Annotated in this window: 38 protein-coding genes (1 of these 38 running past the window's edge); 11 read left to right on the top strand and 27 right to left on the bottom strand. The window is 71.4% G+C overall.

Annotation, left to right across the window (positions count from 1 at the left end):
- The 6 genes from GFJ45_RS03395 to GFJ45_RS03370 all read right to left on the bottom strand — a co-directional run.
- Positions 1-1,555 carry the 5' portion of a sensor histidine kinase gene (locus tag GFJ45_RS03395; protein ID WP_153394158.1) on the bottom strand. 506 nt of this gene lie to the left of the window's left edge, so only the first 1,555 of its 2,061 coding nucleotides appear in the window; its start codon is at positions 1,553-1,555; its stop codon lies beyond the left edge, outside the window.
- Between the two features lie 4 nt (positions 1,556-1,559).
- Entirely contained in the window at positions 1,560-2,243 is a 684-nt protein-coding gene (locus GFJ45_RS03390; protein ID WP_153394156.1) for a hypothetical protein, read from the bottom strand.
- 172 nt (positions 2,244-2,415) lie between these two features.
- Positions 2,416-3,141: a response regulator gene (locus tag GFJ45_RS03385; RefSeq protein ID WP_228386417.1), complete on the bottom strand. Its 726-nt coding sequence runs from the start codon at positions 3,139-3,141 to the stop codon at positions 2,416-2,418.
- A complete protein-coding gene (locus tag GFJ45_RS03380) occupies positions 3,138-5,249 on the bottom strand; it encodes an ATP-binding protein (RefSeq protein WP_153394154.1) in 2,112 nt (703 codons plus the stop codon). Before GFJ45_RS03380 ends, GFJ45_RS03385 begins: the two co-directional genes overlap by 4 nt.
- 65 nt (positions 5,250-5,314) lie before the next feature.
- Positions 5,315-6,043 (bottom strand): hypothetical protein, encoded by a 729-nt coding sequence (locus GFJ45_RS03375; RefSeq protein WP_153394152.1) that lies wholly within the window; start codon positions 6,041-6,043, stop codon positions 5,315-5,317.
- Between the two features lie 349 nt (positions 6,044-6,392).
- Complete coding sequence (locus GFJ45_RS03370; protein WP_194288498.1) at positions 6,393-7,106, bottom strand: CPBP family intramembrane glutamic endopeptidase; 714 nt, start codon at positions 7,104-7,106, stop codon at positions 6,393-6,395.
- Positions 7,107-7,506: 400 nt separating this feature from the next.
- On the opposite strand from GFJ45_RS03370, the gene GFJ45_RS03365 reads away from it, so the two are divergent.
- Positions 7,507-8,040: a hypothetical protein gene (locus GFJ45_RS03365; protein WP_153394147.1), complete on the top strand. Its 534-nt coding sequence runs from the start codon at positions 7,507-7,509 to the stop codon at positions 8,038-8,040.
- Positions 8,041-8,144: 104 nt separating this feature from the next.
- Here GFJ45_RS03365 and GFJ45_RS03360 read toward each other — a convergent pair whose 3' ends face one another.
- From GFJ45_RS03360 to GFJ45_RS03330, 7 genes are all read right to left on the bottom strand, one after another.
- The gene (locus GFJ45_RS03360) at positions 8,145-9,281 is read right to left on the bottom strand and encodes a hypothetical protein (protein ID WP_153394145.1); all 1,137 of its coding nucleotides are present in this window, start codon (positions 9,279-9,281) and stop codon (positions 8,145-8,147) included.
- A 31-nt stretch (positions 9,282-9,312) separates the two neighbouring features.
- Positions 9,313-9,786, bottom strand: coding sequence for a hypothetical protein (locus GFJ45_RS03355; RefSeq protein ID WP_153394143.1), 474 nt, complete (start codon positions 9,784-9,786; stop codon positions 9,313-9,315).
- Positions 9,787-9,922: 136 nt separating this feature from the next.
- Complete coding sequence (locus GFJ45_RS03350; protein WP_153394141.1) at positions 9,923-11,113, bottom strand: MFS transporter; 1,191 nt, start codon at positions 11,111-11,113, stop codon at positions 9,923-9,925.
- A gap of 43 nt (positions 11,114-11,156) precedes the next feature.
- Positions 11,157-12,686: an HD domain-containing phosphohydrolase gene (locus GFJ45_RS03345; protein WP_153394139.1), complete on the bottom strand. Its 1,530-nt coding sequence runs from the start codon at positions 12,684-12,686 to the stop codon at positions 11,157-11,159.
- Positions 12,687-12,737: 51 nt separating this feature from the next.
- Positions 12,738-14,249: a chymotrypsin family serine protease gene (locus GFJ45_RS03340; protein WP_153394137.1), complete on the bottom strand. Its 1,512-nt coding sequence runs from the start codon at positions 14,247-14,249 to the stop codon at positions 12,738-12,740.
- A gap of 141 nt (positions 14,250-14,390) precedes the next feature.
- Positions 14,391-14,951, bottom strand: coding sequence for a TetR/AcrR family transcriptional regulator (locus tag GFJ45_RS03335; RefSeq protein WP_153394134.1), 561 nt, complete (start codon positions 14,949-14,951; stop codon positions 14,391-14,393).
- A complete protein-coding gene (locus GFJ45_RS03330; RefSeq protein ID WP_153394132.1) occupies positions 14,944-15,750 on the bottom strand; it encodes an alpha/beta fold hydrolase in 807 nt (268 codons plus the stop codon). Before GFJ45_RS03330 ends, GFJ45_RS03335 begins: the two co-directional genes overlap by 8 nt.
- Before the next feature lie 185 nt (positions 15,751-15,935).
- Between GFJ45_RS03330 and GFJ45_RS03325 the strand changes: the two genes are divergently transcribed.
- Positions 15,936-18,125 carry an HNH endonuclease signature motif containing protein gene (locus GFJ45_RS03325; RefSeq protein WP_153394130.1) on the top strand — a complete coding sequence of 730 codons (2,190 nt, stop codon included), beginning with the start codon at positions 15,936-15,938 and terminating at the stop codon, positions 18,123-18,125.
- A 24-nt stretch (positions 18,126-18,149) separates the two neighbouring features.
- Here the strand turns inward: GFJ45_RS03325 and GFJ45_RS03320 are convergent, their stop codons facing one another.
- The 4 genes from GFJ45_RS03320 to uriH form a co-directional block, all read right to left on the bottom strand.
- Positions 18,150-19,121, bottom strand: a complete 972-nt coding sequence (locus tag GFJ45_RS03320; RefSeq protein ID WP_153394127.1) for a threonine ammonia-lyase — start codon at positions 19,119-19,121, stop codon at positions 18,150-18,152.
- Positions 19,122-19,199: 78 nt separating this feature from the next.
- The gene (locus tag GFJ45_RS03315; protein WP_228386416.1) at positions 19,200-20,306 is read right to left on the bottom strand and encodes an AbrB family transcriptional regulator; all 1,107 of its coding nucleotides are present in this window, start codon (positions 20,304-20,306) and stop codon (positions 19,200-19,202) included.
- A gap of 102 nt (positions 20,307-20,408) precedes the next feature.
- The gene (locus GFJ45_RS03310) at positions 20,409-21,872 is read right to left on the bottom strand and encodes a protein adenylyltransferase SelO (RefSeq protein WP_153394125.1); all 1,464 of its coding nucleotides are present in this window, start codon (positions 21,870-21,872) and stop codon (positions 20,409-20,411) included.
- 91 nt (positions 21,873-21,963) lie between these two features.
- Positions 21,964-22,902, bottom strand: coding sequence for a uridine-preferring nucleoside hydrolase UriH (gene uriH, locus GFJ45_RS03305; RefSeq protein WP_153394123.1), 939 nt, complete (start codon positions 22,900-22,902; stop codon positions 21,964-21,966).
- Positions 22,903-22,967: 65 nt separating this feature from the next.
- Between uriH and GFJ45_RS03300 the strand changes: the two genes are divergently transcribed.
- The 3 genes from GFJ45_RS03300 (at position 22,968) to GFJ45_RS03290 (ending at position 26,616) form a co-directional block, all read left to right on the top strand.
- The gene (locus GFJ45_RS03300; RefSeq protein ID WP_153394121.1) at positions 22,968-23,699 is read left to right on the top strand and encodes a PP2C family protein-serine/threonine phosphatase; all 732 of its coding nucleotides are present in this window, start codon (positions 22,968-22,970) and stop codon (positions 23,697-23,699) included.
- Positions 23,700-23,782: 83 nt separating this feature from the next.
- Positions 23,783-25,369 (top strand): AbgT family transporter, encoded by a 1,587-nt coding sequence (locus tag GFJ45_RS03295; protein WP_153394119.1) that lies wholly within the window; start codon positions 23,783-23,785, stop codon positions 25,367-25,369.
- 17 nt (positions 25,370-25,386) lie between these two features.
- The gene (locus tag GFJ45_RS03290; RefSeq protein WP_153394117.1) at positions 25,387-26,616 is read left to right on the top strand and encodes a metal-dependent hydrolase family protein; all 1,230 of its coding nucleotides are present in this window, start codon (positions 25,387-25,389) and stop codon (positions 26,614-26,616) included.
- A 42-nt stretch (positions 26,617-26,658) separates the two neighbouring features.
- On the opposite strand, the gene GFJ45_RS03285 is transcribed toward GFJ45_RS03290, so the two are convergent.
- On the bottom strand, positions 26,659-27,924 hold the full coding sequence (locus GFJ45_RS03285; protein WP_153394115.1) for a DEAD/DEAH box helicase: 1,266 nt from the start codon (positions 27,922-27,924) through the stop codon (positions 26,659-26,661).
- A 338-nt stretch (positions 27,925-28,262) separates the two neighbouring features.
- On the opposite strand from GFJ45_RS03285, the gene GFJ45_RS03280 reads away from it, so the two are divergent.
- The gene (locus GFJ45_RS03280; RefSeq protein ID WP_153394113.1) at positions 28,263-29,519 is read left to right on the top strand and encodes an adenylate/guanylate cyclase domain-containing protein; all 1,257 of its coding nucleotides are present in this window, start codon (positions 28,263-28,265) and stop codon (positions 29,517-29,519) included.
- Positions 29,520-29,635: 116 nt separating this feature from the next.
- Here GFJ45_RS03280 and GFJ45_RS03275 read toward each other — a convergent pair whose 3' ends face one another.
- From GFJ45_RS03275 to GFJ45_RS03260, 4 genes are all read right to left on the bottom strand, one after another.
- Positions 29,636-31,366, bottom strand: a complete 1,731-nt coding sequence (locus tag GFJ45_RS03275) for a helix-turn-helix transcriptional regulator (RefSeq protein ID WP_228386415.1) — start codon at positions 31,364-31,366, stop codon at positions 29,636-29,638.
- The gene (locus GFJ45_RS03270) at positions 31,347-32,447 is read right to left on the bottom strand and encodes a flavin-containing monooxygenase (RefSeq protein WP_153394111.1); all 1,101 of its coding nucleotides are present in this window, start codon (positions 32,445-32,447) and stop codon (positions 31,347-31,349) included. The genes GFJ45_RS03275 and GFJ45_RS03270 overlap by 20 nt, the downstream gene beginning before the upstream one ends.
- Before the next feature lie 185 nt (positions 32,448-32,632).
- Positions 32,633-33,679, bottom strand: coding sequence for a 4-hydroxythreonine-4-phosphate dehydrogenase PdxA (gene pdxA, locus GFJ45_RS03265; RefSeq protein WP_153394109.1), 1,047 nt, complete (start codon positions 33,677-33,679; stop codon positions 32,633-32,635).
- On the bottom strand, positions 33,676-35,013 hold the full coding sequence (locus tag GFJ45_RS03260) for a four-carbon acid sugar kinase family protein (RefSeq protein WP_194288497.1): 1,338 nt from the start codon (positions 35,011-35,013) through the stop codon (positions 33,676-33,678). The genes pdxA and GFJ45_RS03260 overlap by 4 nt, the downstream gene beginning before the upstream one ends.
- 141 nt (positions 35,014-35,154) lie before the next feature.
- Between GFJ45_RS03260 and GFJ45_RS03255 the strand changes: the two genes are divergently transcribed.
- Positions 35,155-36,456: an aspartate aminotransferase family protein gene (locus tag GFJ45_RS03255; RefSeq protein WP_153394104.1), complete on the top strand. Its 1,302-nt coding sequence runs from the start codon at positions 35,155-35,157 to the stop codon at positions 36,454-36,456.
- An 80-nt stretch (positions 36,457-36,536) separates the two neighbouring features.
- Here GFJ45_RS03255 and GFJ45_RS03250 read toward each other — a convergent pair whose 3' ends face one another.
- Positions 36,537-38,357 (bottom strand): calcineurin-like phosphoesterase C-terminal domain-containing protein, encoded by a 1,821-nt coding sequence (locus GFJ45_RS03250; protein WP_153394102.1) that lies wholly within the window; start codon positions 38,355-38,357, stop codon positions 36,537-36,539.
- A 295-nt stretch (positions 38,358-38,652) separates the two neighbouring features.
- Between GFJ45_RS03250 and GFJ45_RS03245 the strand changes: the two genes are divergently transcribed.
- A complete protein-coding gene (locus GFJ45_RS03245) occupies positions 38,653-39,204 on the top strand; it encodes a hypothetical protein (RefSeq protein ID WP_153394100.1) in 552 nt (183 codons plus the stop codon).
- 89 nt (positions 39,205-39,293) lie between these two features.
- Here the strand turns inward: GFJ45_RS03245 and GFJ45_RS03240 are convergent, their stop codons facing one another.
- The 3 genes from GFJ45_RS03240 to GFJ45_RS03230 form a co-directional block, all read right to left on the bottom strand.
- Positions 39,294-41,135 carry a calcineurin-like phosphoesterase C-terminal domain-containing protein gene (locus GFJ45_RS03240; RefSeq protein ID WP_228386414.1) on the bottom strand — a complete coding sequence of 614 codons (1,842 nt, stop codon included), beginning with the start codon at positions 41,133-41,135 and terminating at the stop codon, positions 39,294-39,296.
- Positions 41,136-41,390: 255 nt separating this feature from the next.
- Positions 41,391-42,176 (bottom strand): 2-keto-4-pentenoate hydratase, encoded by a 786-nt coding sequence (locus GFJ45_RS03235; RefSeq protein WP_228386408.1) that lies wholly within the window; start codon positions 42,174-42,176, stop codon positions 41,391-41,393.
- Positions 42,177-42,180: 4 nt separating this feature from the next.
- Complete coding sequence (locus GFJ45_RS03230) at positions 42,181-42,648, bottom strand: hypothetical protein (protein WP_153394096.1); 468 nt, start codon at positions 42,646-42,648, stop codon at positions 42,181-42,183.
- Positions 42,649-43,111: 463 nt separating this feature from the next.
- On the opposite strand from GFJ45_RS03230, the gene GFJ45_RS03225 reads away from it, so the two are divergent.
- A complete protein-coding gene (locus tag GFJ45_RS03225) occupies positions 43,112-54,172 on the top strand; it encodes a DUF6923 family protein (protein ID WP_194288496.1) in 11,061 nt (3,686 codons plus the stop codon).
- Between the two features lie 150 nt (positions 54,173-54,322).
- Positions 54,323-55,168, top strand: coding sequence for a L,D-transpeptidase (locus GFJ45_RS03220; protein WP_194288495.1), 846 nt, complete (start codon positions 54,323-54,325; stop codon positions 55,166-55,168).
- 25 nt (positions 55,169-55,193) lie between these two features.
- Here the strand turns inward: GFJ45_RS03220 and GFJ45_RS03215 are convergent, their stop codons facing one another.
- Positions 55,194-56,291 (bottom strand): zinc-binding dehydrogenase, encoded by a 1,098-nt coding sequence (locus tag GFJ45_RS03215; protein ID WP_153394090.1) that lies wholly within the window; start codon positions 56,289-56,291, stop codon positions 55,194-55,196.
- Positions 56,292-56,442: 151 nt separating this feature from the next.
- On the opposite strand from GFJ45_RS03215, the gene GFJ45_RS03210 reads away from it, so the two are divergent.
- Positions 56,443-57,671 (top strand): glucose-1-phosphate adenylyltransferase family protein (locus GFJ45_RS03210; protein ID WP_153394088.1); only part of this gene is annotated, 1,229 nt, incomplete at its 3' end.

Genomic DNA, 57,671 nt, shown 5'->3' with positions numbered 1-57,671 from the left:
CGGTGCGCCGCGCGCGCAACGTGGCGGCGTCGAGCCGGACCGCGATCGCGGCGAGCAGCGGGCCGAGTTCGTCGTGCAGGTCGTGCCGCAGCCGACGGCGTTCTTCCTCGCGGGCGACGACGAGCCGCTCACGGGAACGCCGCAGGTCGTCGGTGAGCCGGAACGCCGCCGCTCCAGCCGCGATCGGGTAGGCGAGTCGCTCGAGCAGGTCACGGTCCCGAGAGGAGAGCGGCTCACCGGGGCTGCGTCGGCACACGGTCAGCGTGCCGCGGTGGGTGCCGGCGTGCACGAGCGGAACGGTGGTCAGGCAGTCCTCGGTCGCCCACGCCGGCCGGTGACCCGCCGCGGTCGCGTAGGCGGACTCCTCGTCCCCGCCCCCGCGAGCGACCTCGATCGCCACCCAAGGCACCGCCAGCGAGGCGGCGATGCGCTCCGCGGCTCGGTCGAGCGCCGTCGTCGGCTCGGCCGTGAGCTCCAGCGTGCGGCCGAGGTCGGTCAACGCGCGGTCCGGGTCGTCCCGATGGCCGTAGAGCGCTCGCCCCACGGCCCGCTGCAGCCAGACTCGGGTGGGCTGGAACACCGCGGCCACGGCGCCGGCCGCGAGCAGTGACTCCGGCAGACCGGCCCGCCGTTGCAGGAGGTTCGACACCGCCTCCACCACGAGGGCGTAGCCACCGACCACCACCACCGTCAGACCGATCCAGACCAGCGACCGCCGCACGGCGATCTCCAGGTCGTAGAGCCGATAGCGCAGGACACAGAGGGTGGCGGCGATGGGGAGCAGCGGTAGCACGACGGTCTGCACGTACGGCCCCGCGGTGGACAGCGGGGGCGTGGCACCGAGCGCGACGATCACCAGCGTCGCGGCGACGACGTAGGGCGCGATGCGCCGCCGCTCACCGGGCGCGGCCCGGCGCAGCCGCAGCACCAGGGAGGCGAAGGACGCCAGCCCGCACAACCCCAGCACCGTCAGCAGCGGCTCAGTCAGCTGCGCGGCGACCTCGCTGGCGAGGAACGGGTTCGGCACCAGTTCGTCCTGGCTGAGGTGGATCTGTGGCGTGAGCATCCACGCCACCACGAGGGCCGCGATGACGGCGCCGCTGGTCCAGACGAGCACACGCCACCGGTGTGAGAGCGGCGAACCATCGGGGAACAGCAGCAGCAGGACCGTGAGCTGCGGACCCAGCGCGAACACGTAGATCCATTCCGACACCCACGCGGCCGCGAGCACTCCCGGCCATTGCCAGGCCTGCGCCGCGGTCACCCACGCCGATACCGCGATGGACGCCACATACGCCACGCCTGACAAGGCGAACAGCCAGCCCATCGGATTGTCCGGCACCCGGGAGGCCAAGTACCCACCGAGCACGGCGCTGACGCTGCCGACGACGGCGCCAACCAGCACGTGGCTGGCCACCAGCTGACCGCCGGCCGCCGTCATCACCGCGAAGGACGCCACGGCCACCACAGGCGGCACGACCATCAGGACACCGGCCACCGCGCCGGAACGCGACCGCGTAAATGCGGTCGCGCCCCCGACGGTGGGCTGCGTCACGGCCTCACTGTGCCACAGCCCCGCCCCGGCGCGAGGCGATGACCAGCGCCGTCCCGTACGCGGCAGCGTCCACGGCGAGTACTGCCAGCATCGCCGGCCCGGTCGCGATCGCACCCGACGCGAAGCCGGCCAACACCATCGCCACCGGCACCCAGCGCGGCACCGTGTTCGCCCGCCACAGCGAGGCTGCGAAGAGCACCAGGCCCAGCGCGAACATCGGCACCGACCAGAAGCTGACCGGCAGCGTGACCAGGGCCTCGGTCCGCTGAGCCGCTTCTACCACGGCAAGACCAGCCGCGGGCTCGACGCCGGGTGCGGTAGCCCAGAACAACAGGTAGCCGTGCGTCACCTGGCTCAGCGAGTTGAAGGCCAGACCGACCGCGGCCAGCGTGGCGCCGACTGTGGCCAGGGTGCGGCCGGGGCCGGGTACCAGATACCGGCGCAGCGTCAGCACCAGCGCGATCATGAGCAGCCCGCCGACCGCAACGATCACCTTCGCGGCGGCGTGCCGCTCCCGGACATCGCCGACCTGATCGAGCGCGGCGGTGACGTTCTCGGGAAGCGTGGGGTGCAGGGCATAGCCGAGGTTGAACAGGATGGGGCCAGCGATAAGCAGCAGGCCGCCGGCGAGTAGGCGGCCCCGCCCGGCGCCGGTACGGGTCGGCAGCGATGGCGAAGTGATAGTCACGGGAACTCCTCGGTCAGACGGAAGGACCCGTCCACGGTGCGCCTCGCGGCGTCCCGCGGACCAGGGTCAGGTATCACGCCGTCGCGGGAGATCTGCGATCCTCGCCCACTGCCGAGAGCTACCCCCTGCTGGTGACCCCGGCCTGCCGCGCACCCGTCGGTTGCTGAGGTCGCTACGGCTCGTCCGGGCCCAACCCTGCTTCCCGGGCGCGCAGCACCGCTTCTACCCGGTCCTTGATGTGGAGCTTGGCGAAGATGCTCGAGATGTGGTTTCCCACCGTCTTCTGGCTGATCACCAGCGTGTCCGCGATGTCGCTGTTACGCAGGCCTGCGGCGATGAGGCGCAACACCTCGACCTCCCGGGGGGTCAGCTGGGCGAATCGAGGATCGACCTCCGGCCGTGCCGCCACGGTGGCCGAGGGTTCGGGGCGGAGAGCCTCCGGCGCCGCGAACCCACCGCCGAACTGGTCCAGCACGCGCTGGGCGACCCGGGCCCCGAGGAGCGCCTCACCGGTCGCGACCGCGCGAATAGCGCGGACCAGGTCACCGCGCTCGGCGTCCTTGAGTACGTAGCCGCGGGCTCCGGCCTTGAGGGCGGCGAAGACGGAGGCGTCGTCCTCGAGCATCGTGAGCACGATCACGCCGACATTGGGGTGACCTTGCCGGAGCTCCCTGGTCGCGGCGATGCCGCCGAGCCCAGGCATGTTCAGGTCCATCAGCACGACGTCAGGCTCCAGCTCCGCCACGAGCGCGATTGCCTCCTCCCCGGAGGCGGCCTCACCCGCAAGCACGATGTCGGGTGCTCGCTGCAGCAGGCTGGCGACTCCCTCGCGGAAGAGCCGGTGGTCATCGGCCAGCACGACTCTGATGACTGGGTCCACCGACGTCGAACTGGTCACGCGGGCACCTCCTCGTCGACGGTCTCGGTCGGCAGCTGGGCGGTGACCAGCGTCCCGCCGGTCGGTGCGGGCGCGACGTCGAGCGTACCGCCGAGCAGCTCGGCGCGGGTGCGCATGCTGCCGATGCCGGCACCCGAGACGCTCGGGTGCTCGCCCAGCCCTGTCCCGTCGTCACGGACGGTCAGGCGCACCGCGTCGGCGCTGCGCTCCAGGGTGATCTCCACCCGCTCGGCCCGGGCGTGCTTGGCGACGTTGACCAGCGCTTCCTGCACGATCCGCAGCACGGCCACCTGCGTGGCGGCCGGCAGGCTCAGGTCGTGGCTGGCCGCGAACCGCACCTGCAGCGCCGACTCGCTCGTGAAGCGGTCGCACAGCTGGCTCACTGCCCCGACGAGGCCCAGCTGCGCGAGCTCTGGCGGGTACAGGTCGTGCACGAGGCTGCGGATGTCGGCGGTGGCCTGCCCGACGAGGGCGTGGAGCTGCTCCAGGTCGGCTGCCAGCACCGGCGTGGTCGGCGGCACGGAGTCCAGGCAGGCCTCGAGTCGCAGCCGCATGCTGGCGAGCACGGGTCCGAGTCCGTCATGGAGGTCCCGGTGGATCCGGAGCCGCTCCTCCTGCTGCGCGCTGACCAGCCGCTCCCGCGAGCGGTGCAGGTCGGCGAGGCTTGCCCGCAGCTCCGCGGTGAGCCGCACCGCGTGGGTGGCCGGACCGACCTGGGCCGCGAGGTCACGTAGCAGCTGCCGCCGTGCCGGTGGGAGACCTTCCGCGTGGTCCGCCGCGTCGGTGCAGAGCACGCCGACGTCCTCACCCCGGTGGGTCAGCGGGTGCACGATGGCGAGGCCCCGGGCCCCCTCGAGCTGTGCGGCGTCGCTGACCTGCGACATCGGCGGCTGCTCGCCGTGCGCCGCCCCCAGCCGGAGCCGGTTGCCCTCGACGTACCAGATCTCCACCTGCGCCAGGTCGAGCGCCCGCGCGATCGTCCGCACGATGGTCGGCAGGACCGCTTCCGGCTCGGGGACCGACTCCAGGCGTCGACCGAGCTCGGAGACCACCGTGTAGGGGTCGATCTGCTGGCCGTACATCAGCCGGTTCACAGCCTCCTGCAGCCGGTCGCGCAGCGGAGCGAACAGGACCGCAACCAGGCCGGTCGCCGCCAGCGCGATCCACGTGTCGTGGCTCCGCGCCTGGACGACCGACCCCAGGTAGCCGACCACGAGCAGGTAGGTGCCGAGCAGGAGGGCGGTGAGCGCGGCATAGACGAGGGTGCGGTTGACGATCCGGTCGATGTCGTACAGCCCGTGCCGCAGGATCGCGATGCCCACGCCCAGGTACAACGCGCTCGTCGCCAGCGTCTCGACCAGGGCATCCCATGCCGAAGGCAGCTCGAAGAAGGGGTCCACGGCCAAAAAGAGCCCGACGAACGCGGCGGCATACGCGAACCAGGCGAGCTGCCGTCGCTGCGTGCTGGCCGCGGCGCGGTAGCGGAACACCAGCGAGAGGGCCGCGGCGATGATGCTGGCGAAGAGGAGGTAGACCCCGAGGTCGGCGAGGCCGCCCAGGACCTGGTCGATCCCGGCCGGTGCACGGAGCGGGTTGTCGACGGGCACGGTGCCGAGCTCCGGGGCGAAGGTGCCCGCCACCAGGAGGAGACCGGCACCGACGAGAGCCGTCCAGGCTGCCCAGCGCCACCTCCGGGATGGCAGTGCCCCGGTCGGGAAGAGCAGGAGCAGGAACGGCAGGGAGGCGAGCCAGAGGGTCCAGGCCCGGTCGGCCAGGAGACCGACGGCCTCGCCGGCGGGTGCCGTGGCCGACGTGGTGGTGTAGCTGACGTAGGCGCGGCCGGTGAAAGATAGCGCCTGGGACAGGGCGAACCCCAACCACAGCCACCCGTAGGGGTTGGCGGGGCGGTGGGCGGCCACCAGGGCGCCCAGGACCGGGGCGCCGACCGCACCCAGCACTGCGACCGCCTGGCCTGACCACGGGACGAAGCCCGGCGGCAGCTGAGCCGGCCAGCCCAGGGCGATGAACCACAGGGCCAGGCCCAGCAGGCAGAGGACACCCGTGCACACGAGCCACGCCGCACGGGTGGTGCGCGCTGCCCGCTGCATGGTGGCCTCCCGCCTGCCGGCCCGGCCCAGGGTGCGAGACGCGATCGGGCGCCTCGCCGGTTCGGTCACGATAGCCGAGCAGCACCCGTGGGAGCCGGGACCGCGGCGGTGCTCAGTGCGGGGGAGCCGTCCGCCCACTCGGCATCTGACATGGACAGGGTCCGGCGGGCGACGGAGCCCATCCCGAGAATGAACAGGGCCGAGGACACCATCGTCAGCGGCAGGCTCTCCCCGGCGGTGAAGAACACCAGCATGGCCGCGATGATGGCCGCCGCAGGGAGGCGGCCGACGGTGCGCGACCGGTAGAGGGCGACAGCCAGGACGATGAAGCCGAGGACGAAGCCGACGATGAACATCAGCAGCACGAGCAGGAAGCCCGGCGTCTGCTCCATCTCTACCCCGAGGGTCTCCATGGCCGGCACCCCGTTCTCCACCGCAACCATGCCGCCGGTGAGCACGTTGCCGAAGACGTTGTGCCCTGCCGCGCCGAGAACGCCGACCATGGCGAGCGTGCCCCCGACGTGGGCGACGACCGGGGACCGTCCGCGAGCGAGGTGGATCATCCCCCAGACGGCGGGCACGAAGAGGATGACGGAGACCATGTTGATGACGGTCTGCAGCTGCCAGAGGCCCGGGTCGGCAGCGACGGCGGCCAGTAGCTCGCGCTCACCGGACGCGCCCCCGAAGACGCCCAGTCGCACGATCTCCCCGACGGCGAGGGCGACCGGGGCGATGATCAGACTGAGGCCGGCGACGGTGCGGCCGAAGTTGTTTGGGTCGGTCACATTCAGCATGGCTTCCACTCCTTGTGGGCGGGTCAGGTATGACGTCACCCAGCCTCCGCGCCGGCCGTCGCGTGGTCATGAGAGTCAGCCCCCGTCTTCACCCCCAGATCTCCCCGGCCCGTAGGGGCCTGCCCCCGGGACCGCGCCTGACGGTTCTCAGTACGGGGACTCGGGTCGGCCCGACCCTCAGGTCGAGACGACTTCGCCGAGCCATCTCAGGGGAGTGTCGAAAGGAACCCCGATCGGCTGCCCGGCCGCCGAGGCCCACACGCCGGGTAGCGCGGACCTCCGGTCGTCATTCGCGTGGTCGGCGCAGAGGTCTCCGGGGCGGCTCGCGCAGCGCTTGTGGCGATTCGTTTCAGCCTTGGCCGAGGGAGATCACAACGAGTGGTGCGTCGACGAGCAGATGGGCTACTACGACGACCAGGAGGTTGCGACGCCAGAGGTACAGCACCGACAACGCCAGCCCCAGCGGGATCACCACCCCAATGACATGGGCGATGCCCCACTCCTGCGCGTGGATCACGGTGAAGGGCACCAGCGGGACCAGCACCGCTGCCCAGGGGGACCGGAACCTGGCCAGGAGCCGCTCGATCGGGTAGGCGCGGAATAGCAACTCCTCAGTCACGGCCGCGGTTACCACCCCCAATAGGATCAGCGCCCACGGCAGCGAGGTGGCGACTGTATCGACACCTCCAGTCCCTGCAGCAGTAGGCAGCACCAGTCCCGCCAGAAGGCTGAGAGCCGGCACCAGGAGCGACAGCAGGATGCCTATCCCCACCGCGATGAGAAGCCAAAGCGGAGGGGTTCGTCGGATGCCCACCGAGGCCCACGAGGCCTGCTCACCGCGGCGAACCACCACCAGCACCAAGCATGCCGATGCCCACAGGACAGCGAAGCCCACGAGGGCCTCACCCTGCTCGCCGAGGCCTACGCGACTCAGCTGCGGGTGCACCACGACGGCGTACGTTGGTACAACCACCAAGGCAAGTGCCAAACCTAACCACGTTGCCGCGGGCAGGCCAGCAGCCGAGCCATCGCGCAGTGAACGGTCGGGCTCATCGCGCTCCACCGGAAACTCCTCCACAACTGGATCGCCTCACTGGCGCGAGGCTACCGGCGAGGTCGACGGCACTTGGCTGCAATGACAAGCCGGGCGCCGGTCCCGGCGGACTCCTCCGGTGTGCTCGGTGCAGATCCCGATACGACCCGTCTCTCAACTCGGCGCGGGGCGGGGCCGCCACCGGGTGCTGGAACGCGATCGGGAGCCACAATGTCGAGTATCGCGGTCACAGCGACGTTACCGTGGGTCCTGACCGGCAACAGCAGACATCCGCACGTCAGGTGAGTTGCCGGTCGCCGGGAACGGCGGCACCTGGGCGCGTGACGGCAGATCCGGTGACCCTCGCTACAGGACCTCAGGCGCTGTCTGGCGACTAGCTTCTTACCTGCTCAGCTGGCAAGCTGCGCAGGTGATTCAGCACCATAGGCACGCGCGTGTGCCCGACGGTGCAGTCGAACAGGCAGAACTCGAGCGAGTCGACGCCCTAGCGCAGCGTCTTGTGGATCACTTGCAGGCCGACGAGGAAACCATCGCCCGGCTCCATATTCATGGCGCCCAATCCAAGGCCATTCAGGACCGCGTGGGCAGTGTGCTCGAACTTGAGCTGGGCTTCAGTGCCGAGCTGGTCTTGACCCCCGACGCGGGGTTGGTGACACGAGCCCGGCCCGACTTCTACTACCCACTGGCGGCAGGGACGGGTGTGATCGCAGAGGTGGAGCGAGGTGGCACCACGGCGAACAACCACGATCTGAAAGATCTGTGGAAGGCGCACATCTCGATCAACGCCAATCACCTCTTCCTTGTCGTGCCCAATGAGCTATTCAATGAGAACGGAGCCGTCCGCGAGCGCCCCTTCCCCAAAGTCGCACGACGGATGGGCGCGTTCTTTACGAGCCCGCGCACCGCTGTCGACGTGTTGAGCGTGCACATTTTTGGTTACTGAGGCAGTCACCCAGCAGCTGACTCTATGGCGCCACGGTGCACAGCCGCAGGGAGGCCGGTGGATAGCCTCCTGGACCGACCGGTAGGGAGGAAGTGGCTCTGGCCTCAGATGCTCGCTGCGTTGGCGGTGACGAAGTCGAACGCCTCGTCCTCCAGCGGGTTGGCGGCGTAGTCGAAGCCGCTCTGGGCGAAGCCGATGCCGTAGGCGCACGCGAAGCCGGTCTCGTTGACGAACCGCCGGTACTGCCGGGTGTGCACCAGCTCGTGTGCCATCAGCTCCCGGTCTCCGTCGACCGTGGCGTCCCACGGCTCGTCCAGGTAGATCAGCCCGCCCAGAGTGACACCCAGATAGCTGGTCGCGCCGAAGCACATCGCGTCGGTGCCCTCGCTGAACCAGTTGGCCGACAGCAGCGCGTCGTCGATGTACAGCACGAGCGCGAAGTCGGTGGTGTTGATCGCCCTGGCCGCGCCGCCGCCGCCGAAGACGTCCACCATGTCGGACCGGAAGCCAGCAGGTAGCAGCTTGGGTGGCTTGTGGATGTTGCCGATGATGTTTCCGGCCTTGGCGACCCGGTAGACCACCTGACCGGCCAGGCATGCTCCTAGCTGCAGGAACAGCTCGCCGAGGTCGACCAGGAGACCGCCCAGCCACTCGATCGCCCGGGAGGCCGCCTCGACCGCCCACTCGTAGGCCGTGGCCATCGCGTCGATGCCCGCGGCGACGATCTCCTCGGCCCGCTCCCAGGCTGCTTCGGCCGCGTCCACGACGCTGTCCCACGCCTCTTCGGCCGCGTCGGACACCGCCTCCCAGGCGTCTTCGACCGCGTCGGAGACGGCTCTCCAGGCGTCCTCGGCTACTTCGGTGACCGTCTCCCAGGCATCCTCCACACCGGCGGCCACGGCCTCCCAGGCGTCCTCGGCGACGTCGGTGACGTGGTCCCACAGCTCCTCGGCCGCTCCCAGGGCGTCGTCGACGGCATCACCGAGCGCCTCGAGGGCATCGTCGACCGCGTCCTCGATGGCGTCGACTGCGTCCTCGGCGGCGTCACCGATGGCATCGACCGCGTCTTCGACCACGTCGCCGACCGCCTCAGCGGCGTCACCGATCGCGTCGCCGACCGCATCAACCGCGTCACCGACCGCATCGGCGGCGTCCTCAGCGGCGCCGGCGACCCAGTCCGCGCCCGCCTCGGCGGCGTCACCGACCGCGTCGACGACGTCGCCGAGGATGCCCCAGCCCATGGTCCTGGCTCCGGTCGTGCCGGGAGCCGGCTCAGTGGGCCCGCGCGCCGATATCGGCGAGCAGGATCTGCATGGCCTCCTCGCCGCTGAAGCCGGCGGCGACGAGGGAGTCCCGCTTCTTGGCCAGCAGCTCGGAGCGCTTGCGCAGCACCTCGTCCACCTCGTTGGACTGGCTGATGTGCCCGAGGCTGTCCGCCGCTACCTTGATCTTCTCGTCGAACCGGCTGGTGAGGTTCTTCCGGCCGACGTCGCGGGTGGCCTCCTCGGCGGCCCGGGCGACGCTCAGCTCGACGGCGGTGGCGGCGGCGGTCTTGGCGGTCGACTCCACCGCCTGCTTGACCTCTGCTGGCAGGTTGCCCTGCAGCGCGAGGTGGGTCTTGACGGCCGCCTCCATGTCCTTGCGGATCGTGTTCTCGACCGAGTCGACGCTCACTCGCCTGGCCGTCAGACCGGTGAGGTCGACGCCGGTTCGGCTGCGGATGTTGTCGATGTCCCGACGTGGCATGGCCGACTCCTCGCGCGGATCCTCGGCACCGCCCCGGAGAGGCGGGCTGTCCCCGCACCGTAGTGCCGTCTGAGCTCGCCCGACATGGGTACAACTGCCCATGACGGCACGCCACGGAGCCACCGCGGCTCCTCGGTCACCGGGCGGTCCTGCGGACCATGACCAGTGTCCAGACGCAGCCGCTCAGGGCGATGCCGGCCCCGGCACCGAACGCCCACGGGATCCCGGCGCTCTGCGCGACGAGGCCGAGCACGATCGGCCCCCCGCCCAGACCGACGTCGAGCGTCGCGGAGGCGGTCCCGGCGGCCGCCCCGCGCTGGGAAGGGGAGGCGGTGGCGAAGATGATGGAGAAGAAGGCCGGGGTGCTGAAGCTGACGCCGAGCCCCATCAGCGCTGCTCCCAGCAGCATCCCGGCCGGGGTGTGCCAGCTGGCGGCTAGCCCCAGCCCGAGCGCGATCGTGAGCAGCGCGGCGGCTCCGAGCGGCAACGGCGGGAACCGGTCCGGCACCGTGGCGAAGGCGATGCGGCACACCACCACGACCGAGCCGTACACCACCAGCGGCAGGCTCGTCCGCACGACGCCGACATCCTGGGCATGCAGTGCGGCGAAGGCGAGGAACCCACCCATGGCCACGATCGAGGTCAGGAAGGCCAGCGCCGGACCGAGCGCCGGCCCGTGGATGAGGGCAGCCTTCCCGTCAGACGGTAGCCGCGGTGCCCGGGTCTCACCGATGCTCGCGACGACGACGGCGGCGACCAGCAGGAGCACGGCGGCGCCGTACCACGCACCGGTGAAACCAAAGGAGCCCACGAGCAGCTCGCCCAGCGGGGGACCGAGGGTGAGGCCCAGGTAGAGGCCGAGCGAGTTGTAGCTCAGCGCCTCGCCCCGGCGGCTCGGCGGAGCCAGGTCCGCGAGCACCGCGAACGAGGCCACGAAGAACGCCGCCTCCGCGACACCGAAGAGCAGGCGGAGGAGGACGACCACCGCCAACGTCTCCGCATACGAGGTGAGGACCATGGTCGCCATCGCAAGCAGGGCCCCACCCACCAGGAGCGGCCGCCGGCCACGGGTGTCGCTGAACCGGCCGGCGAACGGCCGCAGCAGCAGCGCAGTGACAGCGAACGCGCCGAAGGCGAGACCGGCACCCGACTCATCCGAGCCGAGCGGGCCGGTCACGTAGGGAGGCAGCGCGTAGATCGAGACCCCGGCCGCGGTGAAGTAGGCGAGGTCGCCGAGGGAGAGCCGCACGAAGGCCGCGGTGAAGAGGGACGGGCGGAGCTCGTCCTGCTCGCGTGCTGCGCCGGAGGTTCTCGTCGAGGTGGTCATGCCGTCAGCCTGCTGACGGCAGCCGGTGGGCGTATGGGCAGACCTACCCAGGTTTGTCGAGCAGTCCGTGCTCCATCACGAACAGCGCGGCCGCCGCGCGGGAGGATGCGCCGATCTTGAGGTAGGCGTCCTGCAGGTGGTGCTCGGCGGTGCGGCGGGAGATGACGAGCCGTTGGGCGATCTCCTTGTTCGACAACCCGGCTGCGACCAGCACGAGCACCTCGAGCTGGCGGTCGGTGAGTCCTGCCGGGCGGCTGCGTCGTACCGCCGTTGGGATGCCGGCCGCCGCGAGTACTGCGTGGACGGCGTCACCGTCCAGGTGGCCGTGGTGCACCTCGCGCCGGAGGTGGGCTGCGGCGTCGGCGGCGGTGGCGGCCGGGCGGTGCGGACGGTCCTCGATGCGGCTCCGGTAACTGTCGGCCGCGGCGAGCACCCGCGCCGGCATGGTCAGCTGGGTGGCGCCGGCCCCTCGGTGGTAGCCGGTGCCGTCCAGCCGCTCGTGGTGGCGGCCCACCAGGTGAGCCACCGCAGCGAGGGCGGGTACCCGGGCGAGGACCCGCTCACCGTGGTAGGCGTGCAGCCGTGCCTGCTCCCGCTCCGCGGCGGTCAGCGGAGCGGGCTTGTCCCAGATGCGGCTGCTCACCGCCACCTTGCCGAGGTCGTGCAGGTACCCGGCGATGCGCACCGCACGCACCTCATCGAGCCCGAGCTGCTCACTGGCGCCCGAGGCCAGCTGCGCCACCCCCCGCGAGTGGCCGTGCAGCCAGGGGCTCTTGAGGTCCGCGAGATCTCCGAACGTGCGCGCCACCTCCTCGACCTGCTCCTCGGCCACCAGCCGCACCGGGTCCGGCTCGAGGTCGAGCAGCTCGTCATAGGGATCGATCTCGTCGAGGCCGGCGAGCAGCGCCTTCCGGTGGGTGAGGAAGGTGTCGGCCAGGCCGGGGTCCAGGTAGCTGCCCGAGCGGTTGCGTACGTGCGCGCAGGCGGCCTCGGGGCCTGCGAGCAGGGCGAACATCGCAGCAACCGAGGCGACGTGCGTCACCCGGATCGGCACCGGGATCAGCTCCCCGGCCACTCTCGGCCGTCCGTGGCCGTTCCACATCGTCAGCCCGTGGAACAGCGCGTCCTGCACCGACGGGGCGAGGCCCAGCCGCCGCGCCGCGTCCCGGGCGGTCTCGCAGGTCCCTGTCATCGCGGCCGTCTGGCCCTTCCGTCCGCTGACCACCCCGGTGGTGACGACGCGGAGCCGCGACTGCCCGGTGGACTCGGCGAGGCCGTGGACGTAGGTGCGCCACACGTCCTTCGGGTCGGTGAAGTCGGTGAGGAATGCGTGCCGCGTCACGGCAATGTCCTCGCCCCAGGTCTGTGCCCCCTCGTGTGCGGCGGCGGTGCAGCCGAGATGCTGGAGAAGGGAGGTGTAGAGGACGTCGCTGACCTCCTCGGGCCCGCACCCGCTGGTCCGGGCGAGCCGCACGGCCAGGACGGCCCGCTTCAGCGACTCCTCCATCGGCGCGCCGGCACCCAGGTCGGTGATCAGCGCCAGACCACCGAGCAGCTCCAGCAGCCGGAACATCTCCTCACCGTGGCACAGCAGCGCAGGGTGGGGAATGGCTACCCGGTGCCGTCACTGGTCGTCGCGCAGCACCTCCCGCAGTGTCCGCCCCGCCGCCTTGTCCAGCAGCTGCCGGGCATGCCGGGTGAGCCCGGCCAGCTCGGGGACCTCCTCGAGCGACGTCAGGGCGCGGTCGAAGTGGCTCGCGTCCTCGGCCGTCACCGCTTTGTCCAGGACCTCGTCCGGTGACCACAGCCCCTGCAGGAACGGTTCGAGGGCCTCCTGGACGATTCGGCGGTGACGTCGGGTAGCGGCCACGCGGGCCAGCGGCACGCGGTGCTGCTGCACCAGCGCGGCGATCTCCCGGCCGCGGGAGGTGTCCTTGATGGCCGCCTCCACGTCGCGGGCGATACCGCGGTGGCGCGGCAGGTGCACGAGGTCACCCCACCTGCGGCCCGAGCGGCCGCCGGGTGCCGCTACCACCTCACGCAGCTGCGGCGGCCACACCCGCGAGGGCTGCACCGGGTGGGCGGGCGGACGCACGCGGGGGAACTCCACCGCACGCGCGGCCGGAGGCAGCACGAACTCACGCTCCCGCGGGGCACGGACGAACAGGTTGTCGAGGAGCTGGCTGACCATGCCGGAGCAGATGGTGGTGAGGTCGAGGTCCTCGAACACGTCCGAGATCGGGTGGGCGTAGGCGTTGTACTCACTCGGCACGCCGCCCCACAGCAACCCGACCACGCGCCGCCAGGCCGCACCCTCGGGGTGGGTGCGCTCGACGATCAGCGACCCGGAGTCCCCGTAGTACGCCATCCGCAGCTGCCCCTCGTCCGGGAGCATCTCGAAGTCGCGTGTGGAGCCGTTGTGGCCCAGAGACAGGTCGATGGCGACGATCGTCCCGGTGGTGTGCTCGGTCGTGGCACCGGACTTCTCGACCTGCATCCCGAGGACGGGCTCGGTGATCTCGTAGACGGCGGGGGCGATGCCCTCGATCTCGTAGGCGATGTGGTCCGGGTCCGTCGGTGCTGCGATGGTCGCGTCCAGCGTCCCGGTGCGCACGTTGTCGGCGATCTGGTCGGCCGGCGAGGTCGAGCCCCAGGGTTGGTAGACGTTCGCGCCGACCGTCCCGCCCAGCACGTGGTTGTTGGACAGCAGGACGGGCCCGTCGTTGAGGTCGTCCCACACCCAGCCGCCGAGCGTGCCCCCACCGAGGCCGCCTTGGATGGAACGGCCGCCGGGCACGGGCCGGACCCGCGTGGCCAGGCTCCCGTCGGCGAGGTGCGGGTACTCGACCGCGCGGGGTCGCTGCACCACGTCGGTCCGCACCGGCTCTGCACCGGCGTCAAAGGGCTCGATCGACCTGGGCACGAGCCAGCCCGGGAGGAGCTGGTCCTCAGGGACCTTGCGGTCGACGTAGACGACGACGGAGACCTCGTCGGTCAGCTTGCCTCCGACGCGCTTGTATCCGATGCCCACGGCATGGACACCGGGGATGGCAAACAGGTCGACCTCGGCCTGGCTCTTGGCTGCGGAGACGCGCTGGACCTCTTCCGCGCTCGGCTGCCTGATCTCTTCCGGCATGCTGGCCCTCCTTTGAGGCCGGTCCCCTCAGGGACCTGCGGCACGGTGTCGCACCGCCCAGTCTGGCAGCGCTCGACTGACGGAGTCCATGCCCGCGGAGCTCAGCCCCGTTGCAAGTTTCCGGGTCAGGCGCATCACGACTCACCAGTCGTTGAGCGCGCCGTCCACGGCCCCGACCATCCGCTCGAAGCTGCCGTCGACCGGCTGTGCCAACCCGAAGCCGCCGGCGAGCTCGAGACTGACGAAGCCGTGCAGCGTGCTGCGCAGGAACCGGGCGGCGTCGACCGCGTCATCGCCGGAGAGCCCGTAGCCGGCGAACACGTCGTTGAGCAGCGCCATCACCTCCTCGGCGGCCCCAGCGAGGTCCTGATCCCCGGGTGCAGGTGCGCGCAGTAGGTACCCGTACCGGCCCGGGTGGGCGGTCGCGTAGTCGCGGTAGGCTCCGGCGACCGCCCGCAGCGCATCCGCGCCGGCCCTGCCGGTGGCGGCCCTGCGCAGGACGTCCGCGACCTCGGCCACCACGCGGACCGCCAGCAGCCGGTCCAGCGACTCCACCCCGGCGACGTGCTTGTAGAGGCTGGGCTGGGCGACGCCGAACCGCTTGGCCAACGCGGACAGCGTCAGCGACTCCCGTCCCTGCTCGTCGACCAGCACGGCGGCCTCGGCCACCACCTTGTCGGTGGACAGCCCCGCCCTAGGCACCGGTCACCCGCTCGATGAGGCGGGCGGTCGCCTCCGCGACGACCTCGGGTGCCTGCGCCTGCGGGTAGTGGCCCACGCCCGGGACCAGCACCAGCTCGGCGTGCAACTGCTCGGCCACCCACGCTCCCTCGGCCGCCGGGTCCTTCCAGTCGATGTCGGCCTCGCCCATCACCACCACGGCCGGTGCCTCCACCTGCGCAAGGCGACGCTCCGCCAGCTCGTGCGAGGTTCGGGTGGTCCGCACGAACGCCCGCCAATGGCCTGGGCGGCGCAGGTTGTCGCGGATCAGCGCCTTGTGCTCCTCGTAGCCCTCCGGCTTCTGACCGGGCAGCCACTGCGGGTAATAGGCCAGGAACGCGGCCGGTCCCCAGGGCTTGGTCAGCGCGGCCCGCAGCAGCAGCTTCTGCAGCCGCCCGGCCTGCGGGTCACGGACGAACGGGCCCAGCAGGACCAGCCCGCGGACCTGCTCCGGGGCCTCGGCCGCGGCGATCGCCGCGGCACCCGCCGCCATGGAGTTCCCGATGACGAACGCGGGCTCGCCGAGCTCGCGGATCAGTGCCAGTAGATCCTCGGCCAGCGCGGTGTCGTCATAGGACCCGAACGTCGCGTCACTGTCGCCGTGACCGCGCAGGTCCAGCGTCGCGACCCGGCAACCGAGCCCCGTCAGGCGCGGGATGAGCAACCGGTAGGTCTGCCGCAGGTCACCCATCCCGGGCGCGGCGATCACCAGCGGGCCGGCGTCGCCCGCGAGTTCGTAGGCGAGCCGGCCCTCGGGCCGCGCCAGGTAGCTAGTGCTCATAGCAGTAAAGCTAGGATATCTAGCCTAGGTCGTCAAGGGAGGCTTCTCGGGGGTCACCCGTGTCCGTCCATAGATTTCTGCGTGACAGGGTTGCTCGGTTCGTACAGGTGTGCGATACTGGGAGGGACGGTGGGCGAGCGGCTCTGCAGAGGGAGTCGCGCCGAGGGGCCGGAAGGGGTGACGGCGTGTCGGTCTCGGTGCTGGAGGAGGCGCTGTCATCCATGCTGACGACCGCCGGAGTGCCGGAGTCGGCCGTCGCTGGCCGTGGTCAAGGCCCCAGGCCGGTGCGCCCCGACACCCGGTGGCTGCGTCGACGACTCCTCGTGGTCCGGGACGCCGGCTCGACCCGGGACGAGGCACCCGCTGCGGAGGAGGGCCAGACCGCTGACCAGCGGTTGCGGGATGCGTTGGCAGACGTGGGGCTGGATCCCTCCGGCGTGGAGTGTTTGGCGCGTGCCGCGGAGGCGATGGGCGCTCTGCAGGGTGGCACGGAGACTGCGCCGCTGCGAGGCAGCGAGGGAGCGCCGGCGGACGGCGCGGACGGTGCGGTCCACACCGAAGCTGCCCGGGCGGTGCTGGACGGGATCGGCGCGCTAGTCGGGGCGAGCGCCCGGGCAGATGCTGCGGTGCTGACGGCAACCCGGAAGCTGACCGCCCGCAACGGGCAGGTGCTGCTGGCCCGCAAGGGCGTCACCGAGCCGGGGGAGCTCACCTCGGGGCAGCGGGAGAAGTGGCGCGCGCGGGCCAAGTCGGTCACCCGGCACGAGATCGAGGCGCTCACCGGGTGGGGGGCGGGGGAGGTACTCGACCTGGTTGGCGTGGCCAACGCCCCGCAGGCGGTCTCCGGCGTCGTGGTGGGCGCGATGGCCCGCGGTGTGGCCCCGTGGCGGTTGGTGCGCCGGTTCTGGCGGCAGAGTGCTCAGCTCGCCCACGAGGATGCGGCCCACGTGGCGAACACGCTCTTCGGCGCCGACCTGGCCACGGTCGCGGTGGAACGGCTGACCCCCGAGGGGGCCGTGTCGGAGGGGCCGTGGCGGCACCGGGAGTTCTACCTCGCGCTGGACCGGGAGGTGAGCAAGGTCGGCGGGCGGGACCCGGCCGCGTGCCGGGAGCGCCGCGAGCAGGCCCTGGCAGGACGGGACGTCCGCGCCACGGTGGATGCTGATGGCACCGGATGTGTGGTCATCAACGGCTCGGCGGTGCAGGTCGCCGCGCTCATGGACCGTCTGGAGCGGGCCGCTCGCCTGGCGCGCAAGCACGGCGATCCGCGCACGTTGGGACAGCTGCGTGCCGATGTCGCACTCAGCCTGCTGCTGCACGCCCGCCTGCCCCTCCCCGACCCACCCGCCGACGGTGATCCGGGGAGCGTGGCACACAGCGCCGCACTCGCGCAGGTCCTGCAGGCGCTGCCGAGCGCGGTGCTCAACGTCATCGTCCCCTACTCGGCCTTGCACGCGAGGGATCCCGGCCTGGTCGGCCCCGGCCGTGCGGGCGGGACGGGGAGCGCCTTCTGGTCGGACGCCCGGGCGTCGGGTAAGGCACCACGCCAGCCCGTTGGTAGGCCACCCGGCCAGCCAAGTACAGGGCCCCCGGCCGAGAGCCTGATGGTGGGGCAGGTCCAAGGCGCCTACCCGATGTTCGTGACGCCTGACCTCGTCCGCGACATGGCGTTGCTGCCGGGCACGGTGATGCACCGGTTGCTGGTCGATCCAGCTGACGGGCGCTGCGTGGAGCGTTCGGTCGCTGCCTACCGTCCGGATGCGGCGATGCGTGCCCAGATCCTGGCCGCGGACGTGACCTGCCGGGCGCCGGGGTGCATCAGGGCCGGGGAGGTGAGCCAGTACGACCACGCCCGGGAGTTCGCCGAGGGCGGCCCAACGGCCGAGTCGAACCTGGAGCTGCTGCACACGGCGCACCACGACCTGAAGACGCAGCGGTTCTGGGATGCGGCGCTGGACGGCAACCGGGACGTCACCTGGACCACCCTGCTGGGGCGGATCTACCGGACCCGGTGTCACGACTACCGGCAGTACCTCACCCTGGTCACCGAGAGCATCGCGGAGGTGCGGTCGGCTGCGGACGACGAGACGGACCTGGTGCAGGCAGTCAACCAGGCGGTGTATGCGGCGCTCTCCTACCGCGCCCCTACCGAGGTGCTCCAGGCCGAGGACGACGACCTCGATGCCGACCTGCGCTTCCACGGGTGGGACCTGATCAGCGTCACCCACACCGCCGACGACGGCCAGACTCGCTACCGCCCGCACCCCGACGTCGTGGCTGCAGAACGCCGGCGCGACGACGAGTCCCGTGGCCTGGAGCCTCGCCACGACACCGGCCGCGACGCCGGCTATGACGACGAGCCGCCGCCGTTCTGAGCTGGCGCCGCGGTGCTCCTGCTGTCACCCCCTGGGAGCGCCGGCGAGGATGGCACGGAAGCGGTCCAGCTCGATGTTCCCGCCGCTGACCACGGCGACGGTGTCGCCCCGCAGCCGCAGCTGCTCGGCGCGGAAGAGGTAGGCCGCAGTCGCCACGGCGCCGCTGGGCTCGGCGACCAGTCGCGACCGCGCGGCGAGCACCCGGACTGCCTCGCGGATCTGGTCTTCGCTGACCGTGACGATGTCATCGACGTAGCGGCGGATGTGCACCCAGGGCAGGTCACCGACGCGGTTCACCCGCAGCCCGTCAGCGATGGTGCGCTGGGTCCGCTCCGCCGGCCAGGTGACGGGCTCACCGCGTCGGAAGCTCTCGGCGGCGTCGGCGGCGAGCTCGGGCTCGACGCCGATGACTCGCACGTGGGGGAGGCGCTCCTTGATCGCCGTCGCGACGCCACTGATCAGGCCGCCGCCGCTGATCGGCACCAGGACCGTCGACAGCTGGGGGAGGTCCTCGGCGATCTCCAGGCCGACCGTGCCCTGCCCGGCGATGATCCACGGGTCGTCGTACGGCGGGATGGGGGTGTAGCCGTGGGCGTCGGCCAGCTCGTCGGCTCGGTGATAGCGCTCCGCCGGCGGCACCAGCACCACCTCGGCGCCGAGCCGGCGGGTCGCCTCGACCTTCATCCGCGGGGCGGTGTCCGGCATCACGACCACGGCCTTGACCCGGTGGGAGCGGGCGGCCTGCGCGACTGCCTGGGCGTGGTTGCCGCTGGAGTGAGCGACCAGACCGGTCTCGCGCTCGGCCTGGCTCAGTGCCGCGACCTTGGTGGTCGCCCCCCGGATCTTGAACGCGCCACCCGGCTGCAGGCTCTCCGGCTTCAGCCACAGCGGGCGGCCCTCCTCCGCCCAGGTCGCGGGAAGCAGCGGCGTGTGCACCGCGACGCCGCGGACGTGACCAGCTGCCTGCTCGATGTCGCGCAGACCCACCAGCTCCATGCGGCTCCTCCCGCCGTCGAGGTCCGACAATCTAGTTCGCGGCGGTGGCCCGCGGCCATCCGCTCCGACCGGGGCTCCCTACGGTCGAGGGCCCCGCCCTCGGGGGTGCCCGCCGAGCCACCGGGCCAGCAGCGGGGCGGTTAGCAGCATCACGAACAGCCGGAGCACCTGGACGGCGAGCACGAAGACCGCGTCGGCCTCGCTGTCCGTGGCCGTGGCCAGAACCGCGTACAGCCCGCCCGGCGTCGTGGCCAGGTAGCCCTCCAACGGGCTCACCCCCGTCACCCGAGACAGCACCATGCCCAGGCCCGCGCAGGTGACGATCAGCGCGATGATCAGGCCGGTCGCCAGCGGCAGGGTCGCGCCGATGGTGCGCAGCGAGGCGCGGGTGAAGCTCAGCCCCACGTCGATGCCGATCACCAGGAAGGCGGCCGCACCCAGGGCTCCCGGAACCTGCGCGCCGTGCGACAGGCCGCTCAGGTTGGCAGCTGCCGCGACCAGCATCGGTCCTAACAGCGTCGCCACCGGCAGCCGGGACAGCCGGCCGACGACCAGCCCGACAGCGGCGCAGCCGAGGGTGAGGAGGGCACCCGCGGCCCAGCCCGACGCGTCGAGCGAGGGCGGAGCAACCCGGCCGGAGGAGGCGCCGAAGAAGACTGCCGCTGCCACCGGCATCAGCAGCACGATCAGCAGCACCCGCAGGTACTGCAGCACGGCGACGAGACGCTCGTCAGCGCCCAGCTCACGTGCCATCACGATGATCCCCGAGGCGCCACCGGCCACCATCGCGAAGACGCCGGTCACCGGCGTGATGGCCGGGTGCAGTCGCAGCAGCAGGCCGGCGCCCACACTCAGCGCCAGGGTGGCGGCCACCACGAGTAGGATCCCGAACCAGTTGGCCGCGACGGTCTGCAGGGTGCCAACGGTCAGCAGGGCGCCGATCATCACTCCCATGACCGCGTGCGAGCCGGTGACCAGCGAGGGAGGTAACGCCGCTACGCCCGTGGCCGGACCCACCGCGAGTGCCCGCACCAGTCCGGCGAGCAGACCGGCGAACAGCAGCGCGGACGGGATGCCCAGCGCGCGCAGCGCCAGGCCGAGCAGGACGGCGACGGCGGCCACCACCACCAGGTCGACGGCGGAACCGGGTGCCGGGATGGGAACCCGCCAGCTGCTGCGACCCACCTGTCACCCCGGATATCGGCCCGACCACGGTCGGCCGCGACTCTACCGGCCCTGGCCAACGCCCCGATGCCCGGATCCGGGCTGTTCGGTGACTCGGCTCGCTCAGGTCCCGCAGAACGTCCGGTACGGGCCGAACCCCTCCGGCGCGGGGCTGGCGTAGCGCTCCAAGTCCGGGCGCTCCTCGTAGGGAGCGGTGACTGCCTCCAGCAGCCGGTGCAGCGGCGCGAGGTCGTCCTCGTAGGCGGCCGCTAGCGCCTCCTCGACCAGGTGGTTGCGTGGGATGTAGACCGGGTTGACCCGGTCCATCCGCTCCGCGTCCGGGTTGAGGGCACGCCAGCGCTGGAGCCACGCGTCGAGGGAGCCAGCGTCGGCGACCAGGCACCGGACCGGTTCGACGTCGCCTCGGGCAGCCGAGCCGAGCGCGCGGAAGAAGGACGTGTAGTCGACCCGGCTGCGCTCGAGCAGCGACATCAGCTCCTCCAGCAGCGGGGAGACCTGCTCGTCGGCCAGGTCGCCGGCCAGGCCGAGCTTGTCGCGCATCCCCACCACCCAGGCGGTGCCGTACTGCTCGGTGAACCGCTCGAGGGACTCGGTCGCGAGCTCGACCGCCTGCTCCTGGTCCTCGTGCAGCAGCGGCAGCAGCGTCTCGGCGAACCGCGCGAGGTTCCACGCCGCTACCGCCGGCTGGTTGCCGTAGGCGTAGCGGCCGCCCTCGTCGATCGAGCTGTAGAGGCTCCTCGGGTCGAACTCGTCCATGAAGGCGCACGGCCCGTAGTCGATGGTCTCGCCGGAGATGGTCATGTTGTCGGTGTTCATCACGCCGTGGACGAACCCGAGCAGCATCCACTGCGCGACCAGCGAGGCCTGCGCGGTGACGACCGCCTCGAACAGCGCGCGGTACGGGTTCTCGGCGTCCGCGGCCCCGGGGTAGTGGCGCTCGATCGCGTGGTCCGCCAGCCGCCGCAGCAGGTCGGTGTCGCCGGTGGCGCGGGCGTACTGGAAGGTGCCCACCCGCAGGTGGCTGCTGGCGACCCGGGTCAGCAGGGCGCCCGGCAGCACCGTCTCCCGCTGCACTCGGCGCCCGGTCGCCACGACCGCCAGCGACCGGGTGGTGGGGACGCCGAGGGCGTGCATCGCCTCGCTGACGAGGTACTCGCGCAGCATCGGGCCGACCACGGCCCAGCCGTCGCCGCCGCGGGCGAACGGCGTGCGCCCGGAGCCCTTCAGGTGGATGTCGCGCAGCCGGCCGTCAGAACCGGCGACCTCACCCAGCAGCAGCGCCCGGCCGTCGCCCAGCCGAGGGGAGTACATCCCGAACTGGTGCCCGGCGTAGGCCTGCGCCACCGGGGTGGCTCCGTCGGGGACGTGGGTGCCGAGCAGCAGCCCGATGCCGTCGGGCTCGCGCAGCGAGGCCGGGTCGAGCCCGAGCTCGGCCGCCAGCGGCTCGTTGAGCACCAGCAGCCGCGGCTCCGGCGCCTCAGCGGCCTGCCAGCGGACCGCCAGCTCCGGCAGCTCGGTGGCGAACCGCCCGGTCAGCGGGACGGTCGGGGCTGCGGCAAGGGTCATCCTTCGAGGATAAGGCGGGTGACGCCACAGGGCGCTCCGGCCGCTACCGCACCGGCGTGCAGCAGTCACCGGTTGGACAGGCGCCCGCTGGTCACAGCGCCCGGAGCGCGGAGACCACCAGCGACCAGAACCGCTCCCGGTCCAGGCAGACCGCCACCTGGCTGCGGCAGTTCTCGGGCTCGGGACCGCGGAGGTCGGCCACCGTCATCCCCGCGGTCAGCTCGCCCCGCAGCTCGACGTCCAGCGGCGCCCGGCGGGTCGTCAGGACGCCGGGGTCGAGGAGGTAGGCGATGGTGCAGGGGTCGTGCACCGGCGGGTCCGCGAAGCCCTGCTGCCGCTGGTAGGCCTGCCGGAAGAACCCGAGCAGGCCGACCACGAAGTCGCTGACCGGACTGCCGATGCCGGCGATCTCCCGCTCCACCGCCGGGGTCGCCAGGGCCTGGTGCGTCAGGTCGAGCCCGACCATGGTCACCGGCCAGTCCTCGTTGACGACGATGTGCGCCGCCTCGGGGTCGGTCCGGATGTTGAACTCGGCGACCGCGGTGGTGTTGCCCCGCTGGTAGCCGCCGCCCATCAGGACGACCTCGCGCACCCGGCCCGCCAGCCGCGGCTCCCGGCGCACCGCCAGCGCGATGTTGGTCAGCGGACCGGTGGGGACCAGCGTCACCGTGCCCGGGGGCCGCTTCATCACGGTGCGGACGATGAAGTCGACGGCGTGCTCGTCGCGGGGCGCGGCCGTCGGCACCGGCAGCTCCACGCCGTCCAGTCCCGACTCTCCGTGGATGTCCTCGGCGACCGCCAGCTCACGCACCAGCGGCCGTGCGCAGCCGGGATACACACCGACTCCCGCGCCGGCGTGGCCGCTCAGCGCGAGCACGCTGAGCGCGTTGCGGGTGACCTTCGCCAGGGTCTGGTTCCCGGCGACCGTGGTGACTCCCAGCAGGTCTATCGACGGGCTCCCCAACGCGAGCAGCATCGCGACGGCGTCGTCGTGGCCGGGGTCGCAGTCGAGGATGACCTGGTGGCTCATGGTCCTCAGTGTGACCGCCCCGGCGGCTAGGCTGGTGCAGCGGGGCGACGGTCGAGGAGGGTGCCATGGACAGCGAGCAGGGCAGCGGGGGCAGCGGTCACGGCGTCGCGGCCCGCACCCACACCGGCCACGTCCGCGAGCGCAACGAGGACAGCCTCCACGTCGGCGACGGCTTCTGGCTGGTCGCCGACGGCCTCGGGGGCCACGAGGGCGGGGCGATCGCCAGCGCGCTGGCCACGGCCGCCATCACGGCGCTGGCCCGGCTCTCGCCAGGATCGGCGGGACTGACCGCGGCCATCACCTCGGCCCACCACGTCCTCGTCGAGTTCGGCGCCAAGGTCGGGCTGGCCGGCATGGGCACCACGGTGGTCGCCGCCATGCAGGAGCAGGAAGAGGTCACCGTGGTCTGGGTGGGTGACAGCCGTGCCTACCAGCTCACCGAGACCGGGCTGCGCCAGCTGACCCGGGACCACAACCAGGCCGGCGAGCTGCTCGCCCAGGGGCTGATCTCGGAGGAGCAGGCCGCCTCCCACCCCGGGCAGACCCACCTGACACGTGCGCTGGGCACCGGCCGGGAGCAGCCCCCGGAGCCGGACACCGTCACGGCGCCCGCGCAGGGCCGGCTGCTGCTCTGCTCCGACGGCCTGACCGGTGAGCTCGACAACGCCCGCATCCAGGAGCTGCTGTCCCGCGGCAACGCCGAGGAGGCGGCCGACGCGCTCCTGGAGGCGGCCCTGGCCAGCGGCGCCGACGACAACGTCACCCTGGTCGTCATCGACCTCGGGAGCGGCCGGTAGCGGCTCGCACCGCCCGGCGGCCCTGTGCGGGTCCGCCGTCCCGGCACTACCCTCAGGACCCTTCGCGACGGACGGAGGGGAGCATGACCGCAACGCAGGAGTCCGCACGCAGCTCAGGCCTCATGTTCCGGATGCTCGACATGATCGAGCGAGCCGGGAACCGGATCCCGCACCCGTTCTGGCTGTTCCTCATCCTCGGCGGGATCGTCCTCGTGCTGAGCCTGGTGCTCTCGCTGCTGGACGTGAGCGTGGCCTCACCCAACGAGAACGAGACGATCGCGGTCGTCAACCTGCTGTCGGTGGACGGGATACGCCGGATCGTCACCGAGGCGATCAGCAACTTCACCGGCTTCCCGCCGCTGGGCATCGTGCTGGTCGTGATGATGGGGGTGGCGGTCGCCGAGGGCAGCGGGCTCATCTCCACGGCGGTGCGCAGCGTGGTCACCAGCGTCTCCGGGCGGTGGCTGACCTTCGCCGTGGCCATCACCGGCGTGTCCGGCTCCGTGGCCTCCGACGCCGTGGTCGTCGTGCTGCCGCCGCTGGCGGCACTGGCCTACCTCGCGGTGGGGCGCAGTCCGCTGTTCGGTATCGCGGTCGGGTTCGCCAGCGTCGACGCCGGGTTCAACGCCTCCCTGTTCATCACCGCAGGGGAGCCGCTGTACGCCGGCATCAGCACCAGCGCCGCGCAGATCCTGGACGAGGACTACGTCGTCTCCCCATTGGCGAACATCTATTTCACGATCCCCTCCGCGGTCTTCCTGGCCGCCCTCATCACCCTCGTCATGGAGCGCTACGTGGCCCCCCGCGTCGAGCGCATCGAGCTGGACGGCCCCTACGCGCCGGGCGCGACGACTGACGACGCCGAGGAGGCGAGCGAGGGCGGGGAGTTCGAGGACCTGGAGTCGATGCGGTTGAGCGCTGCGGAGAAGCGCGGCCTGCGGAACGCGGCGCTGGCGCTCGTGGCCTTCCTGGCGGCGATCGCGGCGCTGGTCGCCATCCCGGGCTCACCGCTGCGAGGGGAGGAGGGCGGCATCCTCACCGGCCCGGTGCTGCTGCACGTCTCGGTCCTCATCGCGCTGATGTTCGTGGCGCTGGGGGTGGCCTACGGCGTCACGGTCGGCACCATCTCCTCCTGGACCCAGCTGCCCGAGTTCATGGTCAACGGGATGAAGGACATCGCCCCGGTGCTGGTGCTGTTCTTCGCGGCCGCCCAGTTCATCGCGTGGTTCGAGTGGTCCAACATCGGCACCATCCTGGCCGTCTCGGGAGCCGACCTCATCGAGTCGATGGGCCTGGCCACGGTGGTGCTGTTCATCGTCGTCATCGTGATGACCTACCTGCTCAACCTGTTCATCACCAGCGGGTCGGCGCAGTGGACGCTGATGGCGCCGGTCATCGTGCCGGCGATGATGCTGCTGGGCGTGAGCCCCGAGGTGAGCCAGATGCTGTTCCGCATCGGTGACTCCGCCTCCAACCTGATCACCCCGCTGAACGTGTACTTCGCGCTGATGCTGACCTACCTGCAGCGCTACCGCCGCGACGCCGGGATCGGCACGCTGCTGTCGATGACGCTGCCCGTCTCCATCGCGGTGTTCTTCGGTTGGACCGCGTTCTTCCTGCTCTGGTACGCCCTCGGCATCCCGATCGGCCCCGGTGCCCCGGTCCGCTGAGCGGCGGTGACCGAGCCATGACCCGGTTCGTGCTGCAGGGCGGGGAGGTCTATGACGGCTCCCGGGCCGCACCGGCAGTCGCCGACGTGGCGGTGGAGGACGGCGTCATCGTCGACGTCGGCGTGGGTCTCGACGGTGACGAGGGCGTTGACTGCGCGGGGAAGGCGGTCCTGCCCGGGTTCTTCGACTGCCACGTCCACCTGACGATGAGCACCAACGACGTGGCCGAGGCCGCCCGGCAGCCGTTCTCGCTGCAGTTCTACGAGGCCGCGGCGAACATGCGCCGGACGCTCGCGGCGGGGGTGACGACGGCCAGGGACGCCGGTGGCGCCGACCACGGCATGCACGTCGCCCAGCAGCGGGGCCTCATCGCCGGCCCGGCCCTGCAGGTGTCGCTGAACGTGGTGACTCAGACGGGGGGCCACTGGGACCCGTGGCTGCCCTCGACCTGCGTCCTGGACTTCACGCCGCCCCACCCGGGCCGGCCGCGGGCGGTCGTGGACGGGCCCGAGCAGGTGCGCCACAAGGTGCGCGAGCTGGTGCGCGCGGGTGCGGGCGTGATCAAGGTGGCCACCAGTGGCGGGGTGATGTCAGCGGGGCCGGGAGCGGGCACGCCGCAGTTCCGCGACGACGAGATCGAGATGCTGGTGGCGGAGGCCAGCGCGGCCGGCCTGGGTGTCATGGCGCACGCCAGCGCAGCAGGGGCCAAGACCGCCGTCCGCCACGGCGTCCGCTCTATCGAGCACGGCCAGGACCTCGACGACGAGACGCTGGAGCTGATGGTGCAGCGCGGGACGTGGCTGGTCCCGACGCTGGCCGCCGGCGCGGGGCTGGCCAGGTCGGTCGAGGCGGGCGCCGGCTACCCGGCGCACGTGCTCGACAAGCTCGCCGAGACCGAGGCCAGCCGTGCCTCGACGATGCGGCGGGCGATCCAGGCGGGAGTCAGGTTCGCGGCGGGCTCGGACGCCCCGCTGTGGCCGCACGGGGACAACCTGACGGAGATCGAGCTGCTCGTGGAGTACGGGCTGCCCCCGGTGCAGGCGCTGCACGCGGCGACCGGTTCGGCCGCCGACCTGCTGGGTGTCGGTGACCGCGTCGGCTCGCTGCTGCCGGGCAAGCAGGCCGACCTCGTCATCGCGCGTGGGAAGGCGCTCGACGTCACCGGGCTGAGCTCACGGGTCGAGGCGGTCTACCAGGCCGGGCGGCAGGTGCTTCCCGCGGGCGCCGGTGCCGGGGTGCCCGGCTGAGCGGTCCCGGCCAGAGCTCCGGCCGGGACCGCCGTGAGGCCGCTAGGCCGCGGCCAGCTTGTTCACGTGGGCGTCGCCGGGCCGGGCGGTAGCGGTGGTCGCGGTGATCTTCGCCTTGCGGGTCAGCGCGGCGACCTCACCGGCCTGCTCGGGCAGGACGACCGTCACGACGGCACCGGCGGCACCGGCGCGGGCGGTGCGGCCGGAGCGGTGCAGGTAGGCCTTGTGCTCGGCGGGCGGGTCCACGTGCACGACCAGCTCGACGTCGTCGACGTGGATGCCGCGGGCCGCGATGTCGGTGGCGACCAGGACGCGGACCTGGCCGCTGCTGAACGCCGCCAGGTTTCGGGTCCGGGCGTTCTGGGCGAGGTTGCCGTGCAGGTCCACCGCCGGCACGCCCGACGCGGTCAGCTGCCGGGCCAGCTTCTTGGCCCCGTGCTTGGTGCGGGTGAACAGGATCCGCCGACCGGGGCCGGTGGCCAGCTGGGTGACGACCTGGCGCTTGTCGGCCTGCTCCACCCGCAGCAGGTGGTGGGTCATCGGGACCGGCGCCGCCGCTACCGCGTCGACGCTGTGGGTGACCGGGTTGCTCAGGTAGGTCCGCACCAGCTTGTCGATGGCGCCGTCGAGCGTGGCCGAGAACAGCAGCCGCTGCCCGCCGGCCGGCGTGGTGTCGAGCAGCCGCCGCACCACCGGTAGGAAGCCGAGGTCGGCCAGGTGGTCGCACTCGTCCAGCACGGTCACCCGGACCTGGCCCAGGCTGAGGTGCTGCTGTCGGACCAGATCCTCGATCCGGCCGGGACAGCCGATGACGAGCTCGACACCGGAGCGCAGCGCCGAGACCTGCGGGCCCTGCTTGACGCCGCCGTAGATGGTCGTGATGCGCACGCCCGAGGCGTCGGCCAGCGGCTTCAGGGTCGCGGCGATCTGGTTGGCCAGCTCGCGGGTGGGCGCCAGGATGAGCCCGAGCGGGGAGCCCGGGCGGGCCCGCTGACCGGTGAGGGCGTTGATGGTCGGCAGCGCGAACGCCACCGTCTTGCCGGAGCCGGTGCGGCCACGGCCCAGCACGTCACGGCCGGCCAGCGCGTCCGGCAGGGTAGCGGCCTGGATGGGGAACGGGGTGGTGATGCCGTCCCGGGCGAGGACGTCGGCCAGGGAGGCCGGGACGCCGAGGGCGGTGAAGCTGGTGGCGCCGGTCGGGCTGGGGGCAGCCGTCGCGGTCGCAGTCGCCGCGGCGGGCGCGGCGGCCGGCGTGGCCGGGGAGGCCCCGCCGCGACGGCGGCGGGAGCGGGCAGGACGGGACGTCACAGTCAAGGGTGCTCTTTCGGGCAGAAGCGGGCCACATCGCGGGTTCGCGGGAGTGGCGGTGCGGCGCTCGCAACAGGCTGTGCCGCGGGGCGGCGCCGGAGCGCCATACGAGCCTCACCGCCATCAGCGGGACGGGCCACCGGCCGAACCCGGCTGGGAACGGACACCACGCAACGGGCTGGCACCGGTGGCACCCGTGGGGACGGGGCCTGCGACCAGCCTACGGCATGAGTGCGCTGGTCACCGCATTGGCGCTCGGTGATCCGCGATCGCGTTCGGCTCCGATACCCTGAGCGGGTGGCGTCCCTAGCGCCCGGCGGCGTGACCGGGGGGCGGGAATGAAGCGACGAGTCGAGGGCCTGGTCGCCCGGCTGTCCGACCTGGGCGCGCGTCCGGGCGACTCCCGCGACGAACGCCTCCGCGCGGCCGCGCTCGTGCTCGCGTCGGTGCTCATCGCCCTCATCTCGGTGGTCTGGACGAGTACCTACCTGGCCTTCGGCCACCTGAGGTCAGCGGCGATCCCGCTGCTGTACCAGCTGGTCACGGTCACCGGACTCGTCCTCCTGGCGCGGACGCGCCGGTTCGACCTCTTCCGCACCACCCAGCTGGTCACGATGCTGGTGCTGCCGGCGCTGCTGCAGGCCTCGCTCGGCGGGTTCGTCGCCTCCAGCGGCATGTTCCTGTGGGGGATCTTCGTGCCGCTCGCGGCCCTGGCGCTCTTCGGGGTGAAGAAGTCGCTGGTGTGGCTGGCGGCGTTCCTGGGTCTGTTGCTGGTCCTGGCGGTGCTCGACCCGGTGCTGGCCCACGAACCGGCGGACCTGCCGCGCCGGGTCCGGGTCTTCTTCTTCGTCCTGAACGTCGTGGGCGCCACGGTGAGTGCGTACGCCATGCTCGCCTACTTCGTGGACCAGCGGGCTCGGGTGCACCGCGCCCTCGAGCTCGAGCGGGAGCGGTCGGAGCGGCTGCTGCTCAACGTGCTGCCCCAGCCGATCGCCAGCCGCCTGAAGAGCGAGACGGGGGTCATCGCGGAGCGCCACGACAGCGTCAGCGTGCTGTTCGCCGACCTGGTGGGGTTCACCCAGCGGGCGCTCGTGATGGCACCCGAGGACCTGGTGGCGCTGCTGGACCGTATCTTCACCGCGTTCGACTACCGCGCCGACGCCGAGGGGCTGGAGAAGATCAAGACCATCGGTGACGCCTACATGGTCGCCGGCGGGGTGCCGGAGGCGCGGGACGGGCACGTCCAGGCGGTCGCCCGGGTGGCGCTGGCGATGCGGGAGGACATGGCCTCGATCGCGGTGGAGACGGGGGAGTCCTGGCTCGACGTCCGGATCGGGATCGACACCGGCCCGGCCGTGGCCGGGGTGATCGGCCGCCGCAAGTTCAGCTACGACCTGTGGGGTGACACCGTCAACACGGCCAGCCGGATGCAGTCGCACGGCCGGCCGGGGGAGATCCAGGTCACGCCTCGGGTAGCGGCCGCCCTCGGCGAGGGCTTCGTCCTCCACAGCACAGGACTCGCCGAGGTCAAGGGCAAGGGGCCGGTGGAAATCTTCGTCCTCGACGGCATCCGAGCGGACGTCACACCGGCGTGATCAGCCGGTGGACTGGGACGGTGAGGACGGTTGGGAGATGAGCGGTCCCTGGAGCGATCTCCTGACGGTGGCGCTGAGCGCCACTCAGTGCGGCAAGTCCGACGGTGGGTCGCGGCTCAGACCACGTGGTGCTCGAATGCGAACGCCGCTGCCGCAGTCCGGGACCTCACGTCGAGCTTGGCGAAGATGTTCGACAGATGCCGGGCGACCGTCTTCTCCGACAGCACCAGCGCCGCCGCGATCTCGGGGTTGCTTTTGCCCGTGGCGACCAGCCGCAGCACCTCGATCTCACGCGGACTCAAGCCGCCGGGCGCCCGCGCATCCCCGAGGAGCACAGTGACATCGTGCTCGGCCGGTGCGGCGCCGAGACCGGCGAACGCCCTCCGCGCCTCCGCCAGCTCGGCCGCCGCCGACTCCGCGTCGCCGAGGAGTCGGAGCGCACGTCCGATCAGCACGCGACACCGGGCCACCTCGTACGGCGCGGACAACCGGGCCCAGGCGTCGGCGCCGCTCCGGGCGGCCGCAAGCGCGTCCTCGGCCTCGGCACGCGCGATGGCGACCGATGCTCTGGCGTACTCGCCGGCCGCTTGGAGCGCGGTGCAGCCGAAGGCCGATCCGAACCCGCAGAGCTGGTCCGCCAAAGATGCGGCGTCCTCGAGCTCCCCCACCTCTACCAGCACGTCGACAGCAGCCGCCAGCATCTGCGACCGGTGCACCGGATCCTGCACCTCGGCCACCACGCGGTGGATTGCGGCCGACGCCGCATCCGGTCGACCACGGGCCAGCCACAGCAGTGCCCGGCCGGGCTGGGCCGGGTGGCCGTACTCGGCTGCTTCCGTGTAGGCAGCCTCGGCAGCGTCGTACTCTCCCCCGATGCGCAGCGTCTCGCCACGCTCGTAATGGGCCTGTCCGACTGCGGGACTTCCCCCGGCCGCGGCATACCGCCCGGCCGCCTGTTCGAGCTCGCTGATCGCGTCACGATAGGCGCCGTGCAACCGCATCAACTGGCCACGGTGGACCGCACACTGACCGGTGAACGCGACCAGGCCGGGCTGGCTGTCGCACCAGAGGGTCAGCGCATGCGTCCATTCCCCCATCCGGCCGAAGTCGGAGACCTGCTGACAGGCTTCGACACACGAGCAGTAGATCACCCCGGAGAAGATGGGTGAGACCTCCCCGGCCAGGACCCACACCATCGCCTCGTCGAGGAGCCGGAGCCCGTCGGCGACCTGACCGGAGAAGATGGTCAGCCGACCCTCCATGTGGAGGCCCATGGCGGTCAGGTCGGGGTCGCCGAAGCGTCGGCCGTACTCGGTCACCTTTGGCGCGGCGGCGGCCGCCTCCGCGAACTCCCCGTTGGCGACGTGCCCGAACGTGGCCCGCTCGAGGAGATAGCCACGCTCCACCACATCCTCCGAGACACCCTCGAGCAGCCGCTCGCCCCGGGCCATCCAGCCGTTGCTGATGGCGGCCTCCCCGCCCTGCCACAGGGTCATCGCCAGCCAGTACGCCGCGCGGACCGCTCCCAGCGTGTCGTTCTCCCCGAGCTCGGCCTGGTGGGCACGCTGCAACGCCTGGACGCAGTCGTTGCGGCGGCCCAGGAGAAACGCGGTGATCGCCAGCGCAGCGAAGTCGTCCGCCTGCAGGTGGGTGTCGTCCAGGTCCGACAGCGCGCGGTACGCCGCCACCCACTCGCGGCGCTCGTAGGCTTGACGGGCCCGGTGCAGATCGTCGACCACGCTCATCGCGCCACCACCTCGATTCGAGGGTAGTCGTCCGCGCGCGAGGTCCGCAGCCTCATGGCCAGGAAGATCTGGCAGCGCATCATCAGACGGCAGCGGGGGCACGGGCCGCCGTTCGAGCCGCGATCTGGTGGGCGAGGTACGCCGCGTCGCGGCCCACGCCGTTGACCTCACCCGAGGCGAAGCAGTACTGGAAGGCCAGGCCGCAGAAGTAGAGGCCCGGCACCGAGTCGACGACGCCGCGATACTCCACCGGCCAACCGTCCTCGATCGGCAGCGGGAGGTCGATCCAGTCGTAGACCTGCCGGAACCCGGTGGCCCAGACGATGCTCGCGATGTCGAAGGTGCGCCCGTCCGCGAGACACGGCAGCCCCTCGGCGACGCCCACGACGTGCTCGGTGATCCAGTCCACGTCCCGCGCGCCGAGGTGGTGGCGCTTGACACGCAGCTGCGGGACACCGTGGTGGCGGAGTTGCTGCATCGTCTTACGTCCCATCGGCGTACGCCGGGTGAGCACGTGGTTGAAGGCGAACTCGATGACCGGGAACGCCGCGCGGAACCGGCGCGAGCCCCACTCGAGGGGGACGTTCCCGCGGTCGGGTCCGACGAGCGTCGTGGGCCGGGTCTCGGCCAGTTCGTAGGCGATGTCCAACCCGCTGTGCGAGGCGCCGACGACCAGCACCGGCCCGTCGGGCAGCTGAGAGGGTCGGCGGTACTCGCTGGAGTGGACCTGCCGGATCTGGGGATCGATCTCGGTGGCGAAGGCCGGGATCTGCGGCGTACGACCGAAAGTACCGGTGGCCACCACGACGTTCCCGCAGGTGATCTCCTCTGCCCCCAGGGTGGCGGCGAACCCGCCGGCCTCGCGGGCGGTCAGCCGGTCGACCCGGGTCCGTGTCCGGACGGGGAGGTCGTGCTCGACGGCGTACAGCTCCAGGTAGGCAGCGAACTCGTCCTTGGTCGGGAACGCCCACGGATCGCCGGGGAACGGCGTGCCATCCAGGCTGTTCGCCCGGGACGGGGTGAACAGCCTGAGGCTGTCGTAGTGACGGCGCCAGTTGTCTCCGACCCGGTCGAGCCCGTCGACGATGAGGCACTCCCGGTCCAGCTGCTTCAGGTGGTAGCCGGTGGACAGGCCGGCCTGGCCGGCGCCGATGATCAGGGTCTCGATGTGCTGTGTGGTCATGCCACCGACGCTAGGTACGGTGCACCGCACCCCACATCGGTCAGCACGCCCATCCGCTCACCCGTGTCGATGAGTGGATCCACCCATTGTCAACGCCGAGCGGCTCGGCTCTGGGTCCGTCGAATGCCGGCTCCGCTTCTCGAGACGAGCCGACCCTCCGTTGGACCAGGGCGCCGAGAGGTCAGCTAGGCCTTGTCGCCACCTGCGCCGGCCTTGGCGGTCTCCCAGACCTCGCCCCAGCCGAGCGCCAGCGCGGCGGCGCGCTCGGTGGCGAGCACCAGGCTGCCCTCGCGGGCAAGACCCTGCCCGGCGATGTCGAACGCGGTCCCGTGGTCGACGCTGACGCGGACCACGGGGAGCCCGACGGTGATGTTGACGCCGTCGTCGCCGTAGACCGCCTTGAACGGCGCGTGCCCCTGGTCGTGGTAGCAGACGACGACCATCTTCCACTTGTCGCGCACCGCCTGCGGGATGACGGCGTCGGCCGGGAGCGGCCCGCGGGCGTCGATGCCGCGCGCCACGGCGGCCTCGATCGCGGGGGTGAGCACGTCGGCGTCCTCGTCGCCGAAGAGCCGGTTCTCCCCGGCGTGGGGGTTCAGGCCGGTCACCGCGATCGGCTCGTCCGGTCGGCCCAGCGCCCGGCCGAACGCGTGCGCCAGGTCGATCACGGCCGTGGTCCGCTCCTCGGTGACCCGCTCGATCGCCTCCCGCAGCGAGACGTGCGTGGTGAGGTGGAAGAGGAACAGCTCGCCCGCCGAGAGCACCAGCGAGAAGTTGGTGACGTCGAACTGCTCGGCCAGCAGCTCGGTGTGCCCCGGGTACTTGTGGCCGCCCTGGTGCATCGCCGCCTTGTTCAGCGGCGCGGTGACGATGCCGTCGATCGCGCCCTCCTTGGCCAGGTCGCAGGCCGCGACCACGAACCGGTAGGAGCCGTCCCCGGCCTCGGAGCTGAGCTCGCCCCACGGGACCTCCGACATCCCCGGGCCGACCTGCACCACCTCGGCGAGTCCAGGGTCGTTGCTGGCCTGGCTGGGGTGCTCGAGGACGCGCACCTTGTCGGGGTCCTCGCCGATCGCCTGGCACCCGCGGCGGAGCGCGCCGGCGTCGCCGACGGCAACGGGCACCGACTTCTCGCGCAGCTCGGGGTGGTGCAGCAGGGTGCGGGCGGTGATCTCCGGGCCGATGCCGGCGACGTCGCCGAGCGTGATGCCGAGGACGGGCGTGCTGCTCACGGTGTCTCCTTCTGGTGGGGCTCCAGGGTCCGCAGGATGATGGTCAGGGTCTCAGCATCGCCGAACCCGCCGGCCTTGGTCACGACGGTCAGCCCGTCACGGTCGCCACCGGTGATCCGTCCGACCGGGACCCCCTCGGCCGCCGAACCGGTGACGCGCACCGCCGACGCGCCGAGCGCGGCCAGCACCGCGGCGGCACCGTCCCCGCCGACCAGGGCGAGCGACCCGAACCGGTCCGCGTCCTGGTGCAACATCAGCGTGCCGGCGGCCGCGGCGAGCGCGGCGGCGACCTCCCGCCCGGTCAGGGCCGGTGCGTCTGGCCTGGGGGAGGGAGCCGTGACCACCAGGGCGGTCCGGGTGCCGACCTCGTCGGCCACCCGTGCCGCCCAGTCCCGGGTAGCGGCGTGGTCGGCGAGCGTCTCGGCGGGCGGCGTCCGCACGGCGACCGCGGGGCCGAGCGCCTGCCCAGCCGCGCGCACCTGCTCCAGAGCCACGTCGTGCAGCGAGGACACCACCACCAGTGGCGGCGCCTCCACCCGGCCTGGCTCGCGGTCCTGGCGGGGCCCCGTCTGGTCATCGGGCGCGCCCTCCGACGACTCCGGTCGCCAGTGCCGCGCGACCCGCTGCGCCAGTCCGGCCGAGCCGGCGGGCACCGCCACCGGCCCCAGCAGCGTCAGCGCGGCCGCGAGAGCGTCCAGATGCTGCTCGGTGCTCGCCCCGACGCAGACCACGTCGTGGTGCCGGCCCAGCCGGCGCAGCGCGTGGGCGAGCTCGGCCGGGTCGGGTGAGGGCGCCGCGTACACCGCTCCTGGGAGCAGGTCCTCGACTCCCGAGCTGGTGACGGGCGTGACCGGGTCGCGGCCGGCGGGGCCGAGGTGCACCGGCTCGCCACGCACGAGGACCATCCCGTCCTCGACGGTGCGGCCCATCGCCGGGTACGCCGGGCAGACGACGGCGAAGGCGCCCCGGTGCCGCTCGCGCCACCCCTCCAGGGCGCCGGCCACCTGGGCGGCGACCGTGCCGCGCACCGTGGAGTCGACCTTCAGGTAGAGGCGGCCGTCCGGCGGGACCTGCCCCGTCACCGCCTCACGGGTGCGGGTCCGTGCGGTCTCGTCGTCGACGGCGCGGGTGTCCAGGCTGCGGGCGACGACCGCGCCGGGTCCGGTGCCCCCGACCGCTACCGGAGCGGGGGAGAGCACCAGGTAGGAGTCCCAGCCCGCGTCGGCGAACGCGACCACCGAGTCGGCTGCGCCGGTGAGGTCGTCGGCCAGCAGGGTGACGCCGCCGTGGGCGGCCTCGGCCGACCCGGGTGCTGGGGCGCTCGCCGGCTGCACCGCCACCTCCTGCGATTCGTCGGATGTCGGACATGCTGGCACAGCCGCCCGCTCCGTCGGCGGGGGCACCACGCGGTCGAGCCCGGTGGTCCCGGGTGCCATGCTGAGGAGGCGCACGCACCCGGCGAGAGGACGCCTCCCATGAGCGATCGTGACTTCTGGCAGGACGTGGAGCGGCACCTGGTGCGCTACGGGGCCGACTTCGTGCCGGCCGTCATCGACCGGGCCGAGGGCTCCTACGTCTACGACGCCGGTGGCCGGGCGATCCTGGACTTCACCTCGGGCCAGATGAGCGCCATCCTCGGCCACGGCCACCCCGAGGTCGTGCGCACGGTGCACGAGTGGGCCTCCCAGCTGGACCACCTCTTCAGCGGGATGCTCAGCCGTCCGGTGGTCGACCTGGCCCGCTCCCTGGCGGAGGTGACCCCCGAGCCGCTGCAGCGCTCGCTGTTGCTCACCACCGGCGCCGAGGCCAACGAGGCCGCGGTCAAGATGGCCAAGCTGGTGACCGGCGGCTACGAGGTGGTCAGCTTCGACCGCTCCTGGCACGGCATGACGTCGGCAGCGGCCGGCGCGACCTACAGCACCGGCCGGCGCGGGTACGGGCCGCCGCTGCCGGGCAACATCGCCATCCCGACCCCTGACCTGTACCGCGGGCGGTTCGGGTCCGCCGGCGGCGACGACTGGCGGGCCGAGCTGGACTACGCCTTCGACCTGGTGGACCGGCAGTCCACCGGCAGCCTGGCCGCGTGCCTCGTCGAGCCGATCCTCAGCTCCGGCGGCCTGATCGACCTGCCGCAGGGCTACCTGGCGGCCCTGCAGGCCAAGTGCCGCGAGCGCGGGATGCTGCTGATCCTGGACGAGGCGCAGACCGGGCTGGGCCGGACCGGCGCGATGTTCGCCTTCGAGCGCGACGGCATCGTCCCCGACATCCTCACCCTCTCCAAGACCCTGGGCGCCGGTCTGCCGCTCGCGGCGGTGGTCACCAGCGCGGAGATCGAGGAACGCTGCCACGACCGCGGCTACCTGTTCTTCACCACGCACGTGTCCGACCCGCTGCCGGCCGCCGTCGGCTGCACGGTGCTGCGGGTCATCGAGGAGCAGGGCCTGGCCCAGCGGGCCGAGGCGCTGGGGGACCGGCTGCGGGCCGGGCTGCTGGAGCTGCACCAGCGGTTCGAGTGCGTCGGGGACGTGCGAGGCCGGGGGCTGATGCAGGGCATCGAGCTGGTCACCGACCGGGAGACCAAGACCCCGGCCGAGGACCTCGGGCAGCGGGCCACCCGGGAGTGCCTGGAACTGGGCCTGCACATGAACATCGTCCAGCTGCCCGGCATGGGCGGCGTCTTCCGGATGGCGCCGCCGCTCACGATCAGTGAGGCGGAGCTGGACCTCGGGCTGGACATCCTGGACACCGCGCTCGGCAAGGCGCTGGCCGCGGGCTGACCACACGCACCGGTGCCGGCACCCGGGCCGCGAGACCCGTGGTGCCGGCACCGGGATCCGGCGTCAGTGAGCGGCGTCGGTCACTCGGTGACCTCGAAGGTGAGGGTCTCGGTGTAGGTCCGGCCGTGGACGTCGGTCGCGGTGACCTCGGCGGTGTGCTCGCCGACGGCCAGGTCGGCCGGCAGCGGCAGGCGCCACAGGTGCATCGTCCGGTCGACCACACCGCCGCCGTGGGGCAGCGTCTCCTGGTTGGCCACGGGGTCGGACCACTCGGCCCCGACGCGCACGGCCTCTCCCTCCATCGGCTGGGTGCGCTCGGCCGCTACCGGCTCGCCGCCGTCGATCGACACCTCCACGGTGGACCCGGTGGAGCCCATCCAGAAGTTGGTGGTGAGCCAGGTGCCGGACAGCGCGTCCTGGCCGACGGCCAGCGGGTCCTGGAACTGCGGCGCGGAGCCCGCGTCGCTCTCGTTCGCCTCGAACCAGTCGCGGTACCTCGGGCTGTTCAGGCCGAGCGCCAGCTGCCGGGACTCGTCCGCGCCGCGCACGGTGTAGCGCTCGGTGACCTCGGTGTTCTTGATGTCGAGGGTCAGCACGCCGGGGGGCGTGCCGTCGCGCTGGACGGCGGTCGGGTAGCCCTCCTCGAGCAGCCGGCCGGCGTACCAGTGGCCCGACACCGCCCCGACGGTCAGGTGCGGGAACGGCAGCCCCTCCTCGCCGACGAGCCCGGTCCAGCCGGCCATGAGGTCGCCCTCGCGCAGGTTCTCCGACATGTGGGTGTGCCCGCTGACGGCGACCACCTCACGGCCCTCGAGGATCTGGTAGATCTCCTGCAGCTGCTTGGTGCGGTGGGAGTCGCTGTACCAGAACTCCAGCAGCGGGCTGTGCGAAGCCAGCACGATGAGCCGGTTCTCGGGCACCGCCGCGATGTCGTTGCGCAGCCACTCCAGCTGGCGCTCACCGAGTCCGTAGGTGTAGTCGCCCTTGCTCGGCGGCCGCGTCGTCGGGTACTCGATCGAGCTCAGCGCGACGACGTGGGCCTTGCCGGAGTCGTAGGAGAAGTACTCCGGGCCCAGCTGGGCGCGGAAGGTGTCGAAGTTGTGCTCCCGGGCCGAGGAGTCGAAGTCCAGGTCGTGGTTGCCCGGCAGGAACCGGGCCGGACCGTTGAGCATGCTGGTGAGCTCGCGGGTCTGCGAGAACAGCGACAGGTCGTCGCCCACGACGTCGCCGATGAACAGCGCGCCGCAGCCGGCGTAGTCGCTCCGCTCGGCCAAGTCGGTGAAGACCCCGTTGCGGGCGTACTCCACCTGGTCCAGGTTGTAGGTCTGCACGTCCGCGCCGATCGCGCAGTGCTGCTCCGGTGACTGCGTGGACCTGCTCCTGGCCAGCGGGAAGTTGACCTCGTCGGGCAGTGGCCCGGTCGGGGCGATGCCGCCGTAGCGCAGCTCCGGCGAGCCCTCCGGCAGGTGGTGGTAGTGGAACTGCGCCACGTTGTGCTCGTCGACCGGCACCTGGTAGCCGCGGGGCTGGGTGACGGTGACCGTCATGTTGTCGTAGGCGGGCAGCTGGTAGCGGCCGTGGCTGTCGGTGGTGGTGACGTCGCGGCCGTTGGCCACGGTCACGCCGCCGAGGCCGCGCTCGTCCGCGTCCTGGACCGAGTCGTGGTCCTGGTCGACGAAGACGGTGCCGTCGACCGTCTCCTGGTCCCCGTCGGGGCCCTCGACGACGTCCACGGAGCCGCGGTAGGCGGCCTCGTCCCAGTCGGTCCCCGGGGAGGTGGGCGCGGGCGGGGCGCTGTCGGCGGGGGCGGCGCTGCTGATCGCCGGTGCCAGCAGCGCGGCGGAGCAGCTGAGCACCAGCGCGCCGGTGGTCAGCCGTACCGAGCGGGTGGATCGGGTCATCGGTGGTCCAGAGGTTGGGTTCACTGGGTCTCCTCGGTGCGTGTGCGCCGACCCCTTCGGCCGGCCACCCCGGACTGTGGTGAGGCCAGGTGAACCGCACGCTTCGTCCGGCCCACATCGACGCGAACCGGGGACAAGGGGCGACGGACGTGCTGGTCAACCCCAGGTCGCCACGACGTCAAGGACTGGTAGGGCTGCGGACCCTGCGGCTGGCGCGGTCGCGGGCTTTGGGGCGGGGCGCGGGGCAGTGGATGAGAGGGTGGGTGCCCACGAGCGTCCACGATGAGGAACGGCTATGGCTGGGCACGACCGCAAGACGACCGCAGCAGATCCCGGTCGCGATGGTGGCATCGACGTAGCGGAGCGGGAGCAGTTGGCCTATGCCCTGGACCTGCGCTTCGCCCCCCACCGCGACGCCGCAGACGCGACAGTGCGCGAGGCCGAGCGCGAGGTCGCCGACGCCCGGGACCGCCTGGCACGCGCCCTGGAGGAGAAGGCCGGGCGGTGGTACCAGTCAGACCCGCTCGTCTTCATGCGCGAGTCGGTCAAGGAGGAGGTGGGGGCGTTGGCTCGCAAGACGACACCGAAGAAGGCCAGGACGTCCTACCGGTGGCTGCTGGACCGGGCCGCGGAGCTGGCCGCAGCCGAGGTGGAGGGTTACCACGGCGACCAGGAGGCGGGCCGGCGGGACCGTGACCACGGTGTCGAGGCGTGTCGGGCGGCGGAGCAGCGCGCCATCGAGGCGCTCGAGGCCGCACGCGTCATGCAGGACCGGGTGCGGTGCGCCGAGGAGTCGGCCCGGCAGGGCCTCGCGGTGCTGGTGGACACGTGCGCAGCCGCGCGGTGAGGTGAGCCCATGTCAGGGGTCCGGCACCCGCCCGGACCGGGTTGGGACCGAGCGGGTGCCGGCTCGCAGTGGTTACCGACGGGCGTCGCTCACTCGGTGACCTCGAAGGTGAGGGTCTCGGTGTAGGTCCGGCCGTGGACGTCGGTCGCGGTGACCTCGGCGGTGTGCTCACCGGCGGCCAGGTCGGCCGGCAGCGGCAGGCGCCACAGGTGCATGCTCCGGTCGGCCAGGCTGCCGCCGTGGACGAGCTGCTCCTGGACGGCGACCGGGTCGGACCACTCGGCGCCCACGCGCACGGCCTCTCCCTCCATCGGCTGGGTGCGCTCGGCCGCTACCGGCTCGCCGCCGTCGATCGACACCTCCACGGTGGACCCGGTGGAGCCCATCCAGAAGTTGGTGGTCAGCCAGGTCGCGGACAGCTCATCCTGGTCGACGGCCAGCGGGTCCTGGAACTGCGGCGCGGAGCCCGCGTCGCTCTTGTTCGCCTCGAACCAGTCGCGGTAGCGCGGGGTGTTCAGGCCGAGCGCCAGCTGCTCGGCCTCGTCCTCTCCTCTGACAGTGAAGCGCTCGGTGACCTCGGTGTTCTTGATGTCCAGGGTCAGCACGCCAGGCCGGCCGCCGTCGCGCTGGATCGCGGTCGGGTAACCCTCCGCCAGCATCCGGCCGGAGTACCAGTCACCGGAGATGGCCCCGGAGGTGATGTGGGTGAACGGCAGCCCGTCGACCCCGAAGACGTCGGACCAGCCGGCCAGGCTGTCGCCCTCGCGCATGTTCTCGATGCTGTGCGTGTGCCCGCCCAGCGCGACGACCTCGCGACCCTCGAGGATTTGGTAGATCTCGCGGACCTGGTCCACCTGGTGCTTGGTGCTGGTGGAGTCGGCGAAGTCCAGCAGCGGGATGTGGGCGGCCAGCACGATGAGCCGGTTCTCCGGCACCTGGGCGATGTCGTTGCGCAGCCACTCCAGCTGCCGCTCGTCCAGCGCACCGTTGTAGCCGCCGGTGGTCGGGTAGTCGACCGTGTTCAGCGCCACGACGTGCACCTTGCCGGAGTCATAGGAGTAGTACTCCGGCGCGAGCTGCGCCTTGAAGGTGTCGAAGCTGTGCTCGCTGGTGGCCGCGTCGAAGTCCAGGTCGTGGTTGCCCGGGAGGAACCTGGCCGGACCGTTCAGCATGCTGGCCAGCTCCCGCGTCTGCGGGTAGAGCGAGAGGTCGTCACCGACGACGTCGCCGATGAAGAGCGCGCCGCAGCCGGTGTAGTCGCTGCGCTCGGCCAGGTCGGCGAACGCACCGTTGCGCGCGAACTCCACGTGCTGCTGGGTGTAGGTCTGCACGTCGCCGCCGATCAGGCAGTGCTGCTCGGGGAGGCGGGTCTCGGTGCGGGTCACCAGGGGGAAGTTCACCTGGTCAGGCGTCGGACCGGTGGGCTCGAGACCGCCGTAGCGCAGCTCGGGGCTGCCCTCGGGCAGGTGGTGGTAGTGGAACTGGGCGACGTTGTCCTCGTCGACCGGCACCTGGTAGCCGCGGGGCTGGGTGACGAAGACAGTCATGTTGTCCTCGACCGGGAGCTGGTAGCGGCCCTGGCTGTCCGTCGTGGTGACGTCCCGGCCGTTCGAGACCGTCACGCCAGCGAGGCCGCGCTCGTTGTCGTCCTGCACCGAGTTGCGGTTGCGGTCGACGAAGACGGTGCCGTCCAGGACGTCCTGGTCCTCGTCGGGCCCCTCCACGACGTCGACGCCGCCGCGGTAGGCGGTCTCCTCCCAGTCGGCGCCGGCCGCCGGGGCAGGCGGCGCGGCGCGCCCGGTGCCCGAGGGGACAGCGCTGCTGACCGCGGGTGCGAGCAGCGCGGCAGAGCAGGTGAGGACCAGGGCGCCCGTGGTCAGGTGGACCGACCGGCGGGGCGGGGTGCCGGCTGAGCCAGAGTTCGGGTTCACGTGGATCTCCTCCGTGTGATGTGCAGACCGGCCCCTGTGGCCGGCCCGCACTGGACTCTGGCGAGGACGGGTGAACCCGACGCAGCGACCTCCCCACATCGACGCGAACTGCTCGCAAGGACACGCGCACGTGCCGGTCAACGGGAGGTCGCCGCGACGTCAAGGCCCGGCAGAGAGCCCGCCCGGGAGCGGCTCTACGCGGATGTGGGCTGCAGCCGCGGACCGCTCAGCGCTGTGGGGAGCCTGCCGGGGGACTCAGCAGAAGGTCACCTGGAGGGTGCCGAACCGACCCCAGTCGCCGGTGACGGTGTCGCCGGGCGCGACCGGCATCGGGTCGATGCAGGTGCCCGTGGTCACCAGCTGCCCAGCCTGGAGCGTGATGCCGAGCCCGGAGACCTCGTTGACCAGCCAGGTCAGCGCCGCCTTCGGGTCGCCCAGGCAGCGGCTGCCGATGCCGTCGTGCACCCGGCCGGAGCTGCTGGACGCCCGGACGACCTGACTGGCCAGGTCGGCGTCCTTCCAGGCCTGCTCGGCCGCGGTCGAGTACGTCAGGTGGAACCCGCAGGCGTTGTCGGCGATGAGCTGGGCCTCACCGACGCTGGCCACGGCGTCGTAGCGGGTGCTGGGCACCTCCCATGCCAGCAGCAGCTCGGTGGTGGCCTCGAGCACCTCCTGCTGGCTGTAGTCGGTGGGACGCGGCGTGAGGTCGGCGCCCAGCCGGAAGGCGAACTCCAGCTCGACCAGGTGCATGAAGTTGCCCGCCAGCGAGATGGCCTCACTGGGCGCGATGACGCGCTCGCCGAGCACCCGACCGGCCAGCGGACCGCTGGTGCCGATGTGGCGTTGCCCGGCCTCGGAGGTGGCTGCGATCTTCCACCCGGCCAGGCCGTCGGTGACCGACTCGAAGTGCGCCTGCACGGCGTAGCCGTCCGCCCGGGTGCGCGGTCTCACCTCCTCGGGGATGGCCGGCACCGTGTGTCCCGACTGGTCGGCCCCCCACAGCACCTCGAACGCCCGCCGGCTCGCCGTCTCGGTCAGCACGCGGTCACCCCTGGTCACGGACGCCGGGGTCGAGGAGGCCGAGCGCCGCTACCGCGAGCGCGCCCGAGGAGCACAGCCGCGGGGCGCCGATGTAGATGACCTCCCGGTCCAGCCAGACGGTCCGCTCGACACCGTCCTGCTGTGCGACCGCGGCGTCGAGCTGCAGCGTCGCGTTGTCGCTGTAGCAGGGTCGGGTCTCGTCACCGAACCAGAGGTTCCAGTGGTACGGGCCGGTGCCGTCGGTGAGCGTCCGGTCGCCGACGTCCACCGGCTCGCACCCGAGGGCCTGGCAGTCGATGAGCTCGGCAACGGAGAGGGAGCCGACCTCCTCGGGCAGCCCGGCGTCTGGGGACAGGGGCACGACGGTGCCAAGGAGCTCGTCGTCGAGGTGACGGCGGCAGCCGCACGACCCCTCGGCAGGCGGTGACCACGGCCGGCGGTCGTTGTTCCTCCAGCGGTCGAGCAGTCCCATGACCGGTCACCCTACTGGGCAGGCGACCGGCCCGTCGGTCTCCAGCACGGCCGCGACCTCCACACGCAGGGGTTTGTTGTCTGCTGCCGTTCCGCCTGGGGTGTGAACAACGCGTAGCACCGTGGGGTCCTTCTGCGCAAAAAGGACTCCATGGGCAGCCTTTCTTGACCGCTACTTTAATTGCCATTGACCTGTCGTTAAACAAGAACTGCGAGACCGCCGGAACGTGCGCCCCAAACTTCATTGAGAAAATCCCCGGCGGCTCTAGACAGGCCAGAGAATTGTGAGCATTCTGTGAGGCGGCGTTCAGCCTCGTCGGTATTGCGACAGGCTGTCGGGGCGCTGCAGGGGCGGTAACGAGAGGGGCATCATGGCCATCGGGTCACGCGGCACGCGTATGCGTCGCGCTTTTTCTGCCGGATCGCAGGTTCCGGTCATCGGCGCTGCCGTGGGCGGACTGTCGATGATGGGTCACCGAACCGGTCGGGCCGGCCGCGCGTCGTGGGCGGCCCTGTTCCTGGTGCTGGTGCTGGTGACGAGCCTGGTGCCGTCGGTGCCGGTGATGGGCCAGCAGACGCCACCCGGTGGGACCGACGTGGCGCAGGACGAGGCCCAGGATGACCAGCTGTCGACCCAGGGGGAGAGTGATCCGGCCGACGCCGAGGAGGGGTCAGGCGACGCGGGGGACGTGGCCGAGGGTGATGACGTCACCACGCAGGGTGAGCAGGCGGCCGAGGGGGAGAGCGCTGCCGACACGGCGGAGGACAGCGGGGACGTCGAGAGCCAGACCGGCAGTGCGCCGTCGGCCACCGACGGCGCCACCGCCGACGAGGACACGGTAGAGAGTGATGAGGCGGACGGTGACGCGTCCGACTCTGCTGAGAAGACCTCTCAGGACACCACCCAGCCCGCGGACAAGACCGGGTCGCAACCCGACGGGCCGGCTGACGAGGGCAGCGAGGAACAAACCTCGGACGGCCAGCCGGTTGACGATGTCCAGAGCGGCACTGACCAGGAGCCGACGGCGACGAGCGAGCTCGGCGAGGCGGTCGGTGCCATCGGCAGCTTCGCCGTTGCCCCCTCGTCGGAGTGGGTGACGGACGTGAGCCGGCCGACCAACGGCGGTGTCGGCGTCGACGCGACGCGAACGCTCACCTTTGGTGGCGTGGGTGTCAGCGCGACCGAGACCACGACAGCGGTAACGCCCTCGCTGCCGCCCCCCATCTGCCAGATGATCGACAACACCGGCATCGATCCCTCCGGTCCCAACACAGCCGGTGAGTACACGGAGCCGGATCCCGATCCGGCGAGCTCGCAGTGGGCGGCGTCCGTCTGCGGGTCGGGGGCCGAGCGGCAGTCGACCGTCGAGTTCAGCGCGCCGGTGGTGGCGCCGATCCTGCACATCAACAACCTCGAAGCCTCCAGGCTCATCGTCGGCGGCACCGACATCGAGGGCAACCCGATCACCATCGAGACGATCGTCGCCAACGAGATCCTCGACGTGTCGGGAACCACGATCAACGACTCCTTCGACTCGTCGACGAACCAAGGCTGCTTCGGCAACGGCGCCGACACCAACGGTGGTTGCGGTTCGTTCCGCCTCGTCAGCCCGGCACCGATCGAGTCGTTCACGCTCACCAACAACAACCCGCCCAAGGGAGACCCGCCACCCCCAGGCTCCGGCGACTCCTGGAGCTGGACCATGTCGTTCCCCACGGCGCCCCTGACCAAGGCGTTCGCCCCCACCAGCATCGCCGCGGGCGAGACCAGCGAGCTGACCTTCAGCCTCAGCAACCCCGACGAGGCGGAGTCGATCACCCTCGCCCCACTGGACTTCACCGACACCCTCCCCAGCGGCCTCACGCTCGCCAACGAATCGGTGACCGACAACGGAAACTGTGGAGTTCCGGCTGTCAATATCACCACCGGTGGCACCAGCATCGAGGCCGCCGACATCAGCGTCGACCCAGGCGACGCCTGCACCATCACGGTCACCGTCACCGCTGACGAGGCCGGCACCTATGTCAACGACAACTCCAACGTCTCGACGGCCGTTGCCAATATCGTCCCGGATCTCGACGCCACCTTGACTGTGACCGCCGAGCAGCTGCCGGCGTTCGAGTGCGCCCCCACGGCATATCTGTTCCAGGACGTGCCCGTCGACGTGTGGGAAGGCGATCTGGTCACCGGCAGCTTTAGCGAGACCGCGTCCAACATTGAGGACACCCATCTCAATGGCATCGGTTACAACCCGCTCGACAACTACATCTACGGGTGGAGCAACAGCGCCCAGCCGGGCGGGACGTCCTATCCGACGGGACTGGTACGGGTCGGCTCGGACTACAGCGTGGAGTACCTCGGTATCCCCGACGGCCTGACGGAAGCCACTTTGATCGGGCATGGCGACGTCGACACGGATGGTCACTACTGGGCGAGGCGCACCGACACTGTTCCCGAGCAGTGGGTCGAGATCGACCTCGAGCCGGGCTCCCCGACCTTCGGCGAGGTGTTGGACAACGGCCCCTTGAGTCTGCCTACCGGCATCACCTTCTTGAACCCGGACTGGTCGTTCAACCCGACCGACGGTCTGCTCTATGGCATCGCAGACGGACCCGGAGGAGCGAAGCACCTCATCAGCTTCGACCGCTCGACGCACCAGGTGTCTGATGAGGGGGCCCTCGGCTTGCCCGGCGGGTTCTTCGGTGCCGCGTACATGGACGCCGACGGCTTCCTCTACGTCAGCGACAACGCCACCGGGGAGATCTACCGAATCGACACGGCCGACGCCACCGCATCGTTCTTCGCGCAGGGTCCTGGAGACACTGGCCAGAACGACGGTGCCCGGTGCGCGTTGGCACCGCTTCCGATCGACTTCGGTGACGCCCCGAACAGCTACGGCACGTTGCTCGCTGATGACGGTCCGCGGCATGCGGTCCCGGGCCTCGATGCGGGTACTGCGCCGTTGATGCTGGGGTCGTCCATCGACATCGAGTCCGACGGTGCTCCGGGAGCGGTTGCCGATGGTGACGGTGGCGACGACGATGGGGTGGCTGACCCGATCGTGTTGGTGGGTGGGCAGTCCACGACGGTGTCGGTGGACGTGACCAATGACACCGGTGAGCCGGCGACCCTGGCCGGGTGGATTGACCTGAACAACGATGGCGACTTCGACGACGCCGGCGAGCTGGTGTCGGCAGACGTGCCTGCCTCCTCCGGCCTCGACCCCTATGACCTGGTGTTCGACCCGGCCACCTTCCCCGCTGGGGGGACGTATGCCCGGTTCCGCCTGTTCCCGGGGGCCGTCGACGACGCCGACCTGTCTCCGGTTGGTCCGGCTGCCGCCGGCGAGGTCGAGGACTACCCGGTCGAGGGCCCGCTCCCGCCGCCGTTCCAGTGCGTCAGCGGCCAGCCTGGCCTGTTGTTCCAGTACCCGGCAGCGGGTGAGCCGACCAATATGCATGCGATCGACCTGGTGACTGGTGCCCAGACCACGCCGGCCACCGCCGATGCGTACTCGGTCAACGCGATCGGCTACAACGTTCTCGACGACTACGTCTACGGGTGGTCCACGACCACCCAGGAGCTGGTGCGAGTCGGCTCGGACGGCAGTGTGGACACCTCGATCCCGCAGCCGGACGGGGTGCCGGTGATGAACTTCCTGGTGGGCGATGTCGATGACCAGGGTCACTACTGGGTGTGGGGTAATGGGGCGTGGTACGACATCGACCTGGCGACCGGGGCGACCACCAGCCAGGCGACGCCGCTTCCGACCGGGTTGGTTGCTGGCTACGACTGGGCGTACGTGCCCGGTACCGACACGGTGTGGATGGTGGCCCGCAACGCTGACGATGAGTCGGTCCTGATCGGGCTGAACCGCTCCACCGGTGACTGGACGACCCCGGTCAACCTCGGCGTCATCGGTGACCAGGACGGCACGGATGTCAACGCGCTGGTCGGTGCGATGTTCGTGGACGCCGACGGCAACCTGTACGCCTCCTACAACGCCACCGGGGAGATCTGGCGGATCGACGTGGAAGCCGGCACCGCCGACTTCTTCTCGCCCGGTCCGTCTTCGGACGGCAACGACGGGGCCCGGTGCGCCGCCGCGCCGATCCTGGTCGACTTCGGTGACGCGCCGGACTCCTACGGAACCACGCTGGGTGCGGACGGGCCGCGGCACAGCGTCAACGGCTACGACGCCGACGCGAACACCGCCCCGTTGATGCTGGGCACGGCCATCGACCCGGACAACGACGGCCTGCCCGGCGGTGACGCCGCTGGTGACGACGCCGACGGCCCTCCTGACGAGGACGGTGTGGTCGAGCAGATCGTGACGGTGGTCGGGGAACCGACCGCGGTCGATGTCGAGGTCACCAACGACACCGGTGAGCTGGCGACGTTGGTCGGGTGGATCGACGGCAACGACAACGGCGTGTTCGAGGACAGCGAGCGGCAGTCCGTGGTGGTGCCTGCGAACTCGGGGACCACGACGCAGACGCTGACGTTCCCGGCGCCGGCTGGTCCGGGTGACGGCACGTTCGCCCGGTTCCGGTTGTTCCCTGGTGAGGTGACCGAGGTTGACCAGCTGCCGACCGGCCCGGCTGCTGGTGGCGAGGTCGAGGACTACGCGGTGGTCGGTCCGATCCCGGTGCAGATCTCCTGCCCGTCGGTGTATGCGGCTCAGGGCAGCAGCCCGTACAACTTCTATGAGATGGACACCGCCACGGGTGCGATGAGCAGTGTCGGGTCGTTGAACCTGGGGGGCGGCACTAACAACGCGTTGGGTTTCTCCGCGGGTGGCCAGTACTTGTTCAGCTACCTGTCCGGTAGCCCGGGCAGCGTGGTGCGCTACGACACCTTCACCGGTGACGTGGACCAGTGGTCGGGCAGCATCAACAGCGCGACGCACGGGGCGGTGGATGCCAGCACCGGGATCTACTACTACGGCACGGTGGGCACCGGTAGTGGCACGGTGTATGCCTTCGACACCAACACCGAGACGGACCTGGGCCAGGTCGCGACCATCGACTGGGACGTTGCCGCTGCGGGCGGTAACGGGGACTGGGCCTTTGACAGTCAGGGCAACCTGTATGTGGTGGCCGGCGCAGCGCCGACCAACCCGCTGTACGTGGTCAGTGAGGCGCTGCCCACGACGGCACAGGGGTCGCCGGTGACGGTGACCGGTCAGCAGCTGTCGGTGATCACCGGTGGCTCGGACGCGATCAACGGCGTGGCCTTCGATGGCGACGGGTACCTGTACCTGGCCAGCAACCAGAGCGTCCGCCAGGTGCACCCGAGCTCGGGGCAGGTGGAGGACACCCAGGGGCTCAGCCCGGCCGGGGAGAGCGTGGACCTGGGGTCGTGCGCCACGCCGGCGACGATCACGGTGGTCAAGGACATCGTGGAGCGGGCCGTCGACGGTGACCAGTTCGAGGTGAGCGTCACTGGTGGTGGCATCGCGCAGAACAACGTCGGGACCACGACCGGCAGCGACCTGGGCGTGCAGGACGAGCCGGCCGAGGAAGCCGGCCCGGTCCTCGCGCTGCCCGGGGAGACCTATGACATCGCCGAGGCCGGAGCCGCCGGCGCCACCCTGGGCAACTACGACATCGCCTGGGAGTGCGTGAACACCGGCAACAACGACGCGGTCGTGGCCAGCGGTACTGGTGCGGCGGGGTCGTTCACGATGCCGGCCTCGGTCGGTGGGTTCGGCGCCAGTGTGGTGTGCACGTTCACCAACGCCCCTGTCGAAACTGATATCGACAAGGAGCTGGTCGACACCGTGTCCAACGGCGACGGCAGCTACACGTTGACCTATGAGCTGACGGTGTCCCGGACCGGGGACGGCTCGCCGTACGACCTGGACGACGAGCTGACCTATGGCGATGCGGTCACAGTCGACGCGGTGACGGCCGCCAACACCCAGCCCGGCGGGATCGCCACCGAGACCGACTTCGACGGCCAGGGCAACACGCTGGTTGCCAACGACGTGCCGATCGCCGACGGCGAGACGCACGTCTACGAAGTGGTCGTCGACGCCACCGTCGACGGCGAGGCCGTGACGTTCGAGAACAGCGACTGTGACCTCGAACAGGGCGAATCCGGGACCGGCTTCGCCAACACGGCCACGGTGACGGTCAACGACGTCCAGGCCAGCGACGACGCCTGCGAGGAGATCCCTGCCACGCTGGTGGACAAGACCACCACGTCGGAGCCGGCGCCGACCGGCACCGGTACCTACGAGCTGGAGTACACGATCACCGCGACCAACAGCGGCGCGGCACCGGACACCTATGACCTGTCCGATGAGCTGCAGTACGGCGACGGCATCGATGTCGTCGACGCGCAGGTGGTCAACACCCAGCCGGGCACGATCACCCCGCGCACGCAGTGGAACGGCGAGACCGACACGCTGGTGGTGCAGGGCGAGCCGATCGCGGCCGCCACGGCCAGCGACCCCGCGGTGCACGTGTACACGGTGACGGTCGAGGTCGACATCGACCCCGACATCGACCCGGCTGCGGCCGACTGCACCGTCGGTGCCGGCGAGTCCGGCAGCGGGTTGCTGAACCTCGCCACGGTCAACGGTGACTCCGGTGAGTACAGCGATGACAACTGCCCGCCCACGCCGCGGTCCGACATCGACAAGGAGCTGCTGGACCGCGTCTCCAACGGTGACGGCACCTACACGGTGACGTATGAGTTGACGGTCGCCCGAGAGGGCACCGACGGCACCTACGACCTCCGCGACGAGCTGTTGCTGTCCGACGCGGTGAACGTGGCTGCCGGCCCGACAGCCGTCAACGTGACCCCGGGTGGGATCGCGGTCAACGGAGGGTTCGACGGGGTCGACGACACTCTGGTCGCCGGCGGGATCGACATCGCCGCCGGTGAGACGCACACCTACACGGTCGAGGTGGACGTCGCGGTGTCGCTGGACGACGTCACGCCCGAGAACTCCGACTGCACGCTGGAGCCCGGTGAGGCCGGGACCGGCGTGATGAACCAGGCCAACCTCGAGATCGACGGGCAGACCCTGGAGGACGAGGACTGTGAGGCGTTCCCGGCCACGACCATCGACAAGGAGGTCGCGTCCGGCCCGACCGCGCTGGGCAACGGCGAGTACGAGGTGGTCTACGAGCTGACGGTGACCAACAGCGGTGCCGGCGCCGACGTCTACGACCTGGACGACGAGCTGCGCTACGGCGGTGACGTCTCGATCGTGTCCACCACCGCGGTCAACACCGCGCCGGGTGGGATCACCACCAACGGGACCTGGGACGGCATCGGTGACATCTCGGTCGCCGACGACGTCCCGATCGCCGGGGCCACCCCGGGCAACCCCGTGGTCCACACCTACGAGGCAACCGTCGTCGTCGAGGTGCCGGCCGACCTGGCGCTCAGCGACGCCGACTGCACGCTAAATCCCGGTGAGTCCGGCACAGGCCTGGACAACGAGGCCACCGTGACCGGAGCCTCCGGTCCCTACTCGGACGAGGACTGCGTCCCGCTGCCCAGCACCGACATCGACAAGACCGTGGTGGACGTGGTCGGCAACGGTGACGGCACCTGGACGGCGACCTATGAGTTGGCCGTGTCGCGCACCGGCGACGGCCCCGGCTACAACCTGGTCGATGCGCTCCAGTACGGCGACGCGGTCTCGATCGACTCGGTGACCGCGGTCAACACCAGCCCGGGCGACATCGCGACCCGGACCGGCTATGACGGGCAGGGCGACACACTGGTGGTCGGCCGCGTGGCGATCGCCGACGGCGACGTCCACACCTACGAGGTCGCGGTCGTCTTCGAGGTCGAGGCCGAGCAGGTGACATTCGCCAACAGCGACTGCACCCTGGACCAGGACGAGTCGGGGACCGGCTTGCTGAACACCGCCTCGGTGGAGGTCAACGACACCACGGACGAGGACCGGGAGTGCCCGCCGCCACCGGCCGAGCCGGTCATCGAGAAGTCGGTCACCGCGGGCCCGACCCCGGTCGGTGGTGGGGAGTTCCAGATCAGCTACGAGATCACGGCGACCAACCCCGGCGCCGGGGACGGCACCTACACCATCGATGACGAGCTGCTGTACGGCGACGGGATCTCGGTGGTCTCCGCGAGCGTGACCAACACCGTCCCGGGCGGGGTCGCAACGGAGACTGACTGGGACGGTGTGGACCAGCTCCGGGTGGTCACCGACGTCCCGATCGCCGCGGCGACGACCATGGCCCCGACCGTGCACACCTACGTGGTGACGGTGGTGGCCGAGGTCGCAGCCGACATCACCATCGCCGACGCCGACTGCGACCCGCAGACTGGTGGCGCCGACGGCACCGGCTTCCTGAACGAGGCCACCCTGACCACCAACGGTGAGTCCAGTGTGGATGAGGACTGTGTGCCGCCGCCGGTGACCGACATCGACAAGGAACTGGTGTCGATGACCGCCAACGGTGACGGGACGTTCACCCTCGACTACGAGCTGTCGGTGACCCGCAGCAACGACGGGCCGGGCTACACCCTGGAGGACACGTTCACCTTCGGTGACGCCGTGACCGTCGACGCGGTGACCGTCGGCAACGTCAACCCAGGTGGGGTGGCCGTCAACGGTGGGTTCGACGGGGAATCTGACACCCGGATCGCGACCAACGTGGCGATCAACGACGGCGAGACCCACCTGTACGAGGTGAGCGTGGAGGTGACCGTCGACGGCGACGCCGCCACGTTCGCCGGCTCAGACTGTGACCTGCAGGGCGAGTCGGGCAGCGGGTTCGCCAACACCGCCTCGGCAACCTCCAACGGTTCGACGGTGTCTGATGCTGACTGTGAGGCCTTCCCGGTGATCGATGTGGACAAGTCCACCGTCGGGACGCCGACGGCGTTGGGTGATGGCCGGTTCGAGATCGTGTACGAGATCGACGTGGTCAACACCGGTGCCGGCGAGGGGGTCTACAACGTCAGCGACGAGCTGATGTACGGCGACGGGATCACCGTGCTGGACCAGTCGGTAACCAACACCGCCCCCGGCGGTATCGCGGTCAACACCGGCTGGGACGGCGACGGCGACACCGAGGTGGTCGCTGCTGAGGTGATCGGCGGGGCCAGCGACGGCTCGCGGGTGGTGCACACCTACACCGTCACCGTCGAGGCTGAGGTCGGTGGCAACCTGGCCCCGGAGGCCACCGACTGCACCCTGGGACAGGGTGAGGCCGGTACCGGGTTCATGAACCGGACCACGCTGACCGGGGACTCCGGTGAGCAGCAGGACGAGAGCTGCCCGCTGCCGCCGGTGACCTTGATCGACAAGGACCTGGCGGGAATCAACTCCCTGGAGGGCCGGCGGTTCGAGCTGGTCTATGACCTGACGGTGGAGCGGGTCCAGGGCGGTGAGGGCAGCTACACCCTGCGCGATGAGCTGCTGCTGGGCGAGTCGCTGACCATCGAGAATGTCTCGGCGGTCAACGTCGACCCCGGCGACATCGACACCAACGACGCGTTCGACGGCGTCAACGACGTCGTGGTCGCCGCGGGCAAGACGATCGATGACGGGCAGGTCCACCGCTACCAGGTGGTGGTGGAGGTCACCGTTGACATCGGCGCGGCCACCCCGGACAACGCCGACTGCACCCTGGGTCAGGGCGAGGCCGGCACCGGGACGATGAACCTGGCCAGCATGGAGATCGACGGGGTCGAGCCCAACCCGGTGGAGGACTGCAGCAACTTCCCGGCGACCACCCACTTCAAGGACGTCGTGGACGGGCCCACCCCGCTGGGTGACGGCAACTGGGGCATCACCTACGAGATCACCGTGATCAACGCCGGTGCCGCCCAGGACGTCTATGACCTGGAGGACACGTTGGCCTTCGGTGAGGGCATCGACGTCCTTGACCAGGAGGTCAGCAACACCGGCCCAGGTGTGATCGCCACCAACCCCGACTGGGATGGGATCGAGGAGGTCTCGATCGTGACCGGGGAGCCGATCCAGGCCGGCACCGACGCCGGCCCGGCGGTCCACACCTACCAGGTCGAGGTGGAAGCCCACGCCCCGGTGGGGATCGACCCGGCCGCGGTTGACTGCGACCTGGGTGCCGGTGGGTCCGGGACCGGGTTCGCCAACCAGTCCACGCTGAGTGTGGGACCCGAGGCCGAGACCGACGACGGGTGCGTGCCGGTGCCGGTGACCGACATCGACAAGGAGCTGGTTGAGGTCATCGACAACGGGGATGGCACCCAGACCCTGGACTACGAGCTGGTCGTGACGAGGACCGGCGACGGTCCTGGCTACGACCTGGTCGACGAGCTGGCCTTCGGTGAGGCCGTCACGGTGGAGTCGATCGACGTGGCCAACGTCGACCCCGGCAGCGTGGACCTCAACGAGGACTTCGACGGGGTCGAGGACACCGTGGTGGCCGAGGACGTCGACATCGCCGACGGCCAGAGCCACCGGTACGAGGTGTCGGTGGTGGCCTCGGTGGACGCCGCAGCGGTCACGCTGGCCAACTCCGACTGCGACCTGCAGGGCGAGGCGGGGTCTGGGTTCGCCAACACCGCGTCGGTGACCGTCAACGACACCACCCGCAGCGACCGGGCCTGTGAGTCGCTGGCCGGGGTGGGCGTCGACAAGGAGGTCATCGACGGCCCGACCGGTATCGGCAACGGACGCCACACCGTGACCTACTCGGTGACGGTGACCAACGACGGCGCCGGCGCCACCGTCTACGACATCGAGGACCGGCTGGCCTTCGGGGACGGCATCACCGTCCACGACGTGACGGCGGTCAACGACCAGCCCGGTGGCGTCGCGGTGAACGACGACTTCGACGGCACCGGCCAGCCGGTGATCGCTACCGAGGTGCCGATCGACGGGGCCACCGCCGACGGACCGGCCACCCACAGCTACACCGTGACAGCCACGGTGGAGGGCTTGTCCGAGGTCACCAACCAGGCGGCCGACTGCACCATCGACGACGGTGAGTCCGGGACCGGGCTGTCCAACACCGCCACCGTGACGGTCAACGGCCAGGACAGCGAGGACCGAGCCTGTGTCGAGATCGCCACCGCCGGGCAGCTGGCCATCGACAAGCAGGTCGACGCCCAGCAGGCCGGCCCCGGCGGGCAGGTGTCCTACACCGTCACGGTGCAGAACGTCGGCACCGCCGACTACACCGCGCAGGAGCCGGCCGAGATCGAGGACGACCTGACCGACGTGCTCGACGACGCCGACTGGGCCGGTGAGGCGGAGGCGACCTCCGGCACGGTGGACCGGGACGGCACCACGCTGACCTGGTCGGGTCCGCTGGCGGTCGGTGAGACCGTCACGCTGACCTACACCGTCACGGTCGACGAGGACGTCAACTCGGCGGCGGCCCTGGTCAACGTGGTGGCCTCCGCCGGCACCGACGCCAACTGTGACAGCGACGGCGGCAGCCCCGAGTGCACCACCGCCACCGACATCGTGGTCACCGAACCCGCACCGCCCCCGGCACCACCGGCACCGGTCACGCCCGACCCGGTCCCGGTCACCGGCTGACCCGCCTCCCGTCAACCGGTACCCACGCCCGACCCGGCCCGCCCGGGTCGGGCGTGGGGCCAGACCCGGCCCGGGGTCAGAAGCACCCGGGCCGGGTCCGGCCGAGCCGGGGGATGATCGCAAGCCACGTTGGCCCAAAGGAAGGACGCCGTGCAACTGTCCCGCACCAGGCTGCTCGTGGCCCTCGGTGGTGGCCTCACCCTCCTAGTGGCCCTGCTGGTGGTCCTCACCACCCAGGACGGTGACGACCAGGACCCCGGTCCGGCCGCCCCCGACGCCACCCAGGCACCCAGCGCCGGCCAAGGCGCCGAGCCCAGCGGGGGTGAGGACGCGGCCACGCCGCTTCCGGTCGTGGACACCCCGCCTGACTCGACGCTGGTGGTCACCCTGCCCGGGGATGTCGACCGGTACGCCGCCCCGGAGGCCGACAGCCAGCCCGAGGGCACCATCCCCGAGTCATGGCACGGCCGCCCCAGCGTGCTGCCGGTGATCGACCAACGGCCCGGCTGGCTGCAGGTGCGCCTGGCCCAGCGCCCCAACCAGTCCACCGGCTGGATCCGGCGCCAAGGCGTGGAGCTGGCCACCACGCCCTACCGCATCCAGATCGACGTCGGCCAGCGCCGGCTACGGTTGCTGAACGCCGGTGAGGTCGTGCTGGACGCCCCGGCCGGGATCGGCCGCGACAAGGCGCCCACCCCGCTGGGCAGCTACTTCGTCACCTTCCTGCAGCAGCCTCCGGACCCCACCTCGGGATGGGGGCCGTTCGTGGTCGTCACCAGCGCCCACTCCGAGACCATCTCCGACTTCGAGCAGTCCGGCGACGCCATCACCGCCATCCACGGCCCGCTCGGCGCCGAGGACGAGATCGGCGACGACGGCGCCAAGATCTCCCTCGGCTGCGTCCGGCTCCACCTCGACGACCTCGCCAAGCTCCGCGACGTCCCCGCCGGCACCCCCATCGACATCGTCAACACCACCGCAGACGAGACCGCCTAGCCCGCGACGCCCCAGGGACCGGCACTCAGTCCAGCACGATCACCGAGCGGCCCGCCGGCCCGCCGACCAGCCCGGCCAGCGCCTCCTCGGCCTGGTCGAGCCGGTACTCCCGGCCCAGCAGGGAGTCCAGCGGGATCCTGCCAGCCCGGTACAGGTCCAGCAGCTGGGGGATCTGGACGGTGAAGTTCGAGGAGCCGTAGAGGCTGCCCTGGACCGACTTCTCCTGCTGCACCATCGGGTTGAGCGGGGCGGTGACCTGGTCGCCGGCGGCCCCGAGGCCGGCCACGAACGTGGTGCCCCCCGGCCGCAGGCACGCCATGGCCTGCTCGATGGTGGCCTGCCGGCCGATCGCCTCGACCACCCAGTGCACCCCATTGCCGGTGATGTCACGCACCGCCTCGACCAGATCGGTCTGGGCGGAGTTGACCACGTGGGTGGCACCGAGCTCCCGGGCCCGGGTGAGCTTCTCGTCGTCGATGTCGGCCACGACGATGGGGTTGGCGCCGACCAGGCGAGCGCCGATGACGGAGGAGAGCCCGACGCCGCCGGCGCCGATGACCAGGACACCCTTGCCGGCCGGGTTCGGCATCCGGTTGAGCACCACGCCCATGCCGGTGATGACGGCGCAGCCGACGATGGCCGCGACCGGCGGCGGGATGTCGGCCGGGACCGGGATCACCGACTCCCGGGAGACGACGGCCTCCTCGGCGAAGCAGGAGACGCCCATCAGGTGGTGGACCGGCTGGCCATCCTTGGACAGCCGGGTGCCGCCCCGCAGCAACCCGTTGGTCTGTCCGTGGACCGCCCCCTTGACGCACAGCCCGGGCCGGCCGCCGGCACAGAACTCGCACTGCCCGCACCGGGGCCGCCAGGTCATCACGACGGTGTCGCCGGGCCCCACGTGGTCGACGCCAGCGCCGACCTCCTCGACGACGCCGGTGCCCTCGTGGCCCAGCGCGAGCGGCATCCGCGCGGCCAGGTCACCGCGCAGGTAGTGCAGGTCGCTGTGGCACACCCCCGCCGCGGTCACCTTCACCCGTACCTCGCCCGGGCCGGGCGGGGTCAGCTCGAGGTCCTCCACCCGTAGCGGCTCACCGGGGGCGTGCATGACGACGGCTCTCACGGTCGCGGTCTCCTTCGTGGTGTCGGCCGCCGGCTGGCGCGTGATGGCCGGCGCGTTCCGGTCCAGAGTGCCAGGGTCACGCCCGGAGCGGTCCCCGGGGTCGCGGCTCGCTCGCAGCGCGCGCCCAGCGCCACCGCCCTAGATTGCCGCTATGGCGGAGTGGACCGCGGGCGAGGTGCTCGCCGTGCTGCAGGCCGGCGGGCAGGGCGGCCGGATGGATGTGCTGACCCGGGAGCGGGCCAAGCCGGCGATGCCGTTCGCCGGAACCTTCCGGCTGATCGACTTCCCGATGTCGTGCGTGGCCCACAGCAGCATCCGGGACGTGTGGGTGTCGGTGCAGTACCAGGCAGCCAGCCTCGACCCCTACCTGTCCGGCGGGCGGCCCTGGGACCTGGACCGCACCCGCGGCGGGTTCCGCCGGGTGGTCCCGGAGGAGGGGTCCGGCCCGGCCGACACCGAGGGGTTCTCCCGGGGCAACGCCGACAACCTGCACCGGCTGCGCGAGCAGATCGCCGCCCACGGTGCGCGCACGGTCGTGGTGCTCAGCTGCGACCACGTCATCAACGTAGACCTGGACGAGCTGCTCCGGCGCCACCATGGCCACGGCGCCGAGTGCACCATCCTCACCGCCGAGGTGGGGGTGCGGGAGGCGCAGCACAACATGGTCGTCCGCGCCGCCGCCGACGGGACGGTGCGGGCAGTCGAGGACAAGCCGGCGCGGCTCCCGGAGACCGGCACCGTCGCCACCGAGGTGTTCGTCTACGACTCGGCGGTGCTGCTGGAGCAGCTGGAGCGGCTGCGTCGCGAGCTCGCCGAGACCAACGGCGACCCGTACGACACCGGGCTGGGTGACTTCGGCGAGCACCTGGTGCCCGCGCTGGTCGAGCGCGGCCGGACGCTCGCGGTCCTGGTCGAAGGCTACTGGCGGGACGCCGGTCGCCCGCAGACCTACCTGATGGCCCACCGGGACCTGGTCGCCGGGCGGGTGGACGTCTTCGACCACCGCGACCGGCCGGTGCTCAGCCACCCGGTGGACGGGCCGCCCGGCATGGTCGCCGCAGGCGCGGACGTCGAGGACAGCATGGTCGGCCCCGGGGCCGTGGTGCGCGGGACGGTGCGGCACAGCGTGCTAGGTCCCGGTGTCGTGGTCGAGCCGGGTGCGGTGGTGGAGGACGCCGTGCTGTTCGGCGAGGTGGTCGTCGAGCGGGACGCGCGGGTGGCCACGGCGGTCCTGGACACGCGGGTGCGGGTGGGCCGTCGCGCGGTGGTCGGGCAGCGGCACCGCCGCGGCACCGTCCCCGACGACGCGATCGTGCTGGTGGGGGCTGACGGCAACATCGCCGCTGGCGCCACGCTGGAGCCGGGCTCGCGGATGGAGCT

The sequence above is a fragment of the Ornithinicoccus halotolerans genome (assembly GCF_009602535.1).
GTDB lineage: Bacteria > Actinomycetota > Actinomycetes > Actinomycetales > Dermatophilaceae > Ornithinicoccus > Ornithinicoccus halotolerans.
Note: the sequence above shows the minus strand (reverse complement) of the source record. Positions and strands in the feature narration are given on the sequence as shown.

Coding starts and splice junctions, on each gene's coding strand:
- GFJ45_RS03380 (WP_153394154.1), bottom strand. CDS start 5,249: ATGCAGCGGGCAGCGCGCACCACCCGTGCGGCGTGGCTCGTGTGCACG.
- GFJ45_RS03375 (WP_153394152.1), bottom strand. CDS start 6,043: ATGCTGAATGTGACCGACCCAAACAACTTCGGCCGCACCGTCGCCGGC.
- GFJ45_RS03360 (WP_153394145.1), bottom strand. CDS start 9,281: ATGGGCTGGGGCATCCTCGGCGACGTCGTCGACGCGGTCGGTGACGCC.
- GFJ45_RS03355 (WP_153394143.1), bottom strand. CDS start 9,786: ATGCCACGTCGGGACATCGACAACATCCGCAGCCGAACCGGCGTCGAC.
- GFJ45_RS03350 (WP_153394141.1), bottom strand. CDS start 11,113: ATGACCACCTCGACGAGAACCTCCGGCGCAGCACGCGAGCAGGACGAG.
- GFJ45_RS03345 (WP_153394139.1), bottom strand. CDS start 12,686: ATGTTCCGGCTGCTGGAGCTGCTCGGTGGTCTGGCGCTGATCACCGAC.
- GFJ45_RS03340 (WP_153394137.1), bottom strand. CDS start 14,249: ATGCCGGAAGAGATCAGGCAGCCGAGCGCGGAAGAGGTCCAGCGCGTC.
- GFJ45_RS03330 (WP_153394132.1), bottom strand. CDS start 15,750: ATGAGCACTAGCTACCTGGCGCGGCCCGAGGGCCGGCTCGCCTACGAA.
- GFJ45_RS03320 (WP_153394127.1), bottom strand. CDS start 19,121: ATGGAGCTGGTGGGTCTGCGCGACATCGAGCAGGCAGCTGGTCACGTC.
- GFJ45_RS03310 (WP_153394125.1), bottom strand. CDS start 21,872: ATGACCCTTGCCGCAGCCCCGACCGTCCCGCTGACCGGGCGGTTCGCC.
- uriH (WP_153394123.1), bottom strand. CDS start 22,902: ATGAGCCACCAGGTCATCCTCGACTGCGACCCCGGCCACGACGACGCC.
- GFJ45_RS03300 (WP_153394121.1), top strand. CDS start 22,968: ATGGACAGCGAGCAGGGCAGCGGGGGCAGCGGTCACGGCGTCGCGGCC.
- GFJ45_RS03295 (WP_153394119.1), top strand. CDS start 23,783: ATGACCGCAACGCAGGAGTCCGCACGCAGCTCAGGCCTCATGTTCCGG.
- GFJ45_RS03290 (WP_153394117.1), top strand. CDS start 25,387: ATGACCCGGTTCGTGCTGCAGGGCGGGGAGGTCTATGACGGCTCCCGG.
- GFJ45_RS03280 (WP_153394113.1), top strand. CDS start 28,263: ATGAAGCGACGAGTCGAGGGCCTGGTCGCCCGGCTGTCCGACCTGGGC.
- GFJ45_RS03270 (WP_153394111.1), bottom strand. CDS start 32,447: ATGACCACACAGCACATCGAGACCCTGATCATCGGCGCCGGCCAGGCC.
- GFJ45_RS03255 (WP_153394104.1), top strand. CDS start 35,155: ATGAGCGATCGTGACTTCTGGCAGGACGTGGAGCGGCACCTGGTGCGC.
- GFJ45_RS03250 (WP_153394102.1), bottom strand. CDS start 38,357: ATGACCCGATCCACCCGCTCGGTACGGCTGACCACCGGCGCGCTGGTG.
- GFJ45_RS03245 (WP_153394100.1), top strand. CDS start 38,653: ATGGCTGGGCACGACCGCAAGACGACCGCAGCAGATCCCGGTCGCGAT.
- GFJ45_RS03230 (WP_153394096.1), bottom strand. CDS start 42,648: ATGGGACTGCTCGACCGCTGGAGGAACAACGACCGCCGGCCGTGGTCA.
- GFJ45_RS03225 (WP_194288496.1), top strand. CDS start 43,112: ATGATGGGTCACCGAACCGGTCGGGCCGGCCGCGCGTCGTGGGCGGCC.